General features: G+C 43.1%; 48 protein-coding genes and 1 riboswitch (2 of these 49 running past the window's edge). Of the genes, 21 read left to right on the forward strand and 27 right to left on the reverse strand.

The genetic code is table 11. The features are described from left to right. The 7 genes from helD to PODO_RS29260 form a co-directional block, all read right to left on the reverse strand. Positions 1–501: the 5' end (the start) of an RNA polymerase recycling motor HelD gene (gene helD, locus PODO_RS29230; protein WP_038573859.1), read on the reverse strand. It extends 1,926 nt beyond the left edge of the window; the window shows 501 of its 2,427 coding nt (coding positions 1–501); it begins with the start codon at positions 499–501; the stop codon falls past the left edge of the window. A gap of 380 nt (positions 502–881) precedes the next feature. After that, positions 882–2,468, reverse strand: coding sequence for an ABC transporter substrate-binding protein (locus PODO_RS29235; protein ID WP_036682336.1), 1,587 nt, complete (start codon positions 2,466–2,468; stop codon positions 882–884). A 54-nt stretch (positions 2,469–2,522) separates the two neighbouring features. Next, a complete protein-coding gene (locus PODO_RS29240) occupies positions 2,523–3,404 on the reverse strand; it encodes a carbohydrate ABC transporter permease (RefSeq protein ID WP_036682338.1) in 882 nt (293 codons plus the stop codon). Between the two features lie 40 nt (positions 3,405–3,444). Further along, positions 3,445–4,365: an ABC transporter permease gene (locus tag PODO_RS29245; RefSeq protein WP_036682339.1), complete on the reverse strand. Its 921-nt coding sequence runs from the start codon at positions 4,363–4,365 to the stop codon at positions 3,445–3,447. Positions 4,366–4,560: 195 nt separating this feature from the next. Then, positions 4,561–6,141, reverse strand: coding sequence for a response regulator (locus PODO_RS29250; RefSeq protein WP_306018805.1), 1,581 nt, complete (start codon positions 6,139–6,141; stop codon positions 4,561–4,563). A 5-nt stretch (positions 6,142–6,146) separates the two neighbouring features. Further along, complete coding sequence (locus PODO_RS29255; protein ID WP_038573863.1) at positions 6,147–7,883, reverse strand: sensor histidine kinase; 1,737 nt, start codon at positions 7,881–7,883, stop codon at positions 6,147–6,149. Positions 7,884–7,983: 100 nt separating this feature from the next. After that, positions 7,984–8,418: an Lrp/AsnC family transcriptional regulator gene (locus PODO_RS29260; protein ID WP_038573865.1), complete on the reverse strand. Its 435-nt coding sequence runs from the start codon at positions 8,416–8,418 to the stop codon at positions 7,984–7,986. Between the two features lie 158 nt (positions 8,419–8,576). On the opposite strand from PODO_RS29260, the gene PODO_RS29265 reads away from it, so the two are divergent. From PODO_RS29265 to PODO_RS29290, 6 genes are all read left to right on the forward strand, one after another. Next, positions 8,577–9,041, forward strand: a complete 465-nt coding sequence (locus tag PODO_RS29265; RefSeq protein WP_038573867.1) for a VOC family protein — start codon at positions 8,577–8,579, stop codon at positions 9,039–9,041. Positions 9,042–9,111: 70 nt separating this feature from the next. Next, on the forward strand, positions 9,112–9,390 hold the full coding sequence (locus tag PODO_RS31770) for a hypothetical protein (RefSeq protein ID WP_038573869.1): 279 nt from the start codon (positions 9,112–9,114) through the stop codon (positions 9,388–9,390). A 37-nt stretch (positions 9,391–9,427) separates the two neighbouring features. After that, complete coding sequence (locus tag PODO_RS29275; RefSeq protein WP_038573872.1) at positions 9,428–10,015, forward strand: class I SAM-dependent methyltransferase; 588 nt, start codon at positions 9,428–9,430, stop codon at positions 10,013–10,015. Positions 10,016–10,238: 223 nt separating this feature from the next. Next, positions 10,239–10,781, forward strand: a complete 543-nt coding sequence (locus PODO_RS29280; RefSeq protein WP_235219471.1) for a sigma-70 family RNA polymerase sigma factor — start codon at positions 10,239–10,241, stop codon at positions 10,779–10,781. After that, positions 10,774–11,934, forward strand: coding sequence for a DUF4179 domain-containing protein (locus tag PODO_RS29285; protein ID WP_038573874.1), 1,161 nt, complete (start codon positions 10,774–10,776; stop codon positions 11,932–11,934). Before PODO_RS29280 ends, PODO_RS29285 begins: the two co-directional genes overlap by 8 nt. 23 nt (positions 11,935–11,957) lie before the next feature. Beyond that, positions 11,958–12,863 carry a DUF5643 domain-containing protein gene (locus tag PODO_RS29290; RefSeq protein ID WP_038573876.1) on the forward strand — a complete coding sequence of 302 codons (906 nt, stop codon included), beginning with the start codon at positions 11,958–11,960 and terminating at the stop codon, positions 12,861–12,863. 87 nt (positions 12,864–12,950) lie between these two features. Here PODO_RS29290 and PODO_RS29295 read toward each other — a convergent pair whose 3' ends face one another. The 4 genes from PODO_RS29295 to PODO_RS29310 all read right to left on the reverse strand — a co-directional run bounded on the left by PODO_RS29295 (position 12,951) and on the right by PODO_RS29310 (position 17,631). Then, the gene (locus PODO_RS29295) at positions 12,951–14,114 is read right to left on the reverse strand and encodes a sensor histidine kinase (protein WP_244886411.1); all 1,164 of its coding nucleotides are present in this window, start codon (positions 14,112–14,114) and stop codon (positions 12,951–12,953) included. A gap of 375 nt (positions 14,115–14,489) precedes the next feature. Then, a complete protein-coding gene (locus PODO_RS29300; RefSeq protein WP_036682353.1) occupies positions 14,490–15,872 on the reverse strand; it encodes an amino acid permease in 1,383 nt (460 codons plus the stop codon). Positions 15,873–16,019: 147 nt separating this feature from the next. Further along, positions 16,020–16,102: riboswitch (glycine riboswitch) on the reverse strand. A 244-nt stretch (positions 16,103–16,346) separates the two neighbouring features. Beyond that, positions 16,347–17,054: a DNA alkylation repair protein gene (locus PODO_RS29305; RefSeq protein WP_038573880.1), complete on the reverse strand. Its 708-nt coding sequence runs from the start codon at positions 17,052–17,054 to the stop codon at positions 16,347–16,349. A gap of 70 nt (positions 17,055–17,124) precedes the next feature. Further along, positions 17,125–17,631: a TetR/AcrR family transcriptional regulator gene (locus tag PODO_RS29310; protein WP_244886412.1), complete on the reverse strand. Its 507-nt coding sequence runs from the start codon at positions 17,629–17,631 to the stop codon at positions 17,125–17,127. A 214-nt stretch (positions 17,632–17,845) separates the two neighbouring features. Here PODO_RS29310 and PODO_RS29315 point away from each other — a divergent pair, with 214 nt between their 5' ends. After that, positions 17,846–19,318: a DHA2 family efflux MFS transporter permease subunit gene (locus tag PODO_RS29315; RefSeq protein WP_038573885.1), complete on the forward strand. Its 1,473-nt coding sequence runs from the start codon at positions 17,846–17,848 to the stop codon at positions 19,316–19,318. 95 nt (positions 19,319–19,413) lie between these two features. On the opposite strand, the gene PODO_RS29320 is transcribed toward PODO_RS29315, so the two are convergent. After that, complete coding sequence (locus PODO_RS29320; protein ID WP_038573887.1) at positions 19,414–19,941, reverse strand: pyridoxamine 5'-phosphate oxidase family protein; 528 nt, start codon at positions 19,939–19,941, stop codon at positions 19,414–19,416. Between the two features lie 153 nt (positions 19,942–20,094). Here PODO_RS29320 and pdxR point away from each other — a divergent pair, with 153 nt between their 5' ends. The 3 genes from pdxR to PODO_RS29335 all read left to right on the forward strand — a co-directional run bounded on the left by pdxR (position 20,095) and on the right by PODO_RS29335 (position 23,315). Next, on the forward strand, positions 20,095–21,525 hold the full coding sequence (gene pdxR / locus PODO_RS29325) for a MocR-like pyridoxine biosynthesis transcription factor PdxR (protein WP_038573889.1): 1,431 nt from the start codon (positions 20,095–20,097) through the stop codon (positions 21,523–21,525). A 93-nt stretch (positions 21,526–21,618) separates the two neighbouring features. Then, positions 21,619–22,479 carry a hypothetical protein gene (locus tag PODO_RS29330; RefSeq protein WP_143758638.1) on the forward strand — a complete coding sequence of 287 codons (861 nt, stop codon included), beginning with the start codon at positions 21,619–21,621 and terminating at the stop codon, positions 22,477–22,479. Between the two features lie 263 nt (positions 22,480–22,742). Then, positions 22,743–23,315, forward strand: a complete 573-nt coding sequence (locus tag PODO_RS29335; protein WP_052097390.1) for a DUF4352 domain-containing protein — start codon at positions 22,743–22,745, stop codon at positions 23,313–23,315. Positions 23,316–23,586: 271 nt separating this feature from the next. On the opposite strand, the gene PODO_RS29340 is transcribed toward PODO_RS29335, so the two are convergent. The 7 genes from PODO_RS29340 to PODO_RS29370 form a co-directional block, all read right to left on the reverse strand. Beyond that, positions 23,587–24,951 (reverse strand): MATE family efflux transporter, encoded by a 1,365-nt coding sequence (locus tag PODO_RS29340; RefSeq protein WP_038573894.1) that lies wholly within the window; start codon positions 24,949–24,951, stop codon positions 23,587–23,589. A 75-nt stretch (positions 24,952–25,026) separates the two neighbouring features. Further along, entirely contained in the window at positions 25,027–25,686 is a 660-nt protein-coding gene (locus PODO_RS29345; RefSeq protein WP_036682374.1) for a dihydrofolate reductase family protein, read from the reverse strand. Positions 25,687–25,706: 20 nt separating this feature from the next. After that, positions 25,707–26,843, reverse strand: coding sequence for a sugar ABC transporter substrate-binding protein (locus PODO_RS29350; protein WP_038573897.1), 1,137 nt, complete (start codon positions 26,841–26,843; stop codon positions 25,707–25,709). Between the two features lie 15 nt (positions 26,844–26,858). Next, on the reverse strand, positions 26,859–28,799 hold the full coding sequence (locus PODO_RS29355) for an alpha-amylase family protein (RefSeq protein WP_052097392.1): 1,941 nt from the start codon (positions 28,797–28,799) through the stop codon (positions 26,859–26,861). Between the two features lie 36 nt (positions 28,800–28,835). Further along, positions 28,836–29,906 carry a zinc-dependent alcohol dehydrogenase gene (locus tag PODO_RS29360; protein WP_244886413.1) on the reverse strand — a complete coding sequence of 357 codons (1,071 nt, stop codon included), beginning with the start codon at positions 29,904–29,906 and terminating at the stop codon, positions 28,836–28,838. Positions 29,907–30,148: 242 nt separating this feature from the next. Continuing rightward, positions 30,149–31,531 carry an SMI1/KNR4 family protein gene (locus tag PODO_RS29365; protein WP_038573899.1) on the reverse strand — a complete coding sequence of 461 codons (1,383 nt, stop codon included), beginning with the start codon at positions 31,529–31,531 and terminating at the stop codon, positions 30,149–30,151. A gap of 122 nt (positions 31,532–31,653) precedes the next feature. Further along, the gene (locus tag PODO_RS29370; RefSeq protein ID WP_051491236.1) at positions 31,654–32,397 is read right to left on the reverse strand and encodes a glycoside hydrolase family 16 protein; all 744 of its coding nucleotides are present in this window, start codon (positions 32,395–32,397) and stop codon (positions 31,654–31,656) included. A gap of 148 nt (positions 32,398–32,545) precedes the next feature. Here PODO_RS29370 and PODO_RS29375 point away from each other — a divergent pair, with 148 nt between their 5' ends. The 6 genes from PODO_RS29375 to PODO_RS29400 all read left to right on the forward strand — a co-directional run bounded on the left by PODO_RS29375 (position 32,546) and on the right by PODO_RS29400 (position 42,418). After that, positions 32,546–33,466, forward strand: a complete 921-nt coding sequence (locus tag PODO_RS29375; protein WP_038573900.1) for an ABC transporter permease — start codon at positions 32,546–32,548, stop codon at positions 33,464–33,466. Positions 33,467–33,484: 18 nt separating this feature from the next. Then, entirely contained in the window at positions 33,485–34,369 is an 885-nt protein-coding gene (locus tag PODO_RS29380) for a carbohydrate ABC transporter permease (protein ID WP_038573901.1), read from the forward strand. A gap of 8 nt (positions 34,370–34,377) precedes the next feature. Further along, positions 34,378–36,099 (forward strand): extracellular solute-binding protein, encoded by a 1,722-nt coding sequence (locus tag PODO_RS29385; RefSeq protein WP_143758639.1) that lies wholly within the window; start codon positions 34,378–34,380, stop codon positions 36,097–36,099. A 147-nt stretch (positions 36,100–36,246) separates the two neighbouring features. Further along, positions 36,247–38,085 (forward strand): sensor histidine kinase, encoded by a 1,839-nt coding sequence (locus PODO_RS29390; protein ID WP_038573903.1) that lies wholly within the window; start codon positions 36,247–36,249, stop codon positions 38,083–38,085. A 3-nt stretch (positions 38,086–38,088) separates the two neighbouring features. Next, on the forward strand, positions 38,089–39,660 hold the full coding sequence (locus PODO_RS29395; RefSeq protein ID WP_038573904.1) for a response regulator transcription factor: 1,572 nt from the start codon (positions 38,089–38,091) through the stop codon (positions 39,658–39,660). Between the two features lie 136 nt (positions 39,661–39,796). Further along, a complete protein-coding gene (locus PODO_RS29400) occupies positions 39,797–42,418 on the forward strand; it encodes a family 16 glycosylhydrolase (RefSeq protein WP_038573905.1) in 2,622 nt (873 codons plus the stop codon). 187 nt (positions 42,419–42,605) lie between these two features. On the opposite strand, the gene PODO_RS29405 is transcribed toward PODO_RS29400, so the two are convergent. From PODO_RS29405 to PODO_RS29420, 4 genes are all read right to left on the reverse strand, one after another. Further along, positions 42,606–42,986 (reverse strand): FlxA-like family protein, encoded by a 381-nt coding sequence (locus tag PODO_RS29405; RefSeq protein WP_038573907.1) that lies wholly within the window; start codon positions 42,984–42,986, stop codon positions 42,606–42,608. 202 nt (positions 42,987–43,188) lie between these two features. Next, on the reverse strand, positions 43,189–43,899 hold the full coding sequence (locus tag PODO_RS29410) for an ABC transporter permease (protein ID WP_038573909.1): 711 nt from the start codon (positions 43,897–43,899) through the stop codon (positions 43,189–43,191). Then, positions 43,896–44,741, reverse strand: coding sequence for an ABC transporter ATP-binding protein (locus PODO_RS29415; protein ID WP_038573911.1), 846 nt, complete (start codon positions 44,739–44,741; stop codon positions 43,896–43,898). The genes PODO_RS29410 and PODO_RS29415 overlap by 4 nt, the downstream gene beginning before the upstream one ends. A gap of 104 nt (positions 44,742–44,845) precedes the next feature. Beyond that, positions 44,846–45,781, reverse strand: coding sequence for a LytTR family transcriptional regulator DNA-binding domain-containing protein (locus PODO_RS29420; RefSeq protein ID WP_038573913.1), 936 nt, complete (start codon positions 45,779–45,781; stop codon positions 44,846–44,848). A gap of 673 nt (positions 45,782–46,454) precedes the next feature. Between PODO_RS29420 and PODO_RS29425 the strand changes: the two genes are divergently transcribed. From PODO_RS29425 to PODO_RS29445, 5 genes are read left to right on the forward strand one after another with little or no spacing between them, the layout of a single operon-like run. Further along, entirely contained in the window at positions 46,455–47,852 is a 1,398-nt protein-coding gene (locus PODO_RS29425) for a radical SAM/SPASM domain-containing protein (RefSeq protein WP_036682396.1), read from the forward strand. Beyond that, entirely contained in the window at positions 47,849–49,309 is a 1,461-nt protein-coding gene (locus PODO_RS29430; RefSeq protein ID WP_038573916.1) for a radical SAM/SPASM domain-containing protein, read from the forward strand. Before PODO_RS29425 ends, PODO_RS29430 begins: the two co-directional genes overlap by 4 nt. A gap of 18 nt (positions 49,310–49,327) precedes the next feature. Then, positions 49,328–50,560, forward strand: coding sequence for a hypothetical protein (locus PODO_RS29435; protein WP_052097394.1), 1,233 nt, complete (start codon positions 49,328–49,330; stop codon positions 50,558–50,560). Further along, positions 50,520–51,233, forward strand: coding sequence for an ABC transporter ATP-binding protein (locus PODO_RS29440; protein ID WP_036682398.1), 714 nt, complete (start codon positions 50,520–50,522; stop codon positions 51,231–51,233). The genes PODO_RS29435 and PODO_RS29440 overlap by 41 nt, the downstream gene beginning before the upstream one ends. Before the next feature lie 7 nt (positions 51,234–51,240). Continuing rightward, positions 51,241–53,796, forward strand: a complete 2,556-nt coding sequence (locus PODO_RS29445) for an FtsX-like permease family protein (RefSeq protein ID WP_051491238.1) — start codon at positions 51,241–51,243, stop codon at positions 53,794–53,796. A gap of 126 nt (positions 53,797–53,922) precedes the next feature. On the opposite strand, the gene PODO_RS29450 is transcribed toward PODO_RS29445, so the two are convergent. The 4 genes from PODO_RS29450 to PODO_RS29465 all read right to left on the reverse strand — a co-directional run. Beyond that, a complete protein-coding gene (locus PODO_RS29450; RefSeq protein ID WP_036682399.1) occupies positions 53,923–54,456 on the reverse strand; it encodes a YceI family protein in 534 nt (177 codons plus the stop codon). 251 nt (positions 54,457–54,707) lie between these two features. Further along, positions 54,708–55,142: a MarR family winged helix-turn-helix transcriptional regulator gene (locus PODO_RS29455; RefSeq protein WP_036682401.1), complete on the reverse strand. Its 435-nt coding sequence runs from the start codon at positions 55,140–55,142 to the stop codon at positions 54,708–54,710. Between the two features lies 1 nt (position 55,143). Then, positions 55,144–56,100, reverse strand: a complete 957-nt coding sequence (locus PODO_RS29460; RefSeq protein WP_038573919.1) for a quinone oxidoreductase family protein — start codon at positions 56,098–56,100, stop codon at positions 55,144–55,146. A gap of 172 nt (positions 56,101–56,272) precedes the next feature. After that, positions 56,273–57,671, reverse strand: the final stretch of a protein-coding gene (locus PODO_RS29465) for an S-layer homology domain-containing protein (RefSeq protein ID WP_038573921.1). Its footprint extends 1,490 nt past the window's final position; only the last 1,399 of its 2,889 coding nucleotides appear in the window; its start codon lies beyond the right edge, outside the window; the stop codon is at positions 56,273–56,275.

The following is a 57,671-nucleotide window of genomic DNA, read 5'->3' on the forward strand; positions in this document are numbered from 1 at the left end:
CAGCATCATCGTTCCCGAGATTTGTCCTCCCGGTGTATCGTAAGAGGCGGGGCCTGGCGAATGGTCATAATACATACTTGCAATAGGTGTCCGCCAGTCATATACCAGAAAATTCACACCTTCTGCATCGATGAAAGACGCCACCCCGACATAGATTTGCTCACTGGAGTTCAACCCATCTTCTTGAAAGTCCATTCGTCCAAAATAGGGCGACGGCAGCAGCCGTTTCATGTTCTTATAACGCTGCATCCGTTGGCGGTGACTACGCTCCCGTTCAGACAACAACGCTTCTTGCTGTTTTATACTGTAAAAGGTCTCCTCGAAATCCTCATGTGTGCTCGTATTGACCGTAACTTCCTCCCAAAACCGCTTGCGGATGTCCGTTACCTGTTCACGTAATCCTGTCACTTCCGGTTCCAGCTCGCCAATCTTTGATTGCAATTCTTCCGTGACCAAATCTAGCCGTTCCTGTTCTCGCTGCCAATCTTTTTCGTTTAACATTTTTACTAACACGCTCCTTTTCAAGGTTGTTATCAAGAAGCAAAAATACAAATTTGACAAACTGCTAATCCGCATGGTATTATTAATGTATAAATAAGATGTAATAAATCTGTCTAAAATACGCGAATTAACAGTGGTCTTCTCATATTATCACGTTATTTCGTTGTGCGCAAATTATATATTAAGAAGAACCGGCAGCTCATGCCGGTTCTTCTTTTTTATTCCTTTTCACAAAGAGTATCCGTTCTCCTGAGTCTACTGATTTTCAGCGACTGTGGGGTCCGCTGTGTCCGATAGCGACTTCACCCGCGGATGAGTTCAATTAAACAGGGAGACCTAACAGCCATTTGATGACTGTTAGGTCTCCCTTATTCCTTATCTTATTTGTTTGCCAAAAAAGCATCAATTTGAGTTTGCAGTTCGGTTTGGATTTTATCAATGCCAGCGGACTTCAGTTGCTTGTTCAGATCTTCAAGACCTTTATCGATATCTTTAATTACGCCGTATTCGAGCGGAATCGCATAACGGAGCATTACGTTACCAATGTTGGCAATTTCCGTTTTCACTTTGCTGTTATCGAATACAAAGGTTTCAAGCGCGTAGTGATAGACATTTGCTTCCCAGCCTTTAGCCAGATCGTTTGCTTCTTGCGGGAATGCTTCATTGTCACGGTTAAGTGGCGAGTTGAAGTTCCAGTTAGAGAAGCCCATAAAGTTCGGATTCTTTTCAAGTGCTTTATATTTGTCATCGCCAACCGCTTCGTAATGTACACCGCTAAGGCCGTACATCATCAGGTCGTGCAGTTCTTTATCATTTTGCATCAGATCGAGGAACATCAAGGAGCGTTCCACATTTCTGGAAGTAGCGTGGATCGAAGTACCGTTTTGTGTTGAAATTGCCACTGATTTCTTCTTGCCTTGGTTGATGTCAGCCAAAGCTACTTCATAAGGGGAATTCTCTTGGCGCATCAAAGCCATAAGTGCTCCAAGTGTTCCGTTGTTGTGTGTAATCGATGCTGTTTTGCCTGCTTTAAAATCGGCCTGATGATCATTTTTACTGTTAAGGACGTTTTTCGACCATGCATTGTTATCAGCAAGATCTTTGTAATATACGAGTAGATCTTTAAACTCTTGGGTTTCATATACGTTAAATACTTGCCCTTTTTCATCCGTCAATTTGAAAGCAAACGGAAGGTCGAGATCAAACATATTCCATTCGTTTTGCTGCTTCAGCAATACACGGTCCAAATTATGAAATTTCCAGTCTCCTGTTTCCGGAGTGAACGGTGTAATTCCTTTTTCGTTTTGCGCTATGGTTTTCAAGTAAGTGGCATACGCTTCTGGGCTGTTGATCTCAGGAAGATTGTATTTCTTACGCAAATCCTCACGGTACAAAATCAGTTTTTCAACGGATTCCCCTCTGTTTTGTGGAACCATGTACAGTTTGCCGTTTACTTTAGCCTGATCCCAGCTCACATCAGACATGGCTGCTAAAGTCTGCGGCATATATTTGGTAAGCAGCTCATCAGTCAATTCCAGGAATCCGCCTTTCAACGCCTGGTCATTGTAGCCAGCCCAGTTTGCCGAATAGATGAGGTCAAAATCTTCATTTGCTGCCAGCTTCAACGGATATTTTTGCGCCCAGTCCGACCAATCCAGGAACTCGCCCTCTACAGTAGCATTAATTTTTTCTTTCAGCTTTTTATTAATCTCAGCAAAAACGCTATCATAGTCTATCGGTTTAGGGCCAACAAAAATCATTTTCAGCTTCACTTCTTTTGAGGTATCAAGGGTGTCTGAGGTAGTTGCAGGTTCTGAGGTGTTCGTAGTGTCGCTTCCCCCCTCTGACGCATTATTTGTAGCCTGTGCAGAAGTATTAGCATTGTTGTTTCCACCACCACATGCACTTAGAATCATTACGAAGGTTAAAACGAGCGCTAGCATTATCAATCTATTTCTCTTCAGCATCTCAAGCCTTCCCCCTTGTGTTTAATTATATTGATAAACCGAGTGTCCCCGGGTTCATCCTTTCACAGCACCAATCGTCAAACCTTGGACAAAATACCTCTGCACGAATGGATAAGCCAGCAAAATCGGGCCAGTGGCCACAACTGTCATCGCCATTTTCAAACTCTCGGTTGGGATCGATGTCGTTACGACTGCCCCTGCACCCATCATCGCTTTGCGCATGCCATCCATATTGCCTAGCATTTTATACAAATAATATTGAAGCGGCATCAAGTTTTCATTCGATACAAACAGCAATGCATTGTACCAGTCATTCCAGTAGGCTAGCGCTAGAAACAATCCAATGGTAGCTAACGCCGGCTTGGACAGCGGCAGGATTAGACGAGCATAGATCTTAAAGTCGCCTGCGCCGTCAATTTTTGCTGATTCTACAATCGCTTCCGGAATGCTGCCCATAAAAGACTTCATAACAATGATATAAAAGACATTGAGCATCATCGGAACCACTAAGGCCATCAGCGTATCCTTCATATGCAGGTAGTTGACCATAAGCAGATACCACGGAACTAAACCGCCGCTGAACAAAGTCGTAAAGAAAAAGAAAAATGAAAATTTATTGCGCCACTTAAAATCTTTTCGGGATAGCGCATAAGCAGTCATCGAAGTCAGAAACAAGCCAAGCACCGTGCCGAGTATAGTAACCCCTATTGTCACTATATAGGCTTGAATCATCTGTTCGGGATACTTAAACAAAATGCTGTAGGCCTCGGTTGAGAAGGCCGTCGGTATAAATTGATAACCATCCGTTAGGATTTTGGTTTCTTCCGTAAAGGATGAAGATACGACAAGTATAAAAGGGAAAATACATAAAACTGAGAGAAAAATCAGGGACACATAACCAATACCTGAAAATATTTTACGATCGAGCTGCTTCATATCGTTACCTCCATTATGAAAGACTTAACTCCTGATACGATTAGAACAGAGCGCGGTCTTTGTCGTATTTACGGACAGCATAGTTCACTGACATGATCGTCGCAAAGCCAAGAACGGACTGGAAAACACCAGCTGCAGCTGACATGCCGATATCATTCGAAGTAATCAGTGACCTAAATACGAAAGTGTCGATAACGTCTGTCGAGGAGAACAGCAAGCCGTTGTTGCCGATCATATTATAGAACATCCCGAAATCACCACGGAAAATATTTCCGACCGCCAGCAGCACCAGAATAATAATCGTCGGATACAAATTTGGAATGGTTACTTTCATAATTCGCTGAAAAATATTAGCCCCATCAATTTCGGCCGCTTCATACATTTCTGTATCTATCCCCGTAATCGCAGCCAAGTACATTACCGTTCCGTATCCGAGACTTTTCCATGCAGAAACTATAACCAGGATATACGGCCAATAGGAAGGTGTATTATAAATATCGACAGGCTGGAGTCCGATACCTCTGAGCAAAGCATTCACGGTGCCAATATCATAATTGAGCAGGTTATAAGCAATCGCTCCGACAACGACCCATGAGATAAAGTAAGGCAGGAACAACGCCGATTGTGTGATTTTGCGGAACCATTTACCACCGACCTCAAACAACATAATCGCTGCAAAAATTTGCAAACTGTTATTGACGACGATAAACGCAATGTTATATAGTGCTGTATTTCGTGTTACCCGCCAAGCATCGCCTGATTCAAAGAAAAAGCGGAAGTTGTCGAGTCCGTTCCAGGCACTTCCAAAAATACCGCCCGCGTAATCGTAATGCTTGAAGGCAATAATAATACCCGCCATCGGGACGTAGGCAAACAGAAGGAAAAAAGCAACCGCCGGAGCCAGCATCAGCAAGAGAACCCTGTAATTTTTCAAATCGCTCCAAAATGTATGCCCTTTCATCTTTGCACCCCTCTCTTCTCTATATCTCTCATTATAAAAGGGCGAAGACGCTTAGATAATTCAGCGAAACAACTAAACATAATACTAATTCAACGATTCGACAAAAAAAGGTTAGCGGATAAACCAAAAACACCCGGCAGCGATTCTCCAATAACAGAAAAATCATCGCCGGGTTTTCATTTCACCGCTGTTTTGTTAGATTTTATTTTTCTTCCGGTACTCGCCGGGCGACATGCCCATGTAGTGCTTGAACTGTCTGTTAAAATAAATAATATTTTTATATCCGGCTTGTTCCGCAATCTCATACACTTTCTTAGTCGGATCTTCGAGCAGCTCGCATACCCGTTTCATCCGTAATTCACTTAAAAAATCGCTGAATAAACTGTTGGTTTCAAGCTTGAACAAATGACCCAGATAGTTAGGCGTAAAATCGAAGTGGGCGGCCACTTCGTTCAGCGTTATTTTTTGATCTAATCTTTCTTTCACATATTCCGTGATTTCATCAATTAACTTCCGCTTTTGTCTTTGCCGTTTCAAATAAAGCAGCTCCGACAACTCAAAGAACCTTCTTCTCAGCCACGAGAGAATATCATGCACCGTTTCGAACTGAAACAGCACAAAGGGATGATGCGAATCCCAATTTAAAATCTCGTATAGATGCTCGTTCATTTGCTGCAGATCGGCATGAAGCTTGGAGGTAATTCGAATAATGATATCGTAGATGTCGTTTTTCTGGGAGAGCGGACTGTCCCCGGCAAACAGCTTCAGCAAACAATCATCAATGGTGGTAAGGTCGTAGTCGAGCATCGCTTTAAGCATCCGGTCCACAATAACCTCTAAATCTGAGGCGATTTTTTCCTTCGGGCTCCATTCCGAAGCATCTTGGATGATTCTGTTTTTCCCAACAATCCATTTAATACTTAAAGCAGCCTGAGCTTGCCGATAGGAATCATGCAGCTTACCCAGTTCTGTTGTGTACATCCCTCTTCCAATCGTAATTGAACAGGAGAACTCCTGATAGAATGACCGAATGAGCTCTTCCATCAAAGCGGTAAAATATTGTTCCTGAACCGCAGCTAGGATCACAAAATGATAGTCATAGGTTGTGATGACCATGCCTAAATTTTGATCTTGCGCGAACTTCCGGATAAACTGATTGGCGGTGCTGCTCCATAAACTCCGCTCTTCTTCCGTCCAAGTTTGGATTTTCCGTGCCATATCGTCGATCTCGACGATGGCGACCGCCGACGCGCCTTGTAAGTATAACGTGAGAACGTTGTGAATGTGCGTCTCGACCTGCCCCGGGGCAGTCTCGTTAAACCAGCGCAGCAGCAGCTCCTGATTCACAAGCGTCAGTGTTTCCGACAAGGAAATATGCTGCTTCCTCTCCTTCTCAATCTTGGCGCAGAGTTCAGTCAGCGTCTTATTCAACTCGTCATCATCGACGGGTTTAAGCAAATAACCGGAGGCATTTAATTGAATCGCCTCTTTGGCATAGTTGAAATCCTGATGTCCGCTAATAAAAAGCAGATGGACCTCAGGGTTAATCTCCTTCGCTTTCCGGGCAAATTCCACACCTGACATAATCGGCATGCGGATATCGGAGAGAATGATATCAACGCGGTGCTGCTCCATCATTTTTAAAGCGGAAAAACCGCTCGTTGCCGTTCTCACGCTATGCAAAGGCAAATGATCACTGCCCGCCACCCGCCGTCTCAGCCATTCCAAATCGATCACTTCATCATCCACCAGCAGAACGTTGATCTCCATCGCCATACTATTTACTCCCCCATAACTTCCCGGATTTCCGCATTATCCACCGGTAAGATAATTTGAACGGTCGTTCCTGCCCCAAAGTAACTGCCGATATGAATGCCGAAATCATTGCCGTATCTCAGCTTGATTCGTTCCTCCACGTTTCTCAGTCCATAGCTGCTCGAATGGAATGAGCTCGAACGCATATTTCGCAGTGTGTCCGCCCGCATACCAATTCCGTTATCGATGACCTTAAGCTCGATGCGTTCACCCAGCCGTTTTCCGGTAATCCGGATCGCAATCGTCTCCCCAAACCAAGCATGCTTGAATATATTTTCTACAAATGGCTGCAAAATCAGCTTGATGATGGGAACCTGTAAAATATCAGGATCAATATCATAATAAACCTCAAAAGCATCGGCATACTTTACCCTCTGAATTTCAAGGTACATCCTTACCTGCTCCAGCTCTTTTTCAAGAGAGATATAGACATGTCCTTCATTCAAGGTGAGGCGATAGAATTTAGAAAGACCTTGTACCATCTGTGTAACCTTCTCAACTTCGCCCAAATTGGCCAAGCTGCCAATGGTCGACAATGTATTGTACAAAAAGTGCGGACTGATCTGAGCTTGAAGCACATCCAGTTCTGCTTGCTTTTTCTGAATACCTTGCTCATAGACGTTCTGGATTAAGTCCTGGATGCTAGTCGCCATCTGATTAAAACTATTAGCAATGTAGACAAATTCATCGTTCCCGGCAAACCCAATTCTTTTATAAAAATTCCCTTCCTGAAACGACCGGACCAAATATACGATTCGCTTAATTTTTTTGCCTGATATGCGGGCAACGAGGAAGCCGATCACCGCCATGACTAAAAAGCTGATCAAACAAACAGTGGTGATCACCTTCTGCATTCGGCTAGCATCTTTATTTAAGTATGCACGCGGCACCCGTACCTCGATAGCATAGTCAGACAACGGAATATCTTCACTAATGATCAGATAAGCATCTTGCTTCGCATGTTCATCGACAATACCTTGTTCATAAAGCGTTAATCCACTAACCCTATCCACTAGGCGAAGGTCTATGCCCTGTTCAATTGGAAAGGTATCGAAATTGCCAAAAAGCTCGTCAATTCTCGCCGTGACGCGAATATAACCAATAATCGACGGGCCTCCCTTGGAAGAAACCAGCTTGCGGAAATACGAAATATTGCTTAGTTCACTGTCGCTGTCCGCCTGAAGCCACAAGCTGTCTTTGTTATTGGCAACGATCGACTTGAACCATTCCTTATTTTCAATAACCTGATCAGAAAGAATATAATAATCGCTTCTACCGATAGGTACAGACATATCATCACCGGGGATTTCAAGCATCGTCTCATTCGCGGTATAAAGCACAAGTCTCAGATTGTTCCCATACAATTGCAGAGGGGCTTTCATATAAGGAACGATGTCATCCCTCATTTTGAGCATGTTTTCCAATGCATCTCCCCTAAACTGCAGAGCATTCTGAAAATTCGTATTGAGAAACAGCGAGTTAGTCATTCGTTTGATTTCATCTGTCTGATATTCGATATTGTTCCTCGTCTGCTTCAAAGCTGTCCGGACATTCGTTTCCGCCATTTCCGTTCTGGACTCTACGAGCATCGTATAAGCTATATAACCCACCAATACATCTGTCAGCAATACTAGAATGAGGTACGGTATCATCATCTTATAGGTGAACGGAATATACTTTTTACTAAATAAAAATCTCTCCATACCCATGCTCCCTTGTATCCGAGTCAATGCTAACGTTGTTTTCATCCATTCTACAATGGAATGAAAGCGGTTACTAGATATTGTGTTTGGAAAATGGGCTTTAGAGCAACACCCTGTTTTCCAATATATTTTTCAGACTGATATGAGATTTTGAAGGTCCAAACTTTATAAGGTTGTCTTGGAATTCAGCTAACTCCTCAATCGACGCGGTTTGCACCTTTATGAGATAATTATATTCACCGCTAATCCGATATAAATCGGTAACTTCCATAGCATTTTTGCAAAAATCCGTAATCTCTTGGCAATGTTCTGTTTTTAATAGAATAAACGTAGTTGTGCCCCGATCCAGATCTCGTAGATTAAAAGCTGTATGATACCCAGAAATGATATTCCTTTCCTCCAGCTTGATCATTCGTTCTTTAACAGAGGGTTGTGACATCGAAACCTCTTTGCTGATTTGTGAAATGGACATTCGGGCATTGTACTGAAGTAATTGCATAATCTTTTTATCAATGTCATCTATAAGTTGTTCCATAGCAAGCGCCTCCTAAACTCATTTTATAAAATAAACTGATTCCACTAAAATACCTTAAATTTAATAACCATATTACTACAAAACACTTATCTTATATATATATCTCATATTTTAATACAACTATAATAAATATATATTAAAGTTGGGAGCGATTATAAATGAGTGTAAAAGGCCTTGCACATGTAGCGATTCAAGCCAAAGACTATAAAGCAACTATTTCTTTCTATATTGACGTTTTAGGATTTAAGCTAGGTCATCATTGGAGTCTGCCATCCTTTCAGATCAAAGAAGCCTCCATGCTGATTTCACCTGACCGCAGAACCTGCATTGAGATTTTTGATAATGATGCAGTCATCGCCGCTCAAGGAAAAAAAGCCTTGTCTGATGAAGATATAGCGCACGGAGCGTTATTACATCTTGCCTTCTATGTAGATAATGTAGAGGAGATGTATCAAAAAGCCCTTGCACATGGGGCAAAAGCTTTTATAGCACCGGACTCTCTGTCTCTGGGCGAACCGCCTCTTCTAATAAAAAACGCGATCATTCACAGTCCCAATGGAGAAGTTATTGAATTTCTTGAAGAGGTTGATTTTGATATTTCCAGCAAAGTTCATGTAGAATAAACGCTAGGGAGGGTTATGAATTATAAAACATACCATTCTCAGTAAAAAGTCGCTTTTCCTCTTAATTTTTTTGATATTTCTTATAGGAGTCTACTTTTTATTCTTTGGACTTCCGTGGAAGTCTCTGGCTTTAAAAAAGCAATTTGAAATCTATTTAGAAGATAAATATCAAATCGATTTCCAGCTGGGTAAGATGGATTTTGATTTTATACATCGCACTTACCTTTCTTATGCCCATCCAGTAAATGATCCCACTCTGATTTTTTATGTAGGTCAAGATATTGAAAGCAAGGAAATTCTGGATCTTTATAAATATCAAGTTGATAAACGAAATGCTGGGAGAAAGTAAGAGAATTTGAAGCCAACTTCTAGCAGATGAAGAAGGAATGATCGTATTGATTGTGATTCAAGCCATCGCTTGGCTCATCGCCTTCGCAGCCTTGTTATCCATGGTGTCGATTGTGCTGGTGAGCTGGAGGAACGGGATATCGCCGATGCCTACGTCAAAATCTGTACGCTCGGCTGTTGCCGTTGAGGTGAATCGGATTCCGGGATATAGCAGCATTGTGGAGGCGGGATCGGGTTGGGGAACACTTGGTATGGATGTTATTCGCCAATGTCCAGGCAAAAGGCTGACAGGCATTGAAAATTCCAGTATTCCCTTATGGACATCCCAGCTGCTTACTAGGTTCGGCACACGTATGCTACGAGCAGCCAAAGGCCAGAATCTGCTCCACGGAAGGCTCCGTTATGTACGTGGGGATATTTATAGCAGTTCTTACGAGCATGCGGATATTGTTCTTTGTTACTTATTTCCCGGAGCGATGAAACGGCTGGCGGAAAAGTTCAAGCGTGAGCTACTGCCGGGTGCGGTGGTTATTAGCATTTGTTTTGCCCTTCCAGGCATGCAGCCTGTCCGTACCATAACATGCACGGACACACTGCGTACCAAGGTATATGTATACACTTTTTAATTCAGGATTACCCCACTACTTCTTTTCAGTTAAGGTGGTAATTCTGGATTTTTTTCAGTTTATCCACTTGAAACTCCCCTTGCCAAAACAATGAATTGCACGGACTTTATACCACTACCGAGGTAAGTGATTTGTCCAGGAGAATGAATTTTATCCTAAATATAACTTTTTGTATGTCTTCTCCATCTAATTATACAGAGGGCCCTCAAGGAGGAAAAATCATTTGCTGGAAAACGAACTGGATATCAAAAAAGCGCAGAAAGGCGACCACGAGGCGTTTACCCGTCTTTTCAGGCAACTGGAATCCCAGTTGTACAGATTAGCCAAAACCATTCTGCTAAAAGATGAAGATTGCGCGGATGCTCTTCAGGAAACAACACTGAAGGTGTATAAAGGGTTGGCCAACCTTAAGCAGCCTAAGTTTTTTAAAACCTGGGTTATACGCATCCTGATTAATGAATGCAATCAGTTACTTCGTATGCGAGAACGAACTATAGCTGTGGCGGAAATTCCCGAGGAACCGGTCGTTTCCTATGTGCATTTTGAAGATTCAGGCAACGTAGACCTGCAAAGCTTCATTAATCAGTTGGACGAATCCCTGCGGCTTGCTATCGTGCTTTTTTATTATGACGATTTATCCATTAAGCAGATTGCAGATGTGCTCGACATCTCCGAGGGAGCGGTCAGGGCACGACTCCATCGCGCACGGAGATTGTTGTCCAAACAGATACATCCTGTGCCGGAGGAGGGTCTTGCTAATGAATAATAACAATTTAGAAAAGCAGATCAGGGAGCTAGGGAAAGCTAATATACAGGAGCTTCCTCCTTTACTACGATCACGGCAGGATTCGATTTATGCATCGCTGGCCACCATTGTCCAGGATCCTGTGGAAAAGGAAAAGAAAAAGCGGATTTATCCAAAAATCACAGCTGCTGTGACTGCGGCGATATTGTTAAGTGTTATGCTAACGGCTATCTATCCGCCTACGTTGGCCAATGCGCTCAAGCAGCTTCCCTTGATAGGTGGTATTTTTGAACGGGCAGATGATATAGGATTACAAGCGGCCCAGCGTCTGGGACTGACTTCCCGTCTAAACAGCAGTGATACGCATGAAGGGATCACCTTGTCTGCCGAAGAGGCTGTATTTGATGGCAGCCGGTTGGCATTCTCGGTGAAGCGTGAGGGAGAAGAACTGGAAGGTAAGCTAGCCGGAGTAACGATTGGAGCGGATGGGAAGCCTTTTCTAGCGGAAGGTGCGATAACCTCTGCAGAAGTATTGATCGACGGGGCTTCCCTGGAGAAATTTTCAGAAGGTCTCTGGAAAGCTATGCCGTTTCTAAGCTGGATAGAAGGTGCTGAAAGCAACACAGCTATTTTTAGACTAGTGGATTCCTCGAATTCGGGGATCTCCAACAAACCTTTTCCTGATCGATTTGTATTGACCGTAACCCTTGACTTAAACGGTATTGATGAACCGTTTGTTCTCCAAATTCCTGCGCGGAAGGCTACGATTAATAAAATTTCCACACCTGATATACGCGCACAAGTTGGAGGATGGAGTTTGATCCTGAAAAAGCTGGAATATAGTCCATTAACGACACGCCTGTCGCTCATGCTGGAACAGGATACAGACGAAGATCATACAGCATTGAGTTTAGTGGGCTTTGAAGTAAAGGATCAACAAGGACAGGTGCTGAAAGATATTTCGCAGAAAGTCCTCTCGACTTCCAATAGGTCACTTAATGTCGATTTGCTTACTGAGCCATTTGAGAAACACCCTAATATGCTCACAATCCGTGGCTATCTTTATGAGTTTGAGAACCCACAAAGTAAGAATGGAGCATTTAAAACAGACAGTTCTGGAAACCCAGTGAAGCATTATATTGACGGTCTAGAGATAAACGTGCTAGTTAAATAAAAATTAAGGAGCTTGATAATATCATGAAAAAAACGACTAAGAAGATGTCTGTAATTTTAAGTGCTGCTGTATGCCTAGGAGCGTTGGGAATGCCAGCTTTAACCCAAGCATCCAGTGCTCAACCCGCTGTTGAAGCTTCCCTGAATACAACAAAAGTGGCCGATTCACACGATCAGCTTACTTTAAAGGGCAGTGCACAGTTTGACGGTAATTATATTAAGATCGACCTGAGCCGTGAGGGATCGCTATTTTCAGGAATGCTCGCAGGAGTAACCTTAAATGATAAAGGCGAACCCTATCTTGCAGAAGGTACTATTGTGGGAATAGACGCCAAGCTCGCTCAACCAGGAGGCATCGATTTAAAAACACCACGCTGGATCAGTGACGGAGATGCCAACAAGGCGGTTGTTGTATTGCAGACCGGATGGCTAACCGAGCAACAAAAGGCAAGCCTGGCTTCCTCTGAATTGAGTATCTATGTGAAGCTTAACGGAATCGAAAACCCGTATGTACTTAAATTTTCCCTCAAGCAAGCAGGATTAGTGCGTAATATTCAGCTACCTGCTATAAAGAAAGACAACCAATTTGAAATCAAAACCACCCGTGTTGCTGCGGGAGAGACTTCTGTGCGTATCGCTTTAGCGGTTAAAGGGGTTGCCACCCAAGGCCAGGCTTTAGGATATGACATTTATGATAATCTGGGCAATAAATTAGAATCTATTGCAAGAGATTCTATTGCAGCAACTCAAAATACGGTTTCTGAAGATTTATTGTTCGAAGCGCCTCGCTCAGCCGCTGAATATCTAGTTATCAGACCTTATCAAGCCGTATTTGAAAAAGGCAACACCGGGGCTTATAAATTAGATGCCAAAGGCAATGTAGTTAAAAATTATAACAAGCAACTGGAGATCAAAATCCCTCTAAAATAATCGTTAACGCAGCTAGGAAAAGGGGATTACCTCTCCAGCCGAAGGCTTGAGGTAATCCCCTTTGTTCAATTGAAAGAAGGCTCATTATTACTGATCATTTATAGCTAAAAAGCGGATAGTAGCTGTTGTCCCCTTACCTTCAGAGCTACTATAATAAATTTCCCCGCCGTATTTTTCTACGATATTAAAGCAAATCATTAATCCTAAACCTGTTCCATTACTTTTTAATGAATAAAAAGGAGTGCCTAGCGACTTAACCTCAGCTTCCGACATCCCGCTTCCTTCATCGATGATTGTTATCTCAATAAAATTATTGTTCCTATTCGCCATAATAGAGACAGATTTACCAACTTCCGAAGCCTCTAAAGCATTTTTTATTATATTAATAAGCAGCTGCTTAAATTCAATTTTATTAATAGAAATCATGCAATCTTCTTCTACGTAGGTAACGATTTGATTATCAGATAACATTGCGTAGGAATGGAGCAATCCTGTAACACTTTCAAGTACATCCTTCACATCTACTTTTTCTAATTTTTGCTCTCCATTTGGCTTTGAAAGGGTTAGAAATTGCGAGATAATCTGTTCTACTGTGTTTAATTCATCAATCATTAATTTAAATTTTCTTTTCATAGGATCATCAAATGAAGGATCCTCATCAAAAAACTGCAAAAAACCTCTAACCACTGTCACTGGATTTCTAATTTCGTGCGCAACGGCAGCTGTTAATTGTCCAACCATCTTTAAACGCTCAGATTGCTGTAATTGTTCATAATAAAGCTGCTGTTTTTTCATCCGTTTAAATGATATTTGAAAAATGAAAAATAATAACACTTGAACCGCTATTATATTAATGAAATTGCCTAGCATATCATAATGTAAATATGTATATAAATCCCCTCTATCAATCAAGAGGATATAGCCAAATGTAACTACCATTAGTACCCCATTTATAATGAAGGAAAAATAGAACAATTTTAAATCAAAAAATAGAATAGACAGTGCAGGAATAAGACAAATGAGGATATAGGTAGTCCATGTTTGAGGATATAAAAAGAATAGCGTATAAAAATACGCAAATCCAAATAGAATGATAATCTTTCTAAAAGTATGTGTCTCATGCTTAGGGTAAATCCATAAACAAACCGTTAGAAACGCCACACATAAAAAATGAATGATATAACCAAAATCAATCCCATCTAACTCTAGGGTAGATAGTATCAATCCAAACATCATAAGAACGATGATCATTAACATTAATATGTAATAGGTTTTTCGATTCACCCGACTGTAGAACTCTCTCATGAATTCACCACTTTTAAATTGATTTTACCATTACGATAGTTATCTTACTTGTAAACTTATTGTCGAAATAAGAATTATATCAGTTGAAATAGTAATAAACAATAACTGAAAAAAACTGTAAACTCGATGATATTATAGTTTGTAAAAAACTAAAAAACCGGGAGATACCATTTTAACAGTATCTTCCGGTTTTCTGTTTAACTTTGCATATTCTTTAAGCAAACGTCCATGTAGGAACGCTTGAAACCGGCAAGGGCTCCCTGCCCAGTCGCGGTTGAATATAACCACGGCTTCTGCGCCGGTTAAAGCTTTCCTCATAAACTAGAGAGGTGTTTCGGTCCTGATTATTTTATTATCTCTTTCCCTCTTTCTTCTATTTATCGAATACAAAACAAATAATAAAATAAACCATAAAGGCGTCAACAATAATGCCGGACGAGTTTCATCAGCAAACAGCATAATTATGAGTATGATTGCAAACAAGGCTAGAACAACATAATTCACAAAAGGTGTGAACGGTGCCTTGAATTTTGATTTGGCCTGCAATTCCGGCTTCGTCTTTTTATATCGCAAATGGCAAATTAGAACGACGCCCCAAACCCAGATGAAACAAATGGCACTAATCGTTGTCACGATGCCAAAGGCCGTCTCCGGAATCAGCTTACTCAACAAAGCCCCTACAGATAAGACAAGCGTGGATATGAATAAAGCATTACTTGGTACATGATTTTTATTAAGCTTTGCAAAGTTGGCTGGAGCCTGGTCATTTCTGCTTAGATTGTATAGAATCCGGCTTGTTGAGAACATCCCGCTGTTACAAGCAGAAGCAGCTGAAGTTAATACAACGAAATTAATAACCCCCGCGGCAATCGGAATCCCCACTAAACTAAATGTTTTAACAAAAGGACTTTCTGCCGGGTTTAGTTCTGTCCAAGCGTTGATGCATAATAAGGCAATAATAGCACCCACGTAGAAAAATAGAATTCGTAAAGGTATTTTATTAATCGCCGATGGGATAGTTTTTTCTGGATTGGATGTTTCCGCTGCTGATACCCCCACCAATTCCACACCCACAAAAGCAAACACAACCATTTGAAATGAAAGTAAGAACCCGGAAATCCCGTTTGGAAATACTCCCCCATGTGCCCAAATATTACTGAGCGCAACCGTTCCGGTAGTTGTTTTGAATCCAATCACCAGTAAAACTACCCCTATGGCAATTAACGCGAGAATAGTGATTACCTTAATTAAAGCAAACCAAAATTCCAATTCGCCAAAGCTTTTTACAGTTAATAAATTGAGTCCTAATAAAATAATTAAACAAATGACTGCGGGTATCCATTGCGGGATATCAAACCAATATTGTACATAGACCCCAACAGCTATAATATCGGCCATAGCCGTCATGATCCAGCAAAACCAATAGGTCCATCCAGTTACAAACGCCGCCCGCGGTCCAAGATAGTCTTCGGCAATGTCTGTAAAAGATTGATAACCTGCTTTTGACAACAGAAGTTCTCCCAATGCCCTCATCACAAAGAAAATAGCGATACCCACGATTAAATAAGCAAAAATGATCGATGGTCCTGCCAGCTGTATAGCTTTTCCAGATCCTAAAAATAATCCGGTACCGATGGTTCCACCAATCGCAATGAGCTGAACATGTCGATTCTCTAAATCTCTCTTTAATTCTTGTGCTGCCATTTCGAACTCCCCCTTATGTGAAAAAAATAACAAGTGAAAATGATAACAAAAAAGAGATTGGATACGCTCCAATCTCTTAGGTATAAGAATAATAAATAAAATACATTTATTTATTCTGACGATGATCAGAATAACAAATGAATTATCTAGTACTCTTCTGTCCTTTTGCCTGAGATTGTGAACCCTTCGGCGCCGGGGGATTCCCCCACGGTCTCTCCAGAAGCTGCTCCTGCTATAGTGTGATCCATAGCAATCATAGCTTGCGAATTATTTAATTTTTATGTCGCTAACTTCATTTTTAATATTTTTCAATACTAATCATTGTCAAATATTTTGTCAATAACATTAATTACCGCTTTATTATTGTTCCATTAACTTTTATTGCACACAATTAAGGGCTTGTCAGCCAAGCCCCCAATTCTTCTGTCTGCAGGCACAACCTTCAATACGCTCTCCTTAGCACTCCATGACTGACTAACACCTTACATGTTTTCGTTTGAAGCCCAGCTGCGATTTATCAACTGCCTTTTGAATATTAATTGAAGCATTCAAAATCTTGCTTTTTGCACTACCGGTATGGACTTCCACCGGACCAACTTCCTTTGCAATCTCAACCGCTTTATCATGAAGCGGCAGATAGGATACGCCCACAGTGTAGATGAAATTGTTCATTGCGTATTTCGTTCGTTCAGGGGCATCATGAATCGTATTTTTAGCAAGCTCCAACATAGCGGCCAATTTTTCTGCGGAAAATTCACTGTCCGGGCGATTTCCGAGCAGCCAGCAGTAACAGTTCCAGCCCGCCGACATTTTCAACTCTATCTCACTTGCAATCCATTTATCAGAAACCTCTTGTGCAATATCCGTCTCCGCCAACGTTACTGCCACCACAAAGTCCGATAGCATATAAAAATAAGCCCCAGCAATCCACCGCTCAAAATCCGACTCTGTCATTGCTTTAGGCTCCGCGATCACCCCGGCAAAATACATAGCGTCATAATTTCCTGTAGCATAAAGCTGCTCGGCCAAGGGTTGATTATGTTTTATTTTTCTGAAGATAGGCTTCATCTGGCCTGTGGCCACACCAAAAAGCGGTTCGTGCGCGCCATTGGATAGATATATTTTCTTGGTGCGTTCCTTGCCGAGAGCTTCAAGCTCTTGCATGACCGTTTCTAAATCCATTGTTCGCACTTCCTTTTTTATGAATATTGGCTAGGGACTCAAACTTTACTTGAATATATCATAAAAGCCCTTATAAATATCTTCTTTTATACATCAAGGTAATTTGCCCCGCTATGTATTCAGCGCTATATTGGTTGCCATCCTTAATCCACCACATAATAATCCCCAGTAGTGAGGCTGCAATAATATCAACGGAGACTACCTCCTTAGTAGAGTCAATGTTCCTCGCGTTTCTTCGTTTTTCGACAGTATTTTTTAACAGGTTGGTCAAGTGGTTTTTGAAGCCTTTATGCTCAATCAATACAGCAAAAACTTTCCGGTATTCAAAAAAATAATTTAAAAAGGTGATCAGCTGCTCCTGTTCGTTGTTGCTCTTCATTTGTAATAGCGGTTCAACCTTCATGGATAGGTCATCGAAGATTTCATGTACGATCTGGCGCAATAAATCGTTAATATCCTCATAATGCAAATAAAACGTTGCGCGATTTAGTTCCGCGCGGTTGGCGATTTTTTGGACGGTCAATTGCGAAATCTCCACATTGTCGGCCAATAATGAAAAAACAGCGTTTTTCAACATCTTTTTTGAGCGAATGGCTCGTGGGTCAACTCTTTTATGTTCAGTCATTTCATCCCTCTATTATCGTTTAAATGGCCTTTCATCAACTAATTTGCCTATTCTGTCGATTAGTCGACATTTTCAATAAAATTGCAAATAGGAATACTTTTTAAATCCTGATATGATTTATTTTATTGACACTATGTCGAAAAAGCAATGAAGAGAGGACTGCAACATGCAAGAAGACACTAAGAACATAAATAAAGGGATCTTACTAACCATCTTAATCTTTGGTTGTTTCTTATCCACACTCAATCAGACGCTTTTAAATGTCGCCTTAAGTAGTTTGATGGATGTTTTTGATGTCACAGCAACAACCGTACAATGGATTTCAACAGGATTTATGCTGATCAACGGGATTTTGATTCCGATTACGGCCTATTTAATGAAACGTTTTACAACACGGCAATTATTTATAAGTGCCATGTCATTTTTATTAATCGGTTCTATAATTTGTGCAGCAGCGCCGAGCTTTAGTCTACTCTTAATCGGACGGATGATCCAAGCTGCCGGTGCTGGCATTATAATGCCGCTCATGATGAGTGTTGTGCTCGCGATCTTCCCCGTTGAAAAACGTGGCAGCGCTATGGGACTGCTTGGGCTGGCGATGATATTCGCTCCTGCTATTGGGCCGACCCTTGCGGGATTTGTTGTCGAATACCACTCTTGGCGCTGGTTATTTATCGGGCTTATTCCACTTGTCCTCATTGTTATAGCGTTGGCGTTCAAGTATTTAGTGAATGTATCTGAGACGTCTAAGTCGAAGCTTGATGTGGTAAGTGTTCTTTTATCAACCGTCGGATTCGGCTTAATTTTATACGGCTTCAGTAGTGCAGGAAGTAAAGGCTGGGATGATGTAATCGTGATCCTAACCTTAGGGATTGGGGTCGTGGTAACAGCCGTATTCTGTCTTCGACAAATCAAATCGGATGATCCACTGCTAAACCTGTCGGTCTTCAAAAATAAAGTGTTTACGATGACATCTCTTATTAACGTATTAATCACAATGATGATGTACGCAGATATGATCTTATTGCCTATTTATCTGCAGAATGGTCGCGGGTTTACAGCATTTGATGCAGGACTACTATTGTTGCCGGGCGCACTCGTAAATGCGTTCATGTCACCCGTCACCGGTAAATTATACGACCGTTTCGGTGCGAAACCGCTGTTCATCATTGGCCTATTGTTTATTATTCCATCTATGTGGGCGGTAACAGATTTATCTGAATCGACCACGTATACTTATCTAATGATTCGTACCATAGGCCTGCGAATTGGATTAAGCTTCATTACTATGCCACTCAATACAGCCGGACTAAATGCGTTGCCCAAACAACTCGGCACTCATGGTACAGCTGTGAATAATACCGTTCGCCAAATTGCCGGGGCCATTGGTACTGCTGTCGTAATTACAATTTATACAGTGCAGGCAACCAGTCATGCAACTACACTGATGCAGAATAATCCCTCCGCTACTCCTGAGATCCTTAAATCCCTTACATCGATTCTTGGGGCAAGTGACGCCTACTACTTCATGATGATTTTATCCATTGCCGCATTTGTTATAACATTATTTATGCCCACGAAAAACAAGCTCATGATTGAAAAGAAAGCAAACCTAGTTAGCAAGGAACCTCAGTTGTAACTAGTAATTGCAGAGTAAATGAAGAAAAGCCATTCCTTAGCGGAGTGGCTTTTGTTATACTTATGAGCTTTCGTCAATCATTAAAAATATCATTTTCAACTCCTTTTATACATTTTTTCTGCTTCAATAGGACTTTCTTTTGCCGTGATATGATGCGGAATTACCCGATAAACTTGAACCGGACCGCCAAATACAGCCGATCTATACTTTTCCACATGCTGCTTGGACAAGGGGCGATTATAATAACCCGGTACGTATTTATTGATCAATTCCTGAAGTACGTGTGTGGCTTCATCCAAATCTGAAATCGGTTCTGCTTGTCCAAATATCATTACGCTCATATAAGCTGTATCCGTTTTGGCTGGTACCGGGTCTGTAATAGTTCCGTATTCCTCACATACCGTAAAACATACCTCCGGATTATCACGCATGACCTGATTACGTCTTCCATCTCCAGCCCCGTGAATATACAGTTTCCCTTCAGTCCATACATAATTAAGTGGCACAACATAAGGGAGGTTCCCATCAACCAACCCCAGATAACCTAATCTCGTTTGGTGAAGGAACCTTTCAATCTTCTCTTGATCTAAGCATTCCCTGGTCTTGTAACGAACCGAATTCATATCGAATCTCTCCTTTTATTTAAATTGCGGATACCAGCGTTGTTACGGTAGTATATCAATGAATGGATTGTATTAAAATATCCAAAATTCGCTGTTTAGAGCAATCCATAATTCGTTTTTTATGATTGGAGTTTCTATTTGGAGGTATGTACGATGATGAAAGTAATTCGCAATGATAAGAGACCAATCTGGCAGCAATTGCTTGATCAAGCGATTCATAATATTACTAGCGGAGTCTGGGCACCAGGAGAATTACTGATTCCTACCCGCGAACTTGCGCACATCGTAGGTGTCTCCCGCTCAACTATACAGATCGTCTATGAGGAATTGTTAAGTCGAGGTTATACAGTTACCTCCCGCCGGGGAGGGACGCGAGTTAGTACGTGGAAGCAAGTCACTATGTCCACGAAGGAAATAGAAACAGAGGGCCCCACACCTCCGTCACTCTCCTTGCTAGACTCAGCTGTTGATCAATTACATGACTGGTTCAGAGGTAAAGAACAGCTAGAAGTGGATATTGATTTCAGTCCCCATGAACCCTATTTGGATGAACAATTTCAAAAAAACTGGCGGCAATCGCTGCTCCAGGCATCCGCTGAAATGGATTTATCAAGCTGGGCTTACGGTAACTGCTACGGGTACACACCATTACGTGAGCAAATACAGCGTTATTTATCACTTGAACGGGGCATACATGTCCAAACCAATCAGATTCTGTTGACCTCAGGAGCTCAGCATAGTATTGACTTAATCGCACAGTCACTTTTAGCTGATGGGGACACTGTCTCAGTAGAGGATCCAGGTTTCCCAGCTGCTTGGATGGCAATGAGATACCGCCGTATGAATGTGGTACCCGTTCCCGTTGATGAGTATGGTCTAGTGGTTGAACATATTCACCCGCAATCCAAGCTGGTCTTTGCCACCCCTTCCCACCAGTGCGCAGTAGGGGTCGTTATGTCGGAGCCCCGCCGGCAACAATTGCTGTATAAGGCCGTTCAAGAACGATTTTGGATCATTGAAGACGATTATGATAGTGAATTTCGATATCGCGGGGAGCCGCTGCCAACGCTGTTTAGTCAGGCATCTAATAATACTTTGTACCTCATGAGTTTCTCTAAAATGATTGCACCAGGTATTCGTATTTCGGCTATTGTTGGATCAGTCGAGGCGATTGCTCAGCTAGCGAAGGTGCAGGAGCTGACTTACCGTCATCTTCCGATTATGGATCAGCTAACACTAACCCACTTCATTAAAAATGGTCATTTTATGCGCCATATGCGAAGAGTCAGAAATGTGTACCGGCGAAGACACGAGGTCATGGCAAAAGCTATTATGGCTAGCGGTTTAGGGGAGCGCTTCACGCTCAGTGGAGTAGAAACTGGATTACATATGTTATTAGAAGCTGAGGAAACATTCGACGAAGAAGCTGTGACAAAGTTAGCCCTACAACATGGAATACGTGTGTACCCTCTTGGGCCCTATTGTTTGGATAGCAAAAGAAAAGGATGGGTATTAGGGTTTGCAAAAGTAAATGAGGCAGCGATCGAGCAGGGCATTCATCGTCTTGCGGAGTTGATCCTATAAAATCACCTCTGCAGCACTCACAAAATTTGTTGAACAGTCCATAAACTATTTTAGATTTATGAAACCATTAAAACTTCAAAAAATAGTTAATATATGGTAAATTTAAACTACGATAGAACCTGGAGATGGGGAATTCATGGCTTCAGCAAATATTTTTTAGGAGGGCTTCCCATTAAGAAAATGCTGTTGTTAACCATAGCTTTATTTTTATTATTTCTGACTTTTCCCTTGCCTGCATGGGCTCAGGCCGTAGCTGAAGATGTTATTTCTTTTGCGAATAAAGAAGGATTAACATTGATTAGAGAAGGGCTTTCTAAAGACCCTAAAGGATACGGTTACAACAATGAAGCAGAGATTAGTAAAATTACCGTAGGCGAAGGAATGCAAATTCATTTTATTGATGGCGCTAAGCTTAGGCAAGCTTCCAATAGTCTGATTGAAACGGTCACACCCCAAGAGATCTGGGAGTTTCTTATTTTATCGGGCGGGATACCCAAATCTAAATTGATCATTCAAAAGGATTCAAACGGGTCCTATCAAGTTACTGAGTTTGGAGGGAATCCTGATACTCTGGCCTATGTTATTGAATCTCTACAGGCTGAGGGTGAAGGGAGTGAGCCCATACTAATCCGTGAGCGCGACGAATATATAGCTGCCTTCAAGAAAGACAATCAGGAATTCATCATTGTTCCACAACAAGCCTCATCGGCAGAAGCTAAAGGACTAACCACTAATATAGAGCCTCAAACCCCAGAACATTTAATAGACGTGTTGCAGACGATGCAGAACGACTTTTCCGATGACGAGCAGGATGGTTGGGAAACCATTGCTTCCGCGTATTACGCGGACTATAATAATCACCTAACAAGGTCTATCACCATTAGCGCCATTATTGCTCTAGCAGCAGTATTTGTGATCTGGGCCTATCTCAGAAGACGTAAGCAACCTAAGTAAATGTAAAAAGAAATAGGCCGCTCTCCTTCATGGAGTGCGGCCTATCTTTCTCTCATCTACGGCTCCCGAGAAATATTCAAACACTGCACTAATACTATTAAAAACTTACCAAGAAACTACTCAAAGGCATATCGGTTTACTCAACTTTCCTTATAAACAATTTTTTTCAAAAAAAGCATAATCCTTATAAAGAATTTTCTGGAATTTCCGATATATTTATAGTACACATAATGGTTCAAATTACCTAATTGGGAGGGTTTTATTTGAAAAAGATTTTTAAAATCGGGTGTCTGGGATTCATCGCTTTAATTGTACTAATCATTGTCATTGGTATATTTGCTAAAGATAAGGATAGTTCAAACGACACAACTAGCAAATCTAATACCACCGCAAACTCTGTAGAAACAAAGGGCACCTCAAAAGAAGATGCGAAAAAACTAGCAAAAAAAGGAGAAGAATTACAAGTTGGCGATGTTGTTTTTAAAGTTAACAAGGTAACTACTACCAAGGAAATTAAAGATGGAAATTACTTATCCTACTCACCTAGTGCTGACGGAAGTATTTTCCTAGTAGTAAATGTAACTGTTAAAAATGCTGGTAAAAAAATGATTACCACAGACTCATCATACTTTCAGCTCCTAAAAGATGAAGTTACGTATAACCCATCAACGTTGATTACTACTTCCGGAGACTATTTTTTATATGAAGGAATCAATCCTGGATTGGCTCAAACAGGCAATGTAGTATTTGAAATCCCAGAAGATATGACTGGCTTTCTTTTGAATGTCCAAACTGGGTTCTGGGGAACCGAACAAGGACAGATTGAATTGAAATAATACTATATGGATCGTAAACCACCAATGTAAGTTGGTGGTTTTTTGCTACTTCTTCGACGTAAAAATTCTACTTTATGATCAAAATAACCGTCAACGAAGTAACTAGTGCTTTAAAACGTAGTGGTTAAGATACTTGGCAGTTAACAACTGGATATTTAAAAAACAATGCAAAAGGCACTACCTTGAGGCAGTACCTTTTGCATTGTTAAGTGAAGAGATATCTAATTTAGGGGGAGATTAATCCTCCGCATCGATTCAATCAGGTCGTATGTTACATAGCTTTTTCAGCCAGATCGCTAACTAAATTTCTCATCCACTTACGGGAGTAAATCCGGGCGTAGCCGAAGCCAAAGCGGACAACCTCCTCCAGCGAGATGACGAGATACACAAGGTAGACAGGTTGCTTCCAAATGTATGACAGCAACAGCCCGGATGGGACTCCTATCAGCCACGTTGCGGTAGACTCCATGCCGAATACGAACTTGCTGTCTCCTCCGCTGTTTAGTATACCGCCGGCTATAATCATATTGGATACTTTGACCCAAAGAAATCCAGCAAACACGATAACGATATACATGCTCATTTGTTTAGCGTCCTCGGAGATATTGAACGCAGAGACATACAGCTTCGAGCCTGCCGCAATGATAACCCCGACGATCAGAGAGATAATGATGCCTAGACGAATGAATCTTTTCGCATGATCGAGTGCGATATCAGATTCATTCGCACCCAAACGGTTGCCAACCATTACCCCTGCTGCACTAGCCAGACCCGATAATAGGCCAATGCAAAGACCCTGAAGTGGGAAGGTAATGGTCATCGCAGTCATTTCCATCGTCCCCATACGGCTATAAATAATCGCATATGCTGTTTCGCCCAATACCCAGATTAATTCAGTCAGTAGCAGCGGATAGGTCGTTCCAAAAAACTTGCGAATGAGCGGTTTAGGAACAATGAATAAGTTCTTTAACCCGACAGCTCCCGGTAAACGATACCGGTACACGGCACCAATGATCAACAAGCATTCGAAGACCCTAGAGATAAGAGTAGCAATGGCAGCGCCCTTCAGACCAAGCGCAGGAGCACCGAAATGTCCGTAAATAAGTACGTAATTCAGTATAATATTCAAGCCAACTGCAATTAGACTTACATACATCGGCCATTTGGCATGGCCAGTACTGCGTAAAATCGCGGAATACATCATCGTGAGCATGACAGGCACAAAACCGATCGACATTATCTGGAGAAAGATATAACCCTCATCTATTACATTCATGTCTGTAGTGAATAGGCTCAGAAAGAGCGGCGAATCGATAAAGACAGCCGCAGAGAACAGGAACGAGAACGCAAAGCCAGTGATCAGTCCGAGACCCAGTACTTGAGAGACGCTTTTGGAATCTTTATTTCCCCAAAACTGGGCTGCATATATGGATACACCCGTCGATAAACCGGCCAAGACAACCGCGATGATCCCGTATATTTTGGTCGACATCCCCACCGAGGCAATTGCCACATCTCCCAGCTGCCCAACCATCAATTGATCCGTCAAATTAAGCAATGCCATCAGCAAGCTTTGAAGCGTAACGGGCACAGCGATTTTATACACACTTTTGTAGAAATCTTCTTTCTCTGACATGTATCGTTCACAACCCCCATATTCTCGATTTTTCCAGAACTTATAGCCATTCGCAGTCTATGACTTAGTTTGAGGTTAGATCACCTTTTTGTAGCGCATGAGCGTGTAGTTATCTTTTGGTTGAATTTCTACAACCTTGAACTTTTTCGCAAAGTTCAATTGCTGATACCCGTCTCCATCCACTAAAGTAATGTTTGTGGAGCCGCCTATGATGATTGGAAGCTGCATTAGAATAATCTCATCGACGATATCCTGATTGAAAATATGCCAGTTTAAGAATCCGCCGCCTTCGACCATCAGACTGGTAATCCCATAGTTCTCCTCCAACTGACGTTCAAGCTCCACAAAATCTACTTTATCCTCGCCGCAGATAAGGCACTCCTTTCCTCTTTGCCGGATCTGTTTGATTTTTTCTTCATCCCGTCCTTTCTCGGTCGTGACAATAATCGTCTTCCCTTGGTCCGAGAGTACATTGCAATCTAGCGGAATATCCAAGGTAGTTGTCGGAATGATACGAATTGGATTTTTATTTTCCTCATACCGATTAGTAAGAAAGGGATTGTCCGTCAAAATTGTATTTTTGCCGACCATAATTCCCTGCACCTTCCCCCGGAATAGATGAATAAATTCCATATCCTCACTGGAAAATAAAGAAAAAAGCTCTTTACTCGAATTACCAGCGCCCATAGTGAGCTTTCCATCAATAGAAATTTGGCTGAATATCGTTGTTTTCATTTGGCTCTCCCCATCTCTAATTAGCTTTTAAATGCGCCCCAAGAGGCTTGAATAGTCTGTTCTATTTTGTTCAATGCTTGTTCAGGATTGCTCAAGGGCAGCTCGATAAGACCCGCATTTAACGCCTCCCATACATGGATCATGAAGGGATAAGTCGGCATCGGCCGTGAGTGATCCAAAAGCGATAAAATCATCTTTCTGTTAGGCGCAGCAGAGGCAGCTAGATGGTTCAGCACCTCTTCCTGAGCCGGAATCCGCTGTACACCCAGCGTCCACATAGTTTGGCATTCGTCACTCAGCATAAAGCGCGTGAATGATAAAATATCTTCCCGCTCCTCGGACGTTAATGAATGATTAGGGTAGATCAGGCCAATAGAAGAAGACATGGATAATGATTGCCGCCCTTCGATGCTCGGAAGCTGGCAAACCGCAAGCCTATTGTTCATATGTTTATCTAGATGGTTATAAATCCACTCGCCACAAATAATGGCGCCGATCTTACCGTCAATGAACTGCTCAAGCAGTCCTGTGGAGCCGTCGAGACTAACGAGCACGCCTTGATCCATCTTGTCGCGAATAAACTGAAGCGCCTGCTTCATTTCAGAGGTGACGATATTCGGCTTTCCATTCTGTACAGGCCAACCGCCGAAAGCTGTAAGGAACGGAATAAACCAATAGCCTTGCTGTAAGTCTGCTCCAATCGGTATGATACCTTGGGCGGATAACTTTTCTGCTGCCTCTTCGAACACGTCCCATGTCGTCGGCGCACTAGGGTAAATCAACGGGTTGTAATACACAACCAGATGATTACCCCGCAATACAGGGATACCATACTGAACACCATTCATTTGCATCGTTGAAAGGGCTCCCTCAGTCAGCGTATCGTCAAATAGCCCGCCCGGTACTTCGGAGTAAAGACCGTTCTCCACATAGGAGGACATGTCAGCAGGAACCATCGCCAGATGCGGACCTTGCTGGGTGTCCTTAATTTGGTTCAGGCGCGCAGTCAGCTCCGTAATATTCATCACTTGTGGTGTAATTTGTACGCCGAAGCGCTCTGTATACAGCTTACAAATTCCCTCCAGCACCTCAATCGAGGTATCTCCTGGACCATCAAACTCATGCCATACCACGACTTCCTTATTGTTCTTTTCCATTGCAGCCTCTCTCCCTTACCTAAATTGTCTATGATTGTTTACGAGCACTAAAGCCTGATTAGGCGCAAGCAGCAAGCAATCGAACGCCTGACCTACGCTGCTACCCGTTAAGGAACTATCCAGTGTTACCGTCATTGGGCATCGGCCAGGTACGGCAACCTTCAAATCAACTTGGCAGAAAGCATCAGCACTCAAGTTAAAGCAGCACAGCAGCGTTTCATCCCCTTGCATATACCCGTACAGAACAATACCTTCCGGGGATTGAGCCACGAAAAAGTTTTCCGGCTTCACTAGGTGGCGCCAATCTTTCTTGAGTTCACTTAGCTCCGCCAACAGCGGCAGCATCGGTGTAGGATTGGTCCAATTAATTTGCATAACGTTAAAAAAAGCTCGGGAAATCTCCTTTCCGTTCGTGTTGTCTCCAAGACCACAGTTGAGCGGCTGCTCCTCATTCATTTCATAACCCGTCGTCACGTATGGAATTGCGTTCGGAAGAAATTGATTAAATACCGCGATCATCCGAGCAACCTCTACACCGCCACGGCTGGTGATCCGAGGAGTATCTGCTGTTTCTGCACAGGCAAATATATGAATATTCAACTCAGGCAGCTCTTCTAAGAATGAAATGAGATTCTCTTTAGTAATTTGTGTCATGACGTTCCATCCACTGCCAAGCATAATGTTATAGCCGGTGTTTGCTGCCTTCTTGTGGTTGCGATTGAACAAATCTTCGCTGATTAAGATCGCATTTGGATTCATCTCTTTAATCGTGTCAAAAATACGAGTCAACAACGGAATAGGAAGCACGTGTCCGATGTCGATGCGGAAGCCGTCAATCCCAAATTTTTCGAGATTAACCCGTACTGCCTCCTCCAGAACATCCCACAGCTCCAGATTCGGCTCCTCTCCCGGGTAGTCATTGCATTTAATCGTATCAAAAAGGACATATGGCGCCTGATCCGGACTTATAAGATGTCTCACTTGCGGAGAGAAATCCTGGTAGAGGCGTAAGAACGTAATGTCTGTCCAAATCGGCTGCACATCATTTATCCAATCCGAATGCGCTGGAGCAGTCGTTATCCCCATCTCTTGCTCCACCAAAGTTAATAGCTCCTCTCCTGTTTTAGCAGCTTTCTCTTTCAAGTGCTGCCAAAGGATTGGATGGAGTTCATTGGGCGGTGGCGTGAACTTCCGCAGAAATACTGCTGTCTCCTGGCTGCGGTAGACCGTCTCCAATTTGTCCGGCGTACACTCCTCAAAAAATCCAAGCTGGGGAATTGCGGGCGGCGCAAAGCCTTCTAATTCATCCATTTTGATCCAATACACCCATTCAGGATGCTCGGTAATGAACGCACTGTTTTTCGCCGTCACACGGGGAATGAAGTCAACAACAGTCTTAATATCAAGTAAATGACAAGCCTCTACCAAAGCGCTGAGCTCATCGTGGATCGTAAACTCCTCCATATCATCCAATAGGCTATCGTGCAGGTTCTCGTCCAAATGGAATAACGATTGCACTGCGTAAGGGGACCCAATATCCCCCTTCAGATTCAACTTGCTGTACTGGTTAACTGGAAGCATGTACAGAATATTGATGCCCATTTTCTTTAGCAGAGGCAGAAGAATAAAGAATCTTAAAAAAGTACCCGATTCAATTTTTCCGTCATGGTTGTAATCCCAAGCCGTAGAATAGCGAATAAGCGAAGAATAGATCGCGCTATCGTCCAGATTTGTGCGTTCCTTAAGCAGATATCTCCACGAAAGCCTGTCCAGATAATTCAAATGATCTGTCAAAAAATCATACGGGTGTACACAAATTTCACCCTCTTTTTCTAAGAGAACACGCTCATATTGGCACTCATTCCACACTGCGGGTATCCAAATTGGCTCTATGTCTTTAGCCTTTTGTGTAGACAAGTAATCTTTAATTAATCTGAATTTGCTATCATTGCTCATCAACAGTGCCACCTCTCATTGATTGTAGTCTTACGTTTAGGGAACAAAAACCGTCTTTACGGTTTCACTCCCAACCACCTTCAAAGAGTTCAATTCATAGCCGATCAACTCGTCTATCGCTGCTTCATGCTCACTGAGCTTAACTTTTCTAGTCACTAGTTTCTCCATTTCAGGAGTTTCAGCGGCAAACCGCAAAGCTTCCTCGAACATGTGGCGGTATTCACCTGCTGCTATAATTTTTATTGCATGCTGCACGAATTTAGTAGGGGAAAAGGTGTAGCGATACTTCGCATTAATACCAAAAGGAACGATGCGGCCTCCACGTTCAATCCACTTTTCCGCCATTTCGAGTTGAGTGCCCACCGTATCGATAATCACATCAAACTTATGTCCCGCACAGATTTTGTCTACGGTAGCTTGATTTAATTGGGCAGGGGTTAAAGCAAAATCTGAGATCTCTCTGGCAAAAGCTAGCCGATAGGGATTAACTTCAGTCGCTACCGTGAGCGCAGATTTCGACTTGCTCACAATTTGGCTTAACAGTCCCATTGGACCCGATCCAAGAATGAGTACCTTGTCGTCTGCTGTGACATTGGCTTCTTTGAAATTGTGCAGTACACAGGCAAGCGGCTCAATCAAAACCCCCGTCTCCCAGCTCATATGATCGGGAAGACGGTGTGCAAACGTTTGTGCAGTTGAGTAAAAAAAAGTGAATGTCCCATTTCGATTCAAACCCGCAATAGGCATCCCATTTCCATCGATGCCCGTACAGAGGTGCGGCTGTTTCTTCAAGCAAAAATAGCATTCATCACAGCTTTGATTCGGATCGATAACTACGCGGTCGCCTACCTTAACACGGTCAACGTTGCTGCCGATTTGGATTACAGTCCCTACTGCCTCATGACCACGAATGACCCCTGGAACCCCCTCCTCTTTCCCAGTTATGACTGCTAAATCTGTTCCACATACACCTGTCATCTCAATCCGGATCTTGACTTCATCCGGTGCTGCAATCTGCGGCTCTTCCCATTCGCAAAGCTCCAGCTTATGATTAGATGTCCACACCAACGCTTCCATACTCATTCCCCTTTCTTTTTTGTTATCCATATTCGCCCAGAATATATCATAACTACCATGTAAAAGTAAGGTGAATGTTGTCGAAAAATGTTAATAATTACATTTATATATAAATACTTCACGAGTAAGCGCTTTAATTTTCTTTCGCTTATTATGCGGAGTGCACTGTCTGAAACGGCAAGTTTAAGGGCCATCCTTTGTGGGATGACCCTTGAATACGATTGTGATCAACCGAGCTCCGTGCGGGAGAGTAGCCCCCGAATCAACGTCTCCTATTTTGCAGCTTCCGCTTCCAGCCGTGCAATGACCTCAGAGCGGGCTTGATCTGTGAAGCGAAGCACCCCGTTTTCCTGGACGATTAGCTCTTCCCGTATTCGCCCATCCAGCCAGTCGCTGATCCATCCCGGAGCGTATCCTCCTTGCCCGAACTCGCCGCCAAAAGCGATCATTTTCTCATATACATCCAGATATTGTTGACGGCTCGTATTTGGATAAGAGCTTGTGTACAGCCAGAACTGCACATCGTACATCAGAGTAGAAAGCTCATCCGCATGAAAGGAGAAGTGTCCCTTCTCTTCAACGATTCGGGTACAGACTTTACGGATCTTCTGCTCAAGCTGATCTACCTCAGACACATCGCTGCACAGCTTCGCAAGCAAAGGTGAGAATTGGCCTACGGCTACTTTGCGCAAATCCTCCTCTTTATCTTCTTCAGAGGTGTCGTATTCCTCATCACTCACCAGGCCGCGTATAAACGTCTCGAAGTCTTGGGCCAGAAACGTAATCTCATAATTATCTTCCTGATCCACATGAATTACCTCGGGTTCGCCGTCCCTCCCGCAATTGCGGTAATCCAGCATCACGACATCATGGCCTGCCGAAGGGCAATCACAAATTACCACGCCGATGTCGGGATACCCCCACTCCTCAATCATGAACGGGCTGCCGAGATCGCCGCAGATGGAATAGCTTTTCTCGCGTCCGATGCCCATAATGCCCGTAATCGCAATATGATCCTCAGCCCATGAGGTCGCGTCCTCGGTCGGAAAACAAGTATTATAAGGCACTCCCCCATTGTGCTGCTTCATCAGACTGATATAAGAGGCAGGAAGCTTGTAACCCAGTTCTTCTTCTACAGAAGCAATCAGCTCATCCGTAGGCGGAGAAGAAACATATTCTTTTAGCGCATAATCGCTATCGTCCCAAAAGCCGGAGAGATCCATCCCGTCAAAAGGAGCTGCAGTCGTCCCCGAATCATTATGCTGTTCTCTGATTGCCCGTCTGGCTGCGGCGTCTTGTTCTTTGCGAAGCTTGCGCTGGCTGAATTTCAAAAACATGGCCGTGTTCTCATCATCCGGATCGAGGTCATGGGCAATACTCAGCACTCTCACCGCTTCCTCATATCGATTCAAATAATAGTAGGAATATCCCACACGAAAATGCCACAGATAATCATTCTGCCCTTGTTCCGCAATCATCGCGAAGTGTTCAAGGGCTTCTTCATAACATCCCACATTGTTATACGCTCTTGCCAGACTGCTGACTACCTCGTAATCTCTGTCCGCTGGAGGAATCTCCATCAGAGTGTCTACAATCTTCTGGTGTTCATCATCTTCATGCCACTGTGTCAGCTGTGCCACTAGTTCTTTGTCCATAGTCTACCTCCCCAAGCTTATAATTAAGTTACTAGAATATAGAGAAATATGGTTTTCCCTATTCTACCAGATGGGATGTAGGTATTGAAAATCGAAAAAGAGGGCATCTCCAAAATTTTTAATTATGGATACAGCCATATCCCTGAAACCGTCATCACCGCTGGCAGTGCAGTCTCGTCAACCGCTACATTGTCATACCAGCCGCCCACTGCAAGGTTCAGCACCAGATAAAATGACTCGTTAAAGGGCATAATGCCTGGCTCCAAGCAACGCTCGGCAAAGCAATGTCCGTCTACCAGCCATCGAATCGAACTGGCATTCCATTCCAGTGCATAATCATGGAATTCATTAATGGTTCCGCTTTCAAAATGGTGCGAGAACTCCTCAACGATTTGATGTTCCCAATTCTTTCCGTAGTGCAGTGTTCCGGATATTTGCTGAGGCAAGCGGCCTTTGGCTTCCATGATATCAATCTCGCCGGAAGCTGGCCAAGGCCCGTAAGCCTGTTCCTGCGGAAGCAACCAGATGGCAGGCCATACCCCTTGCCCTACCGGCAGTTTTGCACGCACAACCAACTTGCCATAACAAAAGGAAAAATGGTCCTTTGTATCCAAACGAGCCGAGGTATATGCAAAATTGCGCCCATCCTTTTCAATGGATTCGCTGCGCGCGCACAGGTTTAAGCCAAATTCATCGATATACAGATTGCTGGAATGATCCGTGTAATACTGCTGCTCTCCGTTGCCCCAACCTGGGTCTATGGGATTACCCTCATTATCTAACAAGTCGTTGCCAAGGCGGACATTCCATAGCTTTAAATCGGCATTTCTATCTAAGAAATTCTGTTCCCATATAGGTTTATTCATCCTTTGCACACTCCCTTCATTTAATCACAGCATACTTAATTTTTGCGGCTGGTCAAACAAATCTAAAAAAATGGGATAGGGTCGATAATCATGGGCTTTTTTTCCTATACGCTTTTTCATACGATGAAATAGAAAGGGGGCACGGAAAATGTTCCAATACAGAACGGAACAAATGAAAGCGCTTTTTAAGCAGTGGCAATTGCAAAGCATGGTTATCCCGGGAATCATCTGGATGTTTATCTTTTGTTATATCCCTATGTTCTGGCTCATTATTGCATTTATGGACTACAGCATCGCCAAACCCTTACTAGAATCACCGTTTGTCGGGCTGAAGCATTTTCAGGATTTTTTGACGGATGAGCGTTTTTGGCGTTCGATTCGCAATACTCTGGGAATGAGCAGCATCAAGCTGGTCTTGGGTTTTCCCATTCCTATCTTGTTCGCCTTGCTGCTGAATGAAATACGGAGTCTTCGATTTAAGCGAACGGTACAAACCATTTCGTACCTGCCGCACTTTATTGCCTGGACGATTTTTGGCGGCATTGCGCTCAATTGGCTGGGCGAGGGCGGTGTGATCAATCAGTTGATGATGGCGTTCGGGCTCCAGGAACGCGAAATCCTGTTTAACAGCGACCCTAAGTACTTTTGGTGGATCACCTTTTTCACCGATACGTTAAAAGAAACCGGCTGGAGCGCCATTATCTACATAGCGGCAATATCCGGCATTGATCCGGGGCTGTACGAAGCGGCTGAGCTGGATGGCGCAAATCGGCGGCAGCGGATGTGGCATATCACCATTCAGAGCATACGCCCCACCATCGCTATTTTGTTCATCCTCGCTGTCAGCGGGATACTCGGCAGTAACTTTGAGCAGATCTTTATGTTGAAGAACAATATGAACATGAGGATGGCGGAAAGCCTAGACTTGTATATCTACAACATGGGGTTGGTCTCCGGGCGCCATTCCTTCTCAACAGCCGTCCTGTTCGCCCGCTCTATTGTGGCGCTAGGTTTGTTGTTTTTGGCCAATCACACATCCAAAAAACTAACCGGCGACAGCATTTTTTAGAAGGGAGAGGACAGAGGTATGGAAAGACGCAAAAGATTTCGGCAAATTGGAGTATTTGAGGTCTGCAACACCCTGCTGATGCTGGCGGTTTGCTTTTTAACACTGTACCCGATGTGGTTTGTATTCATTAACTCGCTTAATGCTCCGCAGCAGGCATCCCTGGGCACCGTCAACTGGTTTCCCAAAGAATTATCGCTGGCCAGCTATAGCGTTGTGTTCAATGATAAGACTATGATGAACGGTTTTTACATTACCACTCTGCGCACAGTGATCGGGACAGCAACGCATGTGTTGTTTACCGCCATTATTGCTTACGGAATGAGCAAGTCTAATCTGATCGGACGCAAGCTGTATCTTAAAATCGCATTGGTTACGATGCTGTTCTCAGGCGGGCTGATCCCTACATTTATTCTGATGACGAAGCTGGGCTTATATGATAATTTTTGGATATTCATCATTCCCTCTATGTACACTTTTTTTAATATGGTCATTTTCATGAGCTTCTTCCGCACCATACCCGATAGCCTGGAGGAGTCTGCGAAGGTAGACGGTGCTTCAGACTATGGCGTCCTGTTCAGAATCGTATTGCCCAATAGCATGGCTGTCATTGCGACTATATCGCTTTTTTCAGCCGTTTATCATTGGAATGATTATTACCAGGGGGTCATCTACATCCGTTCGCAGGAATTACTGCCACTGCAGACCATGCTGTACAAAATCATTGCGGAGAACTCTATGTCCTTCATGCAGCAGCAAGCTATGGCGCAATTCGGCGCAAGACTTCCCGGCAACTCTATTAAATTTGCATCCATGATGGTGGCCACACTGCCTATTCTGATAGTCTATCCTTTCATTCAACGCTATCTGGTCAAAGGCGTGATGATTGGCGCCATTAAGGGATAAGAGTGTGAGTGTCTAGAAACTGGTATTCAAAAATTCAGAAGCAGCAAAGAAAGGATGATTATGTCATGAAACGTAATCTCATTAAGCCGGGGTTGACCCTCGTTCTGGCCGCAAGCCTGATGCTAGGCATAGCCGCGTGTTCCAATTCAGCGAATAGTGAAAATAAGCCGACACCACAGCCTACAGATAGTACACAGCCGCCCCCGAGTGAAGCAAAGCTCAATCCCGATGATCCGGCATGGAAGCTGGATACCAGCCCTGTTGATTTAACCTGGTTCGTAGGTGCTAACTGGTATGCCCACACTTGGGGAGACAGCTTGACCTCCAAGTACGTAACGGAAAAAACAGGCGTAAACATCAAGCTTGAAGTACCTTCCGGTGAAGCCAATGAACATATTACCCTGATGATGACCTCGGGCAAGCTGCCAGACTTGATATCAATGGGTTCGTGGGAAACCGCTGTCAAAAAGCTGTGGGAAGGCGATCATGTCTACGCCTTAAATGAATTAGCTGACAAGTATGACCCTTACTTCTTCAAGGTGGCCGGGGACGGTACACTGAAGTGGTATCGTCAAGAAAATGGCAATACCTATGGCGTTCCGAATGATTCATATAGCCCCAACCTGATGCATGAAACTGGCATGACGGCGGCTAACCAGACTTTCCTGGTGCGGAAAGATCTGTATGAGGAGATGGGCAGCCCGGACCTTAGCACTCCAGAGGGCTTTCTGAACGCACTGCAACTGGTAAAGGATAAGTACTCCCAATATAAAGGCCAGCCCATCAGTCCCTTTTTTGCACAAGGGAACGTCCCTTACGGGATGACCGAATATCTGCAGAACCTACTGGCCGTTCCGCATGAGAAAGACGGAAAAGTATACGACCGCATTACCGATCCCGATTATATTGCCTGGCTAAAAACCTTCCGTACGGCTTACGAGCGCGGGTTGATTAATGTGGATTTCCTGGTGGATTCCGATACTCAGGTAGAGGAAAAAACAAACAACGCCCGCTATTTCATGATGGTCCGCGAGTGGACCGGTATGTCGGCTGTCAATCCTATGCTGGCTGCTAGCGGCAACCCGGACTCTTACTACATCGCAGTCGATGGGCCAAAGAACAGCAAGGGCGATAACCCTAAGTTATTCCCTGGCAACATGGACGGCTGGATGGTGACGATGATTAGCAAATCAACCGAAAACCCTGAACGAGCCATCCGCTTTTTGACCTATCTGGCCAGCGAAGAAGGCCAACGAGATTTGTTCCTTGGCAAGGAAGGCGAAACATGGGAGATGGTAGATGGCAAGCCGCAACTGAAGCCTGAAATGGTAAAATTACTCGACACTGATATTGAGAAGCTGGAGAAAGAATACGGCATCATGGATACCTATTGGATGATGCGAAACCCTGTAATCGTCAACCAGTGGAGACCGGAGAAATCTCCTGTCATTAAGCAAATGGAAGACTTCGCCAATAAGCAGGCCGATATTGATAGCGGTATCTATAAGGGCTTAGATCCACAGGGCGATTCTGATGTGTCGGTAGCCTGGTCCCGTATTTCGCAAAATTGGGAGGAAGTACTCCCTGAGCTAATTACGGCCAAAAATGAGGCTGAATTTGATAAAATCTTCGACAATTTCCTTGACCGCCGCGAGAATTACAACTTTGGCAAGGTGATGGAATACCGCCAGGCTGAACTGGATGTGCGAAAATCCAAAATGGCAGAGTAATAATGCCCGTATTAAGATTGCTGCCGGCCACCGAAAGGGTGGCCGGTATTCCCTTTTTCGCTTCTTTAACCATTTAACAAAACAGCCTAGTTACCTACCGGGCAGTTTGTAATATATGGTATATTACAAGGGTAGGAGGCTACTTAAATGAAGTATCTGCTGACTAAAATGAGGAAGCTGTACCGTAATTCCCGAATCTCCCAAAAGTTGTTTCTGGCTTTTAGCATGATGATTGCCATCCCTGCGATTGTGGTATCCTTTTTATTTATCCGCACACAGGAAAGTCAGCTATACAAGGACGCTATGGCTACCGGCAGCAGCCATGTCTCACGAATTAACGAACAACTGCGCAGCAAAATGGGCATTATTGAGAACGCTTCCTCTACTGCGCTGAATCAAAAGGCATTTGTAGATTTTATTCACTCCAATATGCGCGGGGATGGCCTGCGTCTCGTAAAATTTAGACAAAATCAATTTGAGCAAATGCATAATATCATTCAAAGCTACGAGATGATCAGCGAGCTAAGTTTCTATGTCGATAATCCAAACCTATTTGAGATTTGGCCTGAAATCTACCATTATGACAAGTTCTGGCCGAAGGACTACTGGGTGACACTTCGGGAGGAAGGCGGTGCGGCATACCGCTTATTTGCTTTTAAAGATGGAGAGCATACGCTATCCTATTACCGGCTGGTACGCCTTCAGGGGCAACAGCAGAAACTCCCTACCATTATGGAAATCCGCGCCCAGCATAGCGTCTTTTTCAGTGACCTGCTTGAGGATAGCGGGGGGGATTTCTTTTCTGTAGTGATGGATGGAGCCGACTCTTCCCGATCTGTATACAATCCTGAGCATATCTTTTCACAAAATGCCGGTGAGGAATTGGATAACATTCTAGGTAGCATTCACCAGCGGCTGGATGTGCTGCAGCAGAGTAGCCCCATTAAGGTCAAGGTAGGCGACCATACTTACTACGCGTTGTATCGCTACATCGCCCCACTGAACGCCTATGTAGTGGATATTGCCTCTCATCAAGCGCTGATGAAAGGCCCACGAAGCTGGTATTTGCTCGTAGTAGCGATCACATTGTGTGTATTGCTGCTAATGTTACTGCTCGTTTCACATACCACTCGGCGCATTTTCCGCCGGCTCGACAGGGTGCTGGCTTCTATGCGCAAGGTGCGGCAAGGCCAACTGGATGCGAAAATTGATACCGGCCTGGATAAAAACGAAACCGGTGACGAAATCGACGAGGTGGCCGTCAGCTACAATAATATGTTGGACGAAATCAAACATTTGATGACCCAAGTGGTAGATAAGCAGCTGATTGCCAAAAATGCACAGCTGCACTCGCTGCATTCGCAGATCAATTCACACTTTTTATATAACGCGCTGGAATCCATCCGTATGCTCGCGGAGGTTCAGCGACAGCCCGCTATCGCCGAAGCGTTGGTGTCTTTAGGCTCACAACTGCGATACAGCATGCAATGGCGCAGCGATACGGTTGCGCTTAGCGAAGAACTTGCCAACATACACAGCTATGTCCGATTCATAAACTTTATGGAGGGTGGCAGCATTGAGTTGACGGCGGATCTCCCGCAGGAGGTACTGCGTTATACAATTCCTAAAATGTGCATGCAGCCCATCGTCGAAAATGCCGTTCATCATGCAGCGCCCTCGGGCGGCAGCGTACGTATCCATATTACCGTATCGGTAGAAAATGAAAGCCTTCTGCTAATTGAGATACGAGATGATGGCGCAGGTGTTGACCCGGAAATGCTGTCCAGTCTGCAGGCTGTGCTGCGGGGCGACTCAGATTCACCGATTGTTACCAGCAAAAACGGACTGGGCTTGGAGAACGTGCATAAGCGCATACAGCTTCATTATGGTAAGAACTGCGGTCTTTGGATTGACAGTGTGCAGGGTGCCTATACTTGTGTAACCATACGTTTGCCTTGGGAAAATGTGAATCTTGGAGGATGGTAGGGCATGATCAATATTCTAATTGTGGACGATCAAAAGCACATTCGTGATGGGCTGCAGGCGATGCTGCGTCAATTTCCGCTGCAGCTGGACAATATTTACTGTGCAGTAAACGGAATTGAGGCCTTAGATATATTGAGTCAGCACAACATCCAACTGGTGATTACTGATATCAGGATGCCCGATATGGATGGACTGACGCTGATGGCGAAGAGCAAACAGGAGCATATTGAGGTAGATTACCTGATTATTAGCGGCTATAGTGATTTTGCCTATGCTCAAAAAGCCATCGAACTTGGAGCAAAAGGCTACCTGCTCAAACCTGTGAAACGTGAAGATCTGCAAACCGCAGTAGAACATGTAGCAAATGAGATAAAAACACGGCAGGCGCTCTCGCGTAATATGGAGCATATCTCCCGCCGCGCCCGGGAGACAGACCGCAAAGAACTGAGTATGTTCATGCAGGGTGCAATGATTGATGAAGCGTGGGTTCTCCAGACCCAGCAACAGAATCCAGAGTTGTGGAGTAATTACCGCCTGTGTCTGCTGCGGGAGGAATTATGGATTAACCAACCGGGGGCCGACAGTAGCCACAGTATGGAATCCCTTGCCTACCGTGTGTATGGCAGACGAGGGTGTATATGCCTGCAACACCGCCCGTACCTGATTCTCGCGGTTGATGCAGCCGTAGATACGGGAGCCTTCCCGGCCGCCCTCAAAGCAGGACAGATAGATGCCATTACTGCCATGACCAGCCCGCAGCAAGGATTGAAGGAGTTGCCCCGCAGCTATACACAAGCGCTAGAGCTCTATCGCCACAGTTACCTGTTTCCAGAGAAGAGCTGCATCTTGCCAACACATATTGAGCGACTGGAGCAGCAGTGGGAGCTTCCCTATGAGGAGTTATATGCCCTGTTCCAGTTAATCGGCACCAAAAACAGCGGTACAATCACCCAAGGCATTTCTATGATATTTCACAAAGATACATTGCAACGTTATCACATCCAATACACACAGCAGCTATGCCGTGCCATTGTACAGATGCTGGAGGAATCTGTGCGTGTAATCCGCCCGTACATGGGGGAAGAAGCGCTGGACAGCGAATGTTTACGTAATCTATTCGATTATCCGGGTATTCGCGATTATATTCAGGCGCTGCAACAACAGCTGCTTCGGCTGAACCAATTTTATTATGAATATAAGTGCAGCTATCGCAACTCGCAAGATTTGAATGAAGCCATACGCTTTATACACGAAAGCTATCATAAACCCCTGGATCTCGCGATGGTATCGAACCACGTGTCGCTTAATTATGCCTATTTTTCTAACCTGTTCAAAAAAAATATCGGCAAAGGCTTTGCAGAATACTTGCGCGATGTGCGCCTGGATAAAGCCCGGCGGCTGCTGGCCGAAACCGATCATAAAATTGTAGAGGTAGCCACCATGGTAGGGTATGAAAGCTACAAAAGTTTTACACGATCATTTCGGGATGTCATGGACATGCAGCCCACAGAATACCGGCAAATGATGCGCCGGAAGCACGACAGCGAGGAAAAGTTCCGTGACACAGCGCTATAAATAATCAAAAGCCAAAAAATTGGGTTATAACAAAAATAATTGTACCTTTTAGCTGATTATTATATTCGATAGAATAGAGATGACCCTAAATGTAAGCGGTTTCGTTTCTTCATTATTTTATTAAAGGAGGGCAAGTATGAAACGACTTTACAATACGGAAAGTGGTTTTAAGCAGAAGGTATTTAGTTTGTTCTTAGCAGTAGTACTGTTGGCTGGGGTTGGTCTATTGCCGACTTCTAAGGTGCAGGCAGCAGGAACCACAGTTACCTCTATGTCTTACTTTTCAGCGGCAGACGGTCCTGTCATCTCAAAATCAGGGGTTGGGCAAGCTAGCTATGGTTTCGTCATGCCCACATTCAATGGGGGCTCTGCCACCTGGAATGATGTTTCCGATGACGTCGGTGTAAAAGTAAAAGTTGCTGGAAACTGGGTGGATATTGACAATGCAGGCGGCTATACCTACAACCAAAACTGGGGACACTGGAGCGACGGTGGCTTGAATGGCTATTGGTTCACTCTCTCCGCAACAACGGAGATTCAGCTGTTCTCCAAGGCTAATGGAGTTACACTTGATTACACCCTGGTATTTCAAAACATAAACAAAACGACCATTACTGCTATGGCCCCTACACAAGGGCCGCAGATTTCAGCAGGATTTACAGGAAGTGCAGGCTTTACTTATCCTACCTTCAACAATGATCCGGCCGTTTCCTATGAAGCCGTAGCTGAAGATCTGAAGGTATATGTAAAACCTGTAAGCAGCAGTACATGGATTGATATTGACAATAATGCAGCCAGCGGCTGGATCTATGATAACAACTTCGGACAATTCACCGAAGGCGGCGGCGGCTACTGGTTCACCGTAGCAGAGTCTATCAACGTCAAGTTAGAATCGAAAACCTCAACGGCTAACGTCGTTTATACCCTCACCTTTAATAAACCTGTAAGAAATTCATATGTCTTAACTCCTTATGAGGGAACGACCTTTACCGCAGATGCAAAAGGTGTAATAGGTGTACCGCTACCTAAGATTGATGGGGGCGCTCCAATAGGCACTGAACTAGGAAATTACGTATACCAAATTAACATCAACGGACAATGGGTTGCTATGAGTGATTCCAGCCAGAGCGGATTTGTATACGCCGGCAATGGCTATAACAACATGTCCGATGCCAACCAGTGGGGATATTGGGCTGACTACATCTATGGGCTTTGGTTCCAGCCCGTCCAAGAGGATGTGCAAATCCGTATTGGCTATCCATTAAATGGACAGGCGGGCGGAAGTGTCGGCAATAATTACGTCAACTATACCTTTATCGGCAATCCAGATGCCCCACGTCCGGATGTATCCGATCATGATGACATTGCCATCGGAACACCAAACGACCCGGCGATAGAGGGCATGAATCTCATTTGGCAGGATGAATTTAACGGAACAGCACTCGATACGAGCAAATGGAGCTACGAACAAGGTTATTATATTACTGACGATCCGAATAGCTGGGGCTGGGGCAACGCGGAACTGCAGCACTATACAGACAGTACACAAAATGTATTTGTACAGGACGGAAAGCTGAATATCAGAGCTTTGAACGATTCAAAATCCTTTCCACAGGACCCAAGCCGGTATGCCCAGTACTCATCCGGCAAGATTAACACCAAAGATCAATTGTCCTTCCAGTACGGCAGAGTAGATATTCGTGCTAAGCTGCCTACAGGTAACGGCGTTTGGCCAGCACTTTGGATGCTTCCGGAAGATGCCGCTTATGGAGCGTGGGCCGCATCCGGGGAAATTGATATTATGGAAGCCAAAGGACGCTTGCCCGGCACGACCAGCGGGGCCATACACTTTGGCGGACAATGGCCTGTAAACAGATATATTGCTGGTGAGTATCACTTCCCTGAAGGTCAGACCTTCGCCAATGATTATCATGTGTACTCCATGATCTGGGAAGAAGATAATATGAAATGGTATGTGGACGGCAAGTTCTTCTTTAAAGTCAGTAGAGATCAATGGTATTCCGTAGCTGCACCTAACAATCCGAACGCCCCATTCGATCAACCCTTCTACATCATTATGAATCTGGCGATCGGCGGGCACTTCGACAGCGGGCATACCCCAGATCCGTCGGATATTCCTGCAACAATGCAAGTGGATTATGTTCGTGTCTATAAAGAAGGCAACAGCGAGAATCCGGTAAACGTGCCGGTTACCGGTATTTCTCTGAATCAAACCACTGCGCAGGTGGAGGTCGGACAGACTGTGCAGTTGAACGCCAATGTTGCCCCGTCTAATGCAACCAATAAGCAGGTCACTTGGACCGTATCAGGTACCAACGTCGCTTCCGTGAATCCGAACGGTCTCGTGACGGGACTCACTCCAGGCACAACAACCGTAACGGCTACAACAGCCGACGGTAATAAAACAGCCCTCTCCACCATCACTGTTGTACCGGCAGCATCATCCGGTGTTATCATTGTCGGCGATGAGGTGCGGGGCCTGAAGAAAATAGGTGACGACCTGCTGTTCTATGTGAACGGCGCAACCTTTGCCGACTTACACTATAAGTTGAATAACGGTGGGCAGCTAAACGTAGCCATGACCCCGGCAGGGAACGGTAGCTATACCTACCCTGTAAATCACCTGCAACACGGGGATACCATCGAGTACTCCTTCACCTATAATCCGGGACAAGGGGCCGTCGATTCCCCGACGCTCTCGTATATCCATGGGGTAACCCAAGGAACACCAGAATAAAATAGTTGAACCCTAAGCAACTGCATGAACACAAATAGGCGAGGAGGAAGTGTTGAAGCTTCCCTCTCGCCTATTTTGTTGTTTTTACCGTGCTGCGGGTCTTCTCGGTGGAAGCTCGGCTAGCTAGCCTCATGATTATGGAGTGTCAGTTCATCACCTGACGCTTTCCGCACCTTCGCTCGCTTGCCTAAATTAACGCGTCGAAATGACCCTCCGCGTCCACCGTCGCCGTCCGGGGATCAGTCAGGCCGATGCCCTTGAGGCCTCCCTTTCCTTCATTTCCCCAAAGGGGGAGGTGATCTTGAAGCGGAGAAGCAGGCACAAAATTTACGGAGGTACTGCTCCCGCTTTTCTGTACCAGTTGGGACTCCAGCAGCCGGATTTGCCGCTGCAGCTGCTCCCTGCGATAAGGAGTTTGCATCTCACTTCCTTGTGCCGCATTCACTTTATCCAGTTCCATCATCAGCCGGTTTCGCTGTTTCTCCAGAGAACTGACATCACTCTGTGTACCGCCGTAGGCCGCAATGGTCTGTACGGAGCTGATGCCTGATACTGTCTGTGCCGCCATGATCTTTCCCCCGTTTCCTTGGCTCCCAATCCAAAATCAGCCAAATTTGAAAGTTCTAATCATCTTTATTACCCGGCAGGCCCCGTCATGACAACATCACAGCCTCAATTGGAAAATAATCGTCGTATAGTCTCAGTCGGCCGCTTGTTTCAACCCTACCAAAGACCCACCGAAGGCTGGCTAAAGTCCCTTCAGAGCTCCCTTACTCGTCCTTCAACCGCCGCTGATATAAAATGACAGACACTACTGTTAGCACAACCGTCCATGCCAAATTAATGAGGAGTGGTTTCACTACATCGCCCGTCGTATAACCTGTATTGCTTAGACCCAGCAGATGCACAAGCTGACTGCTTGGCATGTAATCCAGCACTTTGAAGACCGGATAATCCTTCACTAGTACTTCTCCCCACGGTGCCCCCATAAATATGAACGCCACAGGGAGTATAGATAATGAGGATTCAAGCAACGTCTTGGAGAATAAACCGCAGATCGTCCCGGCTGCAGTGTACAGAATAATCGAAAGAATGATTACTGCCACAAATGCCCATATATTAGCTGGCTCATAGCCAAATAATAATGTAGAAATAGCGAGAACAACAGCAGACATGACAAAGACCAAACTGCTTTTACCGATTAGTACATCCATGGTCGTAGCCGGTGTCATCATTAATGACCGTAAAGTGTTACGTTCCTTCTCTTCCGCAATCAAGCAGGCTTGTGCGAAACATGTTAGCAATACAAACGAACTATTAAAAAGAAAACCGCTGGCTCCAGGTAAAGACGCACCTGCCCTCTTGAAAATCAGAGCGATAATAATAGGAAAAATCAGCATAATGGACAGCGCGTAGTTACGTGAAAACTCTTTGTAATCCTTCACAAATATCGCCCGGGCACGTTTGTATGAGATACTCATAGTAGCTCACTTCCTGTCATTTTAATAAAAATATCACCTAGACTTGGCTCTTTCGTTTCTAACCGGTCAATTAGCCCCCGCTTCATCCAATCCGCGATTTGGTCAGCCGCCCCCTCATCGATCGGGAGCTCGTAGGTTTCCCCATTGATTAAGTCCACACTAATTACGTTCTCCCGGTGCTGCCGTTTAAGTTCCTTCGGTGAACCGATGGTTTGGATTTGACCCTGATACAGAATCGCTACACGGTTGCATATCAATTCTGCTTCAGACATATCATGCGTAGTCAGAAAAATCGTAGTTCCTTTCTCATTTAAGTAGCGTAAGCCTTTATAGATATGTGCTGTGTTTACCGGATCTAGAGCCGAAGTTGGTTCATCCAGGAATAATAATTCCGGCTCATGGATAATCGCGCATGCCAGCATGACACGCTGACGCATCCCTTTGGATAAGAGGTTAGCTTTCTTTTTGCGCTCCCCGCTTAAGTTTACAAACTGCAGCACCTTGTCGACCGCAGATTTGGGAAGATCATATAACTTACGATACAACTCCAGATTTTCCTCAATACTTAACCTCTCATATAGACCACTGTTATCCGTCAAAATGCCAAAACGCATCTTCTGAGCAGACTGCTGCATCATCTCCGCCGGCTGGTCAAATACACTTGCCTGTCCACTTGTCGGATTTAACTGTGCCGTTAGAATCTTAATTAATGTTGTTTTGCCTGAGCCACTCGGGCCAAGGAAACCAAAAATTTCACCCTTAGGAATTGAAAAAGAAACATCTGCTAACGCATCCTTTTCTCCAAATCTCTTATGGATACGTTCTACCCGGATAACATTCATTAACTCCACATCCTTAGTGTTGATGGCTTAAACATATACAGATTACATGCTTCCTGCCATCAAAACGCGCCGAAATGTAGCTGTAAGCGCCTGAATGGTACCATTTAAATGTTAAGAAGTGCTTTTAATTCAGGCAATTTTGAACGGGATAACGGAACCACGGCATCTTGACCTGTATTTAATCGCAAGCTGTAGCTATTTTTCGTCCATGTAATAATCTCTCTTACTTTTTGCAGATTAACAATGTAAGATCGGTGACACCTAAAAAAACCGAAATTTAATAATCGCTGCTCGAGCTCGGTCAGCGTCAACGCACAGTCATAATTTTCACCGCCCACATGAACAAGGATTGACCCCTCTACACTTTCTATAAAATCAATTTCAGGCGGATTAAATAAAATCACTTTATCATTTCTTTTGGTAGAGATCTTCTGCAAGGTTATATTGGCCTCGTCTTGTTTCTGTACTTCCTGCTTATCCTCGTCGAAGTCCCGAATATCCAATGGATGAAATCCCGATTCGTTCAACCGATAAATGGCATCACAGGAAATAAGGGCATCCTCTAAATTCGAAGTTAAAATTAAAATCTGCTTTTCTTGAGAAAGATCATCCAGAATCCGTTTGAGTTGACGACAATCTTGCTCTTCCAAGTAAAAATAGGGTTCCTCCAGTACAAGTGTAGGCTGATGCGCAAAAAAGACACGCAGCAATGTCACATACATCCTTTTCGATGAGCTTAGATCCTTGATCTTTACCTTCCGTTCTTCTTTTAAAGCAAAATAATCTATCAACGAAGCGGTACGCTCATTCCTCTCTGTTACTCTGATTAGAAAAGTGATTAGTTCCTCCACCGTTAAACGCATATACTCGTTTTGCCCAGCCCGAAATAAATAATATTGGGAATGATCCCCTAATTGATTCATTAAAAGCTGCTTTCGCTTCAAGTCCGTTATGATGCCAACCGATTGGTTCGGTGTCATATTTAATTCGATCTTCGGTAGAAATAATTCCCCATTATAATAAATTGGTTGAAATTGCATGCCATCCTCCCGGTCAGTGCTGCTATAGGGTATACTTTTTCAATTTTGTTCCTGTTATTTCCTCCTCGATAAATACGATTTAGGTAATATTTAATGCAAATATTAGTAGTCAAGGCATCTAGTTTACCGCATCTCTAGTGAGCAGGAATTCCCTCAACTTAAATTCCTCACTGAGATTTAATACATTTATTTCGAAAATTTTGGAAGAGTTTTGATTTTGTGACTAAATTCACATAATAAGTAGATTTAAAATTATAGAATAACATTGTAAATAAATGGGTTATTAGGGTATCTAAAGAATCAATGGATGTCATTAGGTTTGGGTTAACAATTTTATCTAAAAGCATCTTTCTTCTAGATAAAAATAATATAAAGGAGGTTTACATATGTCGAGTGAAAATCAATTCAAAACTCGCTCCGTGAACGACGACAAGGATCTATGGACAGAATTATTTGATCAGGTAGAAACATTGGAAAATCGTGACGAAATGGCCTGCATTAATCTTTGTTGCTGGAATTGTTGTTTCCAAATTTGAGTCGATGAAAAAAGCCGTTCTCTGCGGCTTTTTTTTACGAATAATTCTTTAATACCCAATATAAGTGATTCACAATAAATTATACAATTAAACAATATTTTTTAATAATTCCAAAATTGTATAGAGGTGAAAATATCATGATAGTAAATAAATACCATTTAAGATATGAGTTTGATGAAAAAAACCTTGTTATCAATACTTTGACAGGTGCTGTAGATTTTTTCTCTGCAGAAATGCTTGATTTACTGGATTCAGCAGAGAGTTGGGAACTATCTAATTACCCGCCTGAGCTTAAAGAAGACGATATCGAGTTCTTATTGAGGAGAGGCTACATTTTTGAGAATAATGAAGATAAGGAGCGACGATTAAACCAAGCATCACAAATCATGAATTATGATCAATTCATGCATTATATTATTTGTCCGACTTATGCCTGCAATTTTCGTTGTACATATTGCTTTGAAGATCATTTGCTTCATGAGAGTACACGCTTCATTACCGAAGAACAAATAGAGCATGCGTTTTCCGCAATTGATATTCTGCATAAAGAAAGCGGAATGGACAAAGGATTAATTAACCTATTCGGAGGTGAGCCCCTCTTACCTCCCGCCAAGAACATGGTAGAAAAAATCTGCGAAGAAGCGGAAAAACGAAATTTTATAATCGGTTGTAATACAAATGGTTATCACTTGAAAGCTTACGCCGACATTTTAGAACGCTTTCGCGATTGTTTAAGTGTTATGGTTTCTGTCGATGGCCCTGAGGAAATACATGATAGTCGGCGCTTTTTATCTGGAGGACAGGGTACATTTCAACGGATACACCAAGGCGTTAATGAATTATTAAACCGTAACATCCCTGTTATGATCCGGATTAATATAGATCAAACTAATATTAAAACTGTACCTGAGTTAATAAAGTACTATCATCAATGCGGCTTCTTCGGGCATCCTTCCTTCTCAATAACCTTTGCTCCTGTAACAGATCATACTTGTCTAGGTCTGAGTTCTACTTTGATGAAAGGTTATGAGATTGCAAAGTCTTTAATCCGACACGTCCCTAACTTTACAGAACTTGAAAAACAAAAGAAGATCGGCCTTAGTCCTGAAATGTTCCGTTTCTTCCGGACAGGCATGTTACTTGATCCTGAATTACAAGATAGAGTTGGGATTATTTCGCCACAACTTGTCTACTGTGAGGCTACTGAAGGAAAAACCTATGCTTTTGGACCTGATAATAATATGTATGCATGTCCGGATTTAGTGGGAAAATCAGAATATCGCATCGGCCAGTTCTCCCCTGTTTTTACGAAGGAACCCGTTTTTGACCAATGGAGAAATTTTAATGTTCTACAAATACCCAAATGCAAAGACTGCTCTGCAGCAATGATTTGCGGCGGCGGCTGCGCTGCACAAGCTTTATCAACATACGGAGATCTGGACCTTCCTTGTTGTCCGGATGCAAAGAACATGCTTGGTCAATATCTACACGAATTGCAGGAGGAAGCTGCACAATACGAGGAGGTTAAATCATGATCAAAAGCACATATAATTCTATTCATCCTATTAACAATGGGAATTATATCTTGATTAATTCTCTTAGTGGAGCAGTAGATGTAGTGGATGGTCTAGTAAAGGAACGGCTAGATCGGATTGAACAGACTAATCTGCAACGAGATAATCAAAATGAGGTTGAACTACTTACTTTTTTCAAAAAAAGAGGGTATATCTTTCATAGCCTTGCAGAAGAACAACAAATACTTTTTAAAGTTAAAGATGCAATGGAAAAAATGACGGCAAAGAGTAAATGGGGTATGACCTTCAATGTTTGTACAACATATGCTTGTAATCTAAGGTGCCCCTATTGCTATCAAGGCCATCAAATTCATGACCATAATCATGCATTAGACTCAGATGAAATAACCAAAATGTTCGAAGCTATTACTCAAATTATTAAAATGGAAGAAAATCGTGGCCGCTTCATAGGAGCACAACATCGTATGGTTTTATATGGAGGAGAACCACTTCTTCCGCAGACTAAAAATACAGTTAAAGAAGTGGTAGAACGTGCTGTTAATGAATATGGTTTCCGTATGTGCGCTATTACTAACGGGACATTCTTGCATCAATTTTTAGATATTTTTCAACCTTACCGTGACCAATGGGATTTCTTTCAAATTTCACTTGACGGCCCCAAAGCTGTTCACGATAAACGGCGTATCATGGCTGGTGGACAAGGAACATTTGATCGTATAGTCCAAAATATTGATATGGCCCTGGAACGAGGCTTTGCCGTTGCTACTAGGACAAATGTTAACAAAGAAAATCTGGGTCATCTGGTCGAACTGGCTAATTTCATTGAACAAAAGGGCTGGAATAAGTTCCCCCACTTTGGTTGGCAAGTCACGCCTGTTACTAATCACTTCAGTGAACCAATGCCCGACCACTTACCTGAACATGAACTGTTGATAGCCCTATATGAAATGTTCGGCGACTTGGATTCTTTTATTGATAAATACAACGCAAGACTGGGATCAGTGATAAACATGCGCACCTCACGAATTAGAAACACGATCCGATCTTTTGATTGGAGCAGGATGGACGATATGGATGCTTGTACTTCCTCGGGGGTCACTAGTGTTCCACATTTTAAAGAATGCAGCGCGCGCGAACAACGTTTCTATTCATTTGGGACAGAAGGACTTATCTATGCCTGTCCCGACTCTGTAGGCCGTGCAGAGACCGCCGTTGGATCATTTTTCCCAAAATATGAGCTGAATTCTGAAGCTCATCAGCAATGGGACCGGGGAATTACAGATTCCAAGGAATGCACGGAATGCTCTATCTCTCTCTTTTGTGGTGGTGGTTGTGCTTATGCCAATTTAATGAGGAATGGAGATATTACAAAGCCCTATTGTAATTATGCCAATGAAACAATAGATGTTTATATCAAACATAATAAACACCTTTTCGAAGAATTGGGTACCGTCTAAAGAAAGAGGGGGATAATTATGAATGCGATAGCAGCAACAAAATATCCCCAATTGATACCCTATATTATCCATGAAATGGATGTTTGGGAAGAGGGGGCTCGCTATTTAGTTCACTTTGACAATGGTCTACAAATGAAAGTAACAGAAAAGATTTTAACCATTTTTAACTGTATGGACGGAAAAAAGTCGCTTTTAGAGATTTCTGAGCAATTATTAGAGAAATATGAAGTTGCCCCACGCTTAGAAGAGCTACAATATTTATTAGAACATCTTCTAACTGAGAAGGGTATCGTTGTAGGGAGCGAAAAAATAGCAGAACATTCCTCGGCCATCCGTTTTCGTACTCCACTATTAAATGCAAGCCGACTGGAAGGCTGTTCCCAACCCTTTCAGCATCTTTTTTCTTTAAAAGGTATTTGTATTTTTGGAGTTCTTATGAGTATTGCCCTCTACAACTACATAATAAATTTAAGTCTTTCTGCAAATAAAGCAGATTTAGGCTCTTATCTTTTTTGGATTATTACTTTTTTCATGATTTTGTTTTCGGCTATATTCCATGAATTTGGGCATACAGTGGCGGCTTTTAAATATAATGTTAAACCAAGAGATATGGGGATCGGATTGTTTTTTTTAGCCCCTGTTCTTTTCGTGGATTTGAGTGATGCTTGGAAAGCAAGTAGAAAAGAGCGAGTAGTGATCGACCTTGGAGGTATATATTTTCAATTATGGATATTTATTATATATGAATTATCATCTATAATAACAGGGAGCAATATACTATTTACTGCCAACCATTTTATTTTGCTTTCCATTATTAGCAATCTAAATCCATTATTACGTCTTGATGGTTTCTGGGTACTTACAGATATCCTCGGAATTCCCAACCTGCATACTAGAACTTTTACATTGGTAAAACAAGGATTATTGGGATATGTATGTAGGAAACGACTTTTCCGCGAGAAATTTAGATTAAATATTATCAATATGAGCAGTACTTACAAGAAAGTGTTTTTAGCGTATTCCTCTTTATACTTAATTGTTTTCAGCATTGCTTTAATGTATATGTTACGTTTTATTTTTTCATTTACTTCCCTCTTTCATTCTTGGAACTGGACAAACTTCAAAGGCCTTTTGATAGTGATTGTGATATTAATTCTTCATTTCACCATATTACTTATTAAAAAAATTAACAGAAAGAAGGAAAATTCAGTTGATTGTAGAACAACCGATTCTGGCCATCCAAAATCTTAACAAAGAGTACGAATCCGAAGCCGGCATAATATCTGTTCTTAAGGGAATAAATCTGAAGTTTTACAAAAGTGAGATTGTAAGCATTATGGGACCCAGCGGCAGCGGAAAATCAACCCTGCTTGGGATTATGGGATCCCTAGATAAGCCTAGTACAGGGAAAATCGCACTTGAGGGTAAGTCAATCGAATCTTTATCTGAAGAAAAACTTTCTGATTATCGCGCACAAAAAATTGGGTTTGTTTTTCAATCCTTCAATCTAATCTCTACAATGACCGCTCTTGAAAATGTAATGCTTCCCATGTTCTGCATCAAAGGCACCCGACATAGTGAAATACGTAAAAAAGCAGAAGAAATGTTGAAGCTTGTGGGGATGGGCGATCGGATGAAGCACCTGCCTAATCAACTATCCGGCGGACAACAGCAACGTGTCGCTATTGCAAGAGCTCTGATTAATAAGCCCTCTCTAGTCATTGCTGACGAGCCAACCGGCAATTTAGATCGTGATTCCGGACAGAAAGTTCTTGACCTTATCTTCCGCTTAAAACAGCAAATGAGAATGACCTTCATTATTGCTACCCATGATCCAGAGGTTGCTTCAAAATCCGACCGAGTGATTTACATTAGAGATGGAAGGGTTGAAACTGAGGATCCTTGTCTGAGTAAAGGAAGGTGAATATCTGATGATATGGCTGAGCTCTGCCGGGAGAAGTTTATTACGTAACAAATTAAGAACAATTTTCACTATATTGTCTCTCATTATTGGAAGTGCAAGTTTCTTTAGTATGTTCCTATTATCTGAATTGGCGCCACGTTCTATTGAGAATTCTGCCAAACTGCTATTAGGTGGGGATGTATTAGTCCAGTCCTACCTTAAGCCACTACAGAGCAATATAGTGAATGATATATTCCAAGACATGGGAGAAATCGACAGCCATTCATCTTCATATGTCGGACAGAGCATGGTGCAATCCAAAAATAAAACAACAAGCGTGATCTTGAAGGGAATTGATACGAAGACTTACCCTTATTATGGGGAAAATCAATATCCTGGCATCCGTTCACTTCAAGCAAATGAGGTCCTTCTTGCTGATAATGCAGCAGATCGCCTACAGGTAAAGGTTGGAGAAAAAATTTGGTTGCCGAGCGCGTCTGATGGAAGTCTGCATGAGTACAAGGTAAAAGGATTAGTACTTAATGTTCAAGAGTCTTACGGAGATGCGGATATTTTTGGAGCTGCTTATCTTCCGTTGAATGAAGCAGCTAATCTGCTAAACGCTCCAGCCGGAAGCACAAATGAAATTCTTATCCATTGGAAAGCGGGCACACCAAAGACTTCTTGGCAAGCAGAACTTGAGAAGCATCTGCCAAGTGCTACACTAACGGACACGAAAGAGCGGACAGACGAAAGCTTGGCTCAAGCCAAGACCCTTCTTTTACTTTTACAATTGTTCAGTCTGCTTGCACTGGGAATCAGCGCTTTGACAGTTTCAAATACAATGAAGCAGGCAATGAGCACTAGAATGCGCGATATTGCAGTTATGAAGGCAATAGGTGTACGCTCTCGCTCAGTTGCCGGTACCTTTTTAACAGAAGGTATTCTTATCGGGACGATAGGAACTATTACTGGAATAGTAACAGGTCTTCTAGTGAGTACTTGGTTAACTTCTTACGTAGGCAAAATGTTAGCTATACCGTTGTCTTGGGAGTTTTCATGGAAAGTCACAATTGTTACCTTCGCAGTAGGAATGCTAATGGCACTGATATCAACATGGATTCCTCTAAAAGGAATGCTCATCGTCTCTCCTATGCAGCTATTGCTTGAAGGAAACCATCAGATCCCTTCTTATCGGGTACGCTTTTGGAAAAGAGGACTCTTATTATTACTGATTTCGCTAGTTGTAGCATTCTACTTACAAAAAACACTTTTTCTGGGTTCAACCGAATCCATTAGTTCTAGAGTCGTTCTATCTTTTTTAGGGATTCTACTGATTATTATATTGGTAAGTATATTTGTGAAGGTATGTTCTTCTGCTTTCTCTTTCATTTTCAGAGTGGTTGGAAGCATGAGGAAACTCATCTCTCCTCGTTGGTTTATCCCTTTTCATAATTTATCATCTGGAAGAAAACGATACGGACTATTGGCTCTTATCTTGAGTGTTGGTGTTGCATCAGCAGTATCAAGCGAACTTTTCGCTGATAACTTAACTCAGTCTGTCAGTCAACAGTTAGAGACCGAGGCCAAAGGAAATCTACTCATCACAAGCTCCTTAGTAGAGTCTGAAGCAGTCAAGGAAGCTTTTCAATCTCTCGATATTAAAAAGTGGACAGAGGGTGTCCAGATGAACGGTCTTTTAAGTTCAATTAACGGAAGTGAAGCAACTTCTCTTTTTCAGCAAAAGTCAGACGGGAATAAGTTCTTCGCTTCCAATAAATTGAGCATTGAAGGTGTTGACCCTTCACTTGCATCAAGGTCCTATTCCATTATTGGTGGACGTGACCTTATAGAAGATGATTCATCGCACAAGACCGCATTATTATTGGAAGATTATCAACAGTTGGGAATTAAGACAGGCGATACAGTTGAAGTTACAATGGGAGAAAAGAAGATTCCTTTCAAAATTGTTGGCTTTTTTGAATCAGGGTTCGTAAAAACAGTAGGTATGAGAACAACTAAAGATATATTGTCTAAATATGGGGCGCCTAACCGGGTAATGTTTTCTATTGACGGAGGGACCCTGACTACGGGTTTACTCTCTGAATTAAACGGTGTACTTCCAGCATCCGCTATGGCGTATTCAGTATCAAGTACAGCCTCCGAAAGCTTAAATTCAATGATACGTATGATAAGTGTATTCTTCTCTATAGTGACTTTATTTGCCTTCATTACAGCGATACTTACCATCGGGAATCAAATTGTGATAAGCCTTTTAAGAAAACGCAGAGAAATTGCAATCATCAAAGCAGTGGGAGTATCCAATGGTAAGACATTACGGTCAATCTTGTTAGAGAACTTTGTTTTATCTTTAGTCTCAGGAACTGCTGGTACAGGGATAGCTTTGTTGTTAACGACTGTAGCTCTAAAACTTATGTTCAAGTTACCTGTCCTGGTTGATGTTAAATGGGTGATTTATGGGATTGGCCTATGTGTTATAACCACACTCTCAGTGGCTTGGATAGCGGCGAGGCCTGCTCTGCTTACTAAACCTACGCAGCTCTTACAGACCAACCAGTTATGATCTAATAAGGCTCTAATGAATTGGTACTTAAATAGTTACTGTCCCTCTCTATTACGCAGAGAGGGATTTTTTTATACCTTGTCATAACTACGTTTGGTGTAAAAATACATTAATTTGTGATACGGTTCACAGTATTTTAATTGCCTCAATATAAAGCTCGATCCTCACTTCATTTCCGACTATAATTCCACCGGTTTCCAGAGGCGAGTTGAATTTCAAACCAAATTCATTACGATCAATACTGGCTGTTGAATGAAATCCTACACGTTCCCGTCCGCGTGGGTCCTTGTTTAGTCCTTCAAATACAGTATGAAAAGTAACAGATTGGGTTACTCCATGCAGAGTTAGATTGCCTGTAAGTTCATATTGCCGCTCACCAGCAAAGACGCAGTTGGTGCTTTGAAACGCAATGGTTGGATACTTGGCAGCATGAAGGAAGTCGTCGCCCCTCAAATGTTCATCTCGTTGCGCTTGGCGAGTTGTGATACTATTTGCGTCTATGGAAGCCTGAATACCCATAGTTGTTAACTCGTTGGGATCAAAACTTAAGATAGCCTGGAAACGCTCAAATACTCCTTTGATTTTATTAATCATTAAATGCGTCACCGAAAACTCGACGGAGCTGTGGTCCGGATCCACTTCCCATTTGATATTACTCATGAATAAATTCCACCTCTATAATAAGATTATGAGCAAGGTCACCCTATCTCCAAAACACTGCGCTACTCGCTATACCCCTAATATACAAAAACGCTACTGACAACGTTGTGTCAGTAGCGTTTTAGCATTTTTGCGGCTTCCTCGTAAATCCGATTTCAGAATGGTTCCCCATTGAATCCGTAATTCCTTTTACCCGAATATCCACCATCGCAATAAACATTGAGCTGTGTGTGAACAGTCATAATCTGCAACTAGTCGAATCTTTGCAACGATTCAAATAAACGCCTTAAGTTATTCAATAAGCTGTTTTTTTCCTCTAGAGTCCAGTCATCCAAAGCTTCATGCAAAATGCGTTCACGGGTGAGGCTAATCATTGCATTGATTTCCTCCCCGCTTTTCGTCAATTCAGACACACGAATGCGGGAATCTGCACTTGATGGATACGTATGAACCAACCCCGCGTTTTCTAACTTATCAATTTGCCGGCTAACACTCGAATAGTTTTTTCCCATCATGGCGGCCAAATCACCAACACTAGTCGGTTGGAGATGCACGATGCCCACAAAGACACGAAAGGTTGCTGCTTCCAAATTTACGCCAGCATTAGCAATCATCTTCTTATCACGGTCTGGCCTATTGATAATGGAAACTAAATCGATCAGTGCTTTAAAAATATCGTTTTCCATTTTATTTCACCCTTACAACAGGACGAGGCATTAGTGGGGCATTCCAAGCCTCTTCAATATCTTCTAGAGCGAACTCTTTTGTGGTAATTTTTATCTTCCCCTCGGCAGCCATTTCAAAGACACCTCTAACAGCAGATAGCATATCAGCTTTAGAAACACTCTTATCTCCGCTACCTACGAGTTCGATTGTTGATGAGCGTAAAAGAGATGAAGGTAAATGAATGCTTTCTTGGCCAGATGAAGTTCCAATGCTTACAAAACGAGTTGAACGATCCGTTTTCGCCTTAACAAGAGCTGACATGATAGCGAGTGCGCTGTCGCCCCAAAGATAATCCAATATAACATCAACACCTTCAGCAATAACTGGCATTAGGGCGTTTTCAAACATTTTTTGACCGTTGTCGGCTGTCATATCAAATGCAATAGCCTCATCAGCTTCAAGTGCTTGCAACTTCGATTCGTTGCGTCCTGTTACAATGACCTTCTTGGCCCCCAGACCCTTAGCAATCTGAACTGCTAAACTACCGGATGCACCAGTAGCGCCATTAATCAATACAGTTTGACCGGATTTAAAACCAGCTCGAAATACCAATGCAGCCCATGACGACATAGCAGGGTTGGCGATAGCGGCAGCAGTGAGATCATCAATACCATCTGGTAAACGGACAGTCAGCTTTTCGTTGACGATTGTTTGCTCAGCCAAACTGCCATATGGTGCAGTAGGCAGCGCAAAGTAAACACGAGACCCATCTTTCAAAGTTCCTACACCGTCGATACCGGCTACAATTGGAAAGTTAACTTCAGAAGAGTAGTGCATACCCATTGAACGGAACTTGCTAACTCGACTCAAGGCTGTGGCCGTAACGTTAATTATAACTAGCCCCTCTGTCCCAACGGGGGAATCAAAATGACCCATTACGGGAATCGTCCCCTTATCCTTTACGATTGCTGCCTTCATATTTACACCCTTCTTCCACCCCATATTATGTGCATATTGCACATAATAAAGTATAACACAAATTATGTGCAATATGCACATTTTATTTGGAATCCATATCCGGACGCAAGTCCATTAGCTTATTTCCAAAAGAAACGGCTGGTCAGGTTCCCCTGATCCAGCCGTTTTTTGATTACTTTAATATTACATTATCGATTAGTACTGCCGTATCGTAGATACTATCTCCTTGATCCCAAACATGGAACCGAAGGACAATGGAGCCCTTGCCGGCAAATTGGCTTACATCAAATTGTACATGCTTCCAATTCGTCATGTATGTTGTATGATCCCCGCCGTAGAAATCAATCGCTACTTTGTTCTCTTCAATCCAATAGGCCGTGGATTCATTAATCGATTCAGCCCCGATAATAACAGAATCATTGCCATAGACACTGGACGTCACTGTATTGCCGCCATTCATGTGAGAAGTAATGAGGGAAGCCGTATTAATGTATACACTGGAAGTTACCGTTGCTCTGAAGGTGTCATTGAATTTGCTTCCAACGAATTCCTTAGGCTCCTCAGAAATGAAATTGTAATCAAACGATAGGGTTGTTGCACCCGCTGGAACAATGAAACTTTGCTCGATATAACTATCTGAATTGTAGTCATATCCTCCTTGATCATTGTTTTCATACCCAAGGCCAGTGCTGATAATAGCCATGTAGTTCCCCTCTGGCGGTTTAAGCGGTCCCAGCTTGGAGATCACCCGAACATCGCCGTTTCCATTCCAGCCGGTCCAAGTTCCGTTTTCAAAGGTTCCGTTGATGACCCCTTCGGTCTTAGTGCCAATGCTGCTTCCTTTCATGAAGAATGCCGCCAACCCATCGTTTGCTCCATGGGCAGCCACTGCTGCTTGAAAGGCTTTTTCGGTTGTCATGTTCTCATCGTTTAAAGCGGTAAATACGGATTTAGCAATAGCTTGATCATATGCAAGCTTTACATAATCGGTATATCCATAATAAGTGCCAGCACCATTGTTGATGAAGGCATCTGCCATGGAATCGTTGTACGCGCTGCGGCAGCTGCCATTATATACGATGGTATCAGGAAGCATATCGTTGTACCGTGTAATAAAAGACGGTGTAATAGCATAATAACCGGATATAATAGCCAATCTTCCCTTTTTCAAGTCCAACTCATAGGTCTTTTTGCTCTCTGTCGTTGCCTTTTCTCCTGTCAGGAACATGACTTGCGGTCCAGCGTATTTGAAATCAATGCCGTATTTATTATGGAGCTTCTGTAGCACTATTTCATCATAATAAGTATCTCCGTGGGTATCCAAGACCACGACGCCATACTGATTCAGTCCTTTAAAGAAATTCACGCCCGCTGCGGTGTCCTTTACTCTTTCCACAAGGAAAGGGTAACTCGACTGGTCAAAGCTGTGATATACAGCGTCATAAACAGTCGAAGATGGAAGTGTGCCGGAGAACGGAGAAATTACAGCAACCCGCTGGCTTCCTATGGTGGCTACAGTTTGTTCCACATTTTGCGTTAGCGCCTCAGCCGCCAATGCAGTACTGGACGCA

Origin of the sequence: Paenibacillus odorifer, assembly GCF_000758725.1 — a bacterium.
Lineage (GTDB): Bacteria > Bacillota > Bacilli > Paenibacillales > Paenibacillaceae > Paenibacillus_AQ > Paenibacillus_AQ odorifer.

Coding starts and splice junctions, on each gene's coding strand:
- PODO_RS29235 (WP_036682336.1), bottom strand. CDS start 2,468: ATGCTGAAGAGAAATAGATTGATAATGCTAGCGCTCGTTTTAACCTTC.
- PODO_RS29240 (WP_036682338.1), bottom strand. CDS start 3,404: ATGAAGCAGCTCGATCGTAAAATATTTTCAGGTATTGGTTATGTGTCC.
- PODO_RS29245 (WP_036682339.1), bottom strand. CDS start 4,365: ATGAAAGGGCATACATTTTGGAGCGATTTGAAAAATTACAGGGTTCTC.
- PODO_RS29250 (WP_306018805.1), bottom strand. CDS start 6,141: ATGGCGATGGAGATCAACGTTCTGCTGGTGGATGATGAAGTGATCGAT.
- PODO_RS29255 (WP_038573863.1), bottom strand. CDS start 7,883: ATGGAGAGATTTTTATTTAGTAAAAAGTATATTCCGTTCACCTATAAG.
- PODO_RS29260 (WP_038573865.1), bottom strand. CDS start 8,418: ATGGAACAACTTATAGATGACATTGATAAAAAGATTATGCAATTACTT.
- PODO_RS29265 (WP_038573867.1), top strand. CDS start 8,577: ATGAGTGTAAAAGGCCTTGCACATGTAGCGATTCAAGCCAAAGACTAT.
- PODO_RS29275 (WP_038573872.1), top strand. CDS start 9,428: ATGATCGTATTGATTGTGATTCAAGCCATCGCTTGGCTCATCGCCTTC.
- PODO_RS29285 (WP_038573874.1), top strand. CDS start 10,774: ATGAATAATAACAATTTAGAAAAGCAGATCAGGGAGCTAGGGAAAGCT.
- PODO_RS29290 (WP_038573876.1), top strand. CDS start 11,958: ATGAAAAAAACGACTAAGAAGATGTCTGTAATTTTAAGTGCTGCTGTA.
- PODO_RS29295 (WP_244886411.1), bottom strand. CDS start 14,114: ATGATCATCGTTCTTATGATGTTTGGATTGATACTATCTACCCTAGAG.
- PODO_RS29300 (WP_036682353.1), bottom strand. CDS start 15,872: ATGGCAGCACAAGAATTAAAGAGAGATTTAGAGAATCGACATGTTCAG.
- PODO_RS29305 (WP_038573880.1), bottom strand. CDS start 17,054: ATGGATTTAGAAACGGTCATGCAAGAGCTTGAAGCTCTCGGCAAGGAA.
- PODO_RS29310 (WP_244886412.1), bottom strand. CDS start 17,631: ATGTTGAAAAACGCTGTTTTTTCATTATTGGCCGACAATGTGGAGATT.
- PODO_RS29315 (WP_038573885.1), top strand. CDS start 17,846: ATGCAAGAAGACACTAAGAACATAAATAAAGGGATCTTACTAACCATC.
- PODO_RS29320 (WP_038573887.1), bottom strand. CDS start 19,941: ATGAATTCGGTTCGTTACAAGACCAGGGAATGCTTAGATCAAGAGAAG.
- pdxR (WP_038573889.1), top strand. CDS start 20,095: ATGATGAAAGTAATTCGCAATGATAAGAGACCAATCTGGCAGCAATTG.
- PODO_RS29330 (WP_143758638.1), top strand. CDS start 21,619: ATGGTAAATTTAAACTACGATAGAACCTGGAGATGGGGAATTCATGGC.
- PODO_RS29340 (WP_038573894.1), bottom strand. CDS start 24,951: ATGTCAGAGAAAGAAGATTTCTACAAAAGTGTGTATAAAATCGCTGTG.
- PODO_RS29345 (WP_036682374.1), bottom strand. CDS start 25,686: ATGAAAACAACGATATTCAGCCAAATTTCTATTGATGGAAAGCTCACT.
- PODO_RS29350 (WP_038573897.1), bottom strand. CDS start 26,843: ATGGAAAAGAACAATAAGGAAGTCGTGGTATGGCATGAGTTTGATGGT.
- PODO_RS29355 (WP_052097392.1), bottom strand. CDS start 28,799: ATGAGCAATGATAGCAAATTCAGATTAATTAAAGATTACTTGTCTACA.
- PODO_RS29360 (WP_244886413.1), bottom strand. CDS start 29,906: ATGGATAACAAAAAAGAAAGGGGAATGAGTATGGAAGCGTTGGTGTGG.
- PODO_RS29365 (WP_038573899.1), bottom strand. CDS start 31,531: ATGGACAAAGAACTAGTGGCACAGCTGACACAGTGGCATGAAGATGAT.
- PODO_RS29370 (WP_051491236.1), bottom strand. CDS start 32,397: ATGAATAAACCTATATGGGAACAGAATTTCTTAGATAGAAATGCCGAT.
- PODO_RS29375 (WP_038573900.1), top strand. CDS start 32,546: ATGTTCCAATACAGAACGGAACAAATGAAAGCGCTTTTTAAGCAGTGG.
- PODO_RS29380 (WP_038573901.1), top strand. CDS start 33,485: ATGGAAAGACGCAAAAGATTTCGGCAAATTGGAGTATTTGAGGTCTGC.
- PODO_RS29390 (WP_038573903.1), top strand. CDS start 36,247: ATGAAGTATCTGCTGACTAAAATGAGGAAGCTGTACCGTAATTCCCGA.
- PODO_RS29395 (WP_038573904.1), top strand. CDS start 38,089: ATGATCAATATTCTAATTGTGGACGATCAAAAGCACATTCGTGATGGG.
- PODO_RS29400 (WP_038573905.1), top strand. CDS start 39,797: ATGAAACGACTTTACAATACGGAAAGTGGTTTTAAGCAGAAGGTATTT.
- PODO_RS29405 (WP_038573907.1), bottom strand. CDS start 42,986: ATGGCGGCACAGACAGTATCAGGCATCAGCTCCGTACAGACCATTGCG.
- PODO_RS29410 (WP_038573909.1), bottom strand. CDS start 43,899: ATGAGTATCTCATACAAACGTGCCCGGGCGATATTTGTGAAGGATTAC.
- PODO_RS29415 (WP_038573911.1), bottom strand. CDS start 44,741: ATGAATGTTATCCGGGTAGAACGTATCCATAAGAGATTTGGAGAAAAG.
- PODO_RS29420 (WP_038573913.1), bottom strand. CDS start 45,781: ATGCAATTTCAACCAATTTATTATAATGGGGAATTATTTCTACCGAAG.
- PODO_RS29425 (WP_036682396.1), top strand. CDS start 46,455: ATGATAGTAAATAAATACCATTTAAGATATGAGTTTGATGAAAAAAAC.
- PODO_RS29430 (WP_038573916.1), top strand. CDS start 47,849: ATGATCAAAAGCACATATAATTCTATTCATCCTATTAACAATGGGAAT.
- PODO_RS29435 (WP_052097394.1), top strand. CDS start 49,328: ATGAATGCGATAGCAGCAACAAAATATCCCCAATTGATACCCTATATT.
- PODO_RS29445 (WP_051491238.1), top strand. CDS start 51,241: ATGATATGGCTGAGCTCTGCCGGGAGAAGTTTATTACGTAACAAATTA.
- PODO_RS29450 (WP_036682399.1), bottom strand. CDS start 54,456: ATGAGTAATATCAAATGGGAAGTGGATCCGGACCACAGCTCCGTCGAG.
- PODO_RS29455 (WP_036682401.1), bottom strand. CDS start 55,142: ATGGAAAACGATATTTTTAAAGCACTGATCGATTTAGTTTCCATTATC.
- PODO_RS29460 (WP_038573919.1), bottom strand. CDS start 56,100: ATGAAGGCAGCAATCGTAAAGGATAAGGGGACGATTCCCGTAATGGGT.